At 70.8% G+C, this 52669-nt stretch carries 45 protein-coding genes and 1 tRNA gene; 21 read left to right on the top strand and 25 right to left on the bottom strand.

Annotation, left to right across the window (positions count from 1 at the left end):
• Positions 1-401 precede the first annotated feature (401 nt).
• The 4 genes from rlmB to QCD68_RS06705 all read right to left on the bottom strand — a co-directional run bounded on the left by rlmB (position 402) and on the right by QCD68_RS06705 (position 4682).
• A complete protein-coding gene (gene rlmB, locus QCD68_RS06690) occupies positions 402-1421 on the bottom strand; it encodes a 23S rRNA (guanosine(2251)-2'-O)-methyltransferase RlmB (RefSeq protein ID WP_301222470.1) in 1020 nt (339 codons plus the stop codon).
• A gap of 28 nt (positions 1422-1449) precedes the next feature.
• Positions 1450-2859: a cysteine--tRNA ligase gene (gene cysS, locus QCD68_RS06695; RefSeq protein WP_301222471.1), complete on the bottom strand. Its 1410-nt coding sequence runs from the start codon at positions 2857-2859 to the stop codon at positions 1450-1452.
• 73 nt (positions 2860-2932) lie between these two features.
• Positions 2933-4144 (bottom strand): 2-C-methyl-D-erythritol 2,4-cyclodiphosphate synthase, encoded by a 1212-nt coding sequence (ispF, locus tag QCD68_RS06700; RefSeq protein ID WP_301222499.1) that lies wholly within the window; start codon positions 4142-4144, stop codon positions 2933-2935.
• Positions 4145-4199: 55 nt separating this feature from the next.
• A complete protein-coding gene (locus tag QCD68_RS06705; protein WP_017888066.1) occupies positions 4200-4682 on the bottom strand; it encodes a CarD family transcriptional regulator in 483 nt (160 codons plus the stop codon).
• A 154-nt stretch (positions 4683-4836) separates the two neighbouring features.
• Between QCD68_RS06705 and QCD68_RS06710 the strand changes: the two genes are divergently transcribed.
• Positions 4837-5424 carry a hypothetical protein gene (locus QCD68_RS06710; RefSeq protein ID WP_301222472.1) on the top strand — a complete coding sequence of 196 codons (588 nt, stop codon included), beginning with the start codon at positions 4837-4839 and terminating at the stop codon, positions 5422-5424.
• Between the two features lie 113 nt (positions 5425-5537).
• Here QCD68_RS06710 and QCD68_RS06715 read toward each other — a convergent pair whose 3' ends face one another.
• Together QCD68_RS06715 and QCD68_RS06720 are read right to left on the bottom strand one after the other, a co-directional pair.
• Positions 5538-6218 (bottom strand): response regulator transcription factor, encoded by a 681-nt coding sequence (locus QCD68_RS06715; RefSeq protein ID WP_110903429.1) that lies wholly within the window; start codon positions 6216-6218, stop codon positions 5538-5540.
• Complete coding sequence (locus tag QCD68_RS06720; protein WP_111073806.1) at positions 6215-7381, bottom strand: sensor histidine kinase; 1167 nt, start codon at positions 7379-7381, stop codon at positions 6215-6217. The genes QCD68_RS06715 and QCD68_RS06720 overlap by 4 nt, the downstream gene beginning before the upstream one ends.
• A 146-nt stretch (positions 7382-7527) precedes the next feature.
• Between QCD68_RS06720 and phoU the strand changes: the two genes are divergently transcribed.
• From phoU to QCD68_RS06735, 3 genes are all read left to right on the top strand, one after another.
• Positions 7528-8199: a phosphate signaling complex protein PhoU gene (phoU, locus tag QCD68_RS06725; RefSeq protein ID WP_111073807.1), complete on the top strand. Its 672-nt coding sequence runs from the start codon at positions 7528-7530 to the stop codon at positions 8197-8199.
• 60 nt (positions 8200-8259) lie between these two features.
• A complete protein-coding gene (locus tag QCD68_RS06730; protein ID WP_301222473.1) occupies positions 8260-8802 on the top strand; it encodes an AAA family ATPase in 543 nt (180 codons plus the stop codon).
• A gap of 84 nt (positions 8803-8886) precedes the next feature.
• The gene (locus QCD68_RS06735; RefSeq protein ID WP_301222474.1) at positions 8887-9597 is read left to right on the top strand and encodes a hypothetical protein; all 711 of its coding nucleotides are present in this window, start codon (positions 8887-8889) and stop codon (positions 9595-9597) included.
• Positions 9598-9666: 69 nt separating this feature from the next.
• Here QCD68_RS06735 and QCD68_RS06740 read toward each other — a convergent pair whose 3' ends face one another.
• Entirely contained in the window at positions 9667-10413 is a 747-nt protein-coding gene (locus tag QCD68_RS06740) for a phosphoglyceromutase (protein ID WP_301222475.1), read from the bottom strand.
• A 44-nt stretch (positions 10414-10457) separates the two neighbouring features.
• On the opposite strand from QCD68_RS06740, the gene QCD68_RS06745 reads away from it, so the two are divergent.
• Entirely contained in the window at positions 10458-11246 is a 789-nt protein-coding gene (locus QCD68_RS06745) for a class I SAM-dependent methyltransferase (RefSeq protein ID WP_301222476.1), read from the top strand.
• Between the two features lie 108 nt (positions 11247-11354).
• Here the strand turns inward: QCD68_RS06745 and ygfZ are convergent, their stop codons facing one another.
• From ygfZ to QCD68_RS06760, 3 genes are all read right to left on the bottom strand, one after another.
• Positions 11355-12431 carry a CAF17-like 4Fe-4S cluster assembly/insertion protein YgfZ gene (gene ygfZ, locus QCD68_RS06750; RefSeq protein WP_301222477.1) on the bottom strand — a complete coding sequence of 359 codons (1077 nt, stop codon included), beginning with the start codon at positions 12429-12431 and terminating at the stop codon, positions 11355-11357.
• Positions 12431-13033: an FABP family protein gene (locus QCD68_RS06755; RefSeq protein WP_253464929.1), complete on the bottom strand. Its 603-nt coding sequence runs from the start codon at positions 13031-13033 to the stop codon at positions 12431-12433. Before QCD68_RS06755 ends, ygfZ begins: the two co-directional genes overlap by 1 nt.
• 153 nt (positions 13034-13186) lie before the next feature.
• On the bottom strand, positions 13187-13492 hold the full coding sequence (locus QCD68_RS06760; protein ID WP_146248056.1) for a hypothetical protein: 306 nt from the start codon (positions 13490-13492) through the stop codon (positions 13187-13189).
• A 98-nt stretch (positions 13493-13590) separates the two neighbouring features.
• Between QCD68_RS06760 and QCD68_RS06765 the strand changes: the two genes are divergently transcribed.
• Genes QCD68_RS06765 through QCD68_RS06775 form a run of 3 tightly spaced genes read left to right on the top strand, consistent with a single transcriptional unit; the run spans position 13591 to position 17232 of the window.
• Positions 13591-14271 carry a response regulator transcription factor gene (locus QCD68_RS06765; protein WP_111073815.1) on the top strand — a complete coding sequence of 227 codons (681 nt, stop codon included), beginning with the start codon at positions 13591-13593 and terminating at the stop codon, positions 14269-14271.
• Positions 14271-15092 (top strand): mycothiol synthase, encoded by an 822-nt coding sequence (gene mshD / locus QCD68_RS06770; protein ID WP_301222478.1) that lies wholly within the window; start codon positions 14271-14273, stop codon positions 15090-15092. Before QCD68_RS06765 ends, mshD begins: the two co-directional genes overlap by 1 nt.
• A gap of 46 nt (positions 15093-15138) precedes the next feature.
• A complete protein-coding gene (locus tag QCD68_RS06775; RefSeq protein WP_301222479.1) occupies positions 15139-17232 on the top strand; it encodes a serine/threonine-protein kinase in 2094 nt (697 codons plus the stop codon).
• Positions 17233-17448: 216 nt separating this feature from the next.
• Here QCD68_RS06775 and QCD68_RS06780 read toward each other — a convergent pair whose 3' ends face one another.
• The 10 genes from QCD68_RS06780 to QCD68_RS06825 all read right to left on the bottom strand — a co-directional run bounded on the left by QCD68_RS06780 (position 17449) and on the right by QCD68_RS06825 (position 34183).
• Positions 17449-21711, bottom strand: coding sequence for an FtsK/SpoIIIE domain-containing protein (locus QCD68_RS06780; protein ID WP_301222480.1), 4263 nt, complete (start codon positions 21709-21711; stop codon positions 17449-17451).
• Between the two features lie 48 nt (positions 21712-21759).
• Positions 21760-23118, bottom strand: a complete 1359-nt coding sequence (locus QCD68_RS06785; protein WP_301222481.1) for a hypothetical protein — start codon at positions 23116-23118, stop codon at positions 21760-21762.
• The gene (locus QCD68_RS06790; protein ID WP_301222482.1) at positions 23115-25928 is read right to left on the bottom strand and encodes a hypothetical protein; all 2814 of its coding nucleotides are present in this window, start codon (positions 25926-25928) and stop codon (positions 23115-23117) included. The genes QCD68_RS06785 and QCD68_RS06790 overlap by 4 nt, the downstream gene beginning before the upstream one ends.
• Before the next feature lie 176 nt (positions 25929-26104).
• Positions 26105-26554, bottom strand: coding sequence for a hypothetical protein (locus QCD68_RS06795; RefSeq protein ID WP_301222483.1), 450 nt, complete (start codon positions 26552-26554; stop codon positions 26105-26107).
• A 30-nt stretch (positions 26555-26584) separates the two neighbouring features.
• Entirely contained in the window at positions 26585-26998 is a 414-nt protein-coding gene (locus tag QCD68_RS06800; protein ID WP_290156189.1) for a hypothetical protein, read from the bottom strand.
• Positions 26999-27006: 8 nt separating this feature from the next.
• Positions 27007-27381: a hypothetical protein gene (locus QCD68_RS06805; protein WP_301222484.1), complete on the bottom strand. Its 375-nt coding sequence runs from the start codon at positions 27379-27381 to the stop codon at positions 27007-27009.
• The gene (locus tag QCD68_RS06810) at positions 27365-27862 is read right to left on the bottom strand and encodes a hypothetical protein (RefSeq protein WP_301222485.1); all 498 of its coding nucleotides are present in this window, start codon (positions 27860-27862) and stop codon (positions 27365-27367) included. The genes QCD68_RS06805 and QCD68_RS06810 overlap by 17 nt, the downstream gene beginning before the upstream one ends.
• A 59-nt stretch (positions 27863-27921) precedes the next feature.
• Complete coding sequence (locus QCD68_RS06815) at positions 27922-28356, bottom strand: hypothetical protein (RefSeq protein ID WP_301222486.1); 435 nt, start codon at positions 28354-28356, stop codon at positions 27922-27924.
• Positions 28357-28360: 4 nt separating this feature from the next.
• On the bottom strand, positions 28361-28762 hold the full coding sequence (locus QCD68_RS06820) for a hypothetical protein (protein ID WP_301222487.1): 402 nt from the start codon (positions 28760-28762) through the stop codon (positions 28361-28363).
• Between the two features lie 45 nt (positions 28763-28807).
• Positions 28808-34183, bottom strand: coding sequence for a DUF6531 domain-containing protein (locus QCD68_RS06825; protein ID WP_301222488.1), 5376 nt, complete (start codon positions 34181-34183; stop codon positions 28808-28810).
• A 228-nt stretch (positions 34184-34411) separates the two neighbouring features.
• Here QCD68_RS06825 and QCD68_RS06830 point away from each other — a divergent pair, with 228 nt between their 5' ends.
• From QCD68_RS06830 to pstB, 6 genes are all read left to right on the top strand, one after another.
• Positions 34412-36577 carry an RNA degradosome polyphosphate kinase gene (locus QCD68_RS06830; protein WP_111073826.1) on the top strand — a complete coding sequence of 722 codons (2166 nt, stop codon included), beginning with the start codon at positions 34412-34414 and terminating at the stop codon, positions 36575-36577.
• Positions 36574-37521 (top strand): NUDIX hydrolase, encoded by a 948-nt coding sequence (locus tag QCD68_RS06835; RefSeq protein ID WP_221851235.1) that lies wholly within the window; start codon positions 36574-36576, stop codon positions 37519-37521. The genes QCD68_RS06830 and QCD68_RS06835 overlap by 4 nt, the downstream gene beginning before the upstream one ends.
• A 304-nt stretch (positions 37522-37825) precedes the next feature.
• Positions 37826-38944 carry a phosphate ABC transporter substrate-binding protein PstS gene (locus QCD68_RS06840; protein WP_301222489.1) on the top strand — a complete coding sequence of 373 codons (1119 nt, stop codon included), beginning with the start codon at positions 37826-37828 and terminating at the stop codon, positions 38942-38944.
• A gap of 186 nt (positions 38945-39130) precedes the next feature.
• On the top strand, positions 39131-40081 hold the full coding sequence (pstC, locus tag QCD68_RS06845) for a phosphate ABC transporter permease subunit PstC (RefSeq protein ID WP_111073829.1): 951 nt from the start codon (positions 39131-39133) through the stop codon (positions 40079-40081).
• 19 nt (positions 40082-40100) lie between these two features.
• Positions 40101-41180 (top strand): phosphate ABC transporter permease PstA, encoded by a 1080-nt coding sequence (pstA, locus tag QCD68_RS06850; RefSeq protein ID WP_111073830.1) that lies wholly within the window; start codon positions 40101-40103, stop codon positions 41178-41180.
• A 55-nt stretch (positions 41181-41235) separates the two neighbouring features.
• Positions 41236-42015, top strand: coding sequence for a phosphate ABC transporter ATP-binding protein PstB (gene pstB / locus QCD68_RS06855; RefSeq protein WP_111073831.1), 780 nt, complete (start codon positions 41236-41238; stop codon positions 42013-42015).
• 265 nt (positions 42016-42280) lie between these two features.
• Here pstB and QCD68_RS06860 read toward each other — a convergent pair whose 3' ends face one another.
• From QCD68_RS06860 to QCD68_RS06870, 3 genes are all read right to left on the bottom strand, one after another.
• Positions 42281-43153 carry an anti-sigma factor gene (locus tag QCD68_RS06860; protein ID WP_301222490.1) on the bottom strand — a complete coding sequence of 291 codons (873 nt, stop codon included), beginning with the start codon at positions 43151-43153 and terminating at the stop codon, positions 42281-42283.
• The gene (gene sigK, locus QCD68_RS06865) at positions 43150-43749 is read right to left on the bottom strand and encodes an ECF RNA polymerase sigma factor SigK (protein ID WP_111073833.1); all 600 of its coding nucleotides are present in this window, start codon (positions 43747-43749) and stop codon (positions 43150-43152) included. The genes QCD68_RS06860 and sigK overlap by 4 nt, the downstream gene beginning before the upstream one ends.
• A 720-nt stretch (positions 43750-44469) precedes the next feature.
• Complete coding sequence (locus QCD68_RS06870; protein ID WP_301222491.1) at positions 44470-45099, bottom strand: DNA-directed RNA polymerase subunit beta; 630 nt, start codon at positions 45097-45099, stop codon at positions 44470-44472.
• Positions 45100-45142: 43 nt separating this feature from the next.
• On the opposite strand from QCD68_RS06870, the gene QCD68_RS06875 reads away from it, so the two are divergent.
• The 5 genes from QCD68_RS06875 to QCD68_RS06895 all read left to right on the top strand — a co-directional run bounded on the left by QCD68_RS06875 (position 45143) and on the right by QCD68_RS06895 (position 48450).
• Positions 45143-45215, top strand: a tRNA-Lys gene (locus QCD68_RS06875).
• 69 nt (positions 45216-45284) lie between these two features.
• Positions 45285-46457, top strand: coding sequence for an acyltransferase family protein (locus QCD68_RS06880; RefSeq protein ID WP_301222492.1), 1173 nt, complete (start codon positions 45285-45287; stop codon positions 46455-46457).
• A gap of 10 nt (positions 46458-46467) precedes the next feature.
• Positions 46468-47238, top strand: coding sequence for an SGNH/GDSL hydrolase family protein (locus QCD68_RS06885; RefSeq protein WP_301222493.1), 771 nt, complete (start codon positions 46468-46470; stop codon positions 47236-47238).
• Between the two features lie 90 nt (positions 47239-47328).
• Positions 47329-47967 (top strand): TetR/AcrR family transcriptional regulator, encoded by a 639-nt coding sequence (locus QCD68_RS06890; RefSeq protein WP_301222494.1) that lies wholly within the window; start codon positions 47329-47331, stop codon positions 47965-47967.
• A 162-nt stretch (positions 47968-48129) separates the two neighbouring features.
• Positions 48130-48450: a hypothetical protein gene (locus QCD68_RS06895; protein WP_301222495.1), complete on the top strand. Its 321-nt coding sequence runs from the start codon at positions 48130-48132 to the stop codon at positions 48448-48450.
• 49 nt (positions 48451-48499) lie between these two features.
• Here the strand turns inward: QCD68_RS06895 and QCD68_RS06900 are convergent, their stop codons facing one another.
• A complete protein-coding gene (locus QCD68_RS06900; RefSeq protein WP_301222496.1) occupies positions 48500-49447 on the bottom strand; it encodes an aldose 1-epimerase family protein in 948 nt (315 codons plus the stop codon).
• Positions 49444-50289, bottom strand: a complete 846-nt coding sequence (locus tag QCD68_RS06905; RefSeq protein ID WP_301222497.1) for a DeoR/GlpR family DNA-binding transcription regulator — start codon at positions 50287-50289, stop codon at positions 49444-49446. Before QCD68_RS06905 ends, QCD68_RS06900 begins: the two co-directional genes overlap by 4 nt.
• A 63-nt stretch (positions 50290-50352) precedes the next feature.
• Here QCD68_RS06905 and galT point away from each other — a divergent pair, with 63 nt between their 5' ends.
• Together galT and galK are read left to right on the top strand one after the other, a co-directional pair.
• Entirely contained in the window at positions 50353-51450 is a 1098-nt protein-coding gene (gene galT, locus QCD68_RS06910; protein ID WP_111073839.1) for a galactose-1-phosphate uridylyltransferase, read from the top strand.
• Positions 51447-52589, top strand: a complete 1143-nt coding sequence (gene galK / locus QCD68_RS06915; RefSeq protein ID WP_301222498.1) for a galactokinase — start codon at positions 51447-51449, stop codon at positions 52587-52589. Before galT ends, galK begins: the two co-directional genes overlap by 4 nt.
• Positions 52590-52669: the final 80 nt, after the last annotated feature.

Here is a 52669-nt window from a genome sequence, read left to right on the forward strand (position 1 = left end):
CCCCGCTCCCCCTCCGCCGAGCGGTCGAAGACCGTCGGTCCGGGCGCATCAGAACAACGATTCGCGACCGCTCGGCGGGGGGCGACGGCGAGTCCCGGCGGCGTGACGCGCGGGGCGGCCGCGACCCGGGCCTCCCGGCCGTCCCACTCAGTGGCGCGAGCGGTCACGACACCCCGCTCCCCCTCCGCCGAGCGGTCGAAGACCGTCGGTCCGGGCGCATCAGAACGACGATTCGCGACCGCTCGGCAGGGGGCGACGGGTGCGGCGCAGGCGGGCGGGCAGGCCGGCAGACGGACGGGCGGGCCGGCAGACCGACGGGAGGAGGCCCGGCAGACGGACGGGAGGCCCGGCGCCGGTCTCGTGGACCGGCACCGGGCCTCCCGAATGTCGTCTGGTACCCGCTACGAGGAACGACGGCGGCGCGCGACCTCCCACAGCGTGACGCTCGCTGCGATGCCGGCGTTGAGGGACTCCGTCGCGCTCGAGATCGGGATCGACACGATCGCGTCGCACGTCTCGGTGACCAGGCGGGACAGACCCTTGCCCTCGGACCCGACGACGATGACGATCGGCCGGTCGGCGAGTGCCAGGGCGTCGAGCTCGACGTCCCCGTCCCCGTCGAGTCCGAGCACGAACAGGCCCATCGACTTCAGCGACTTGAGGGTCTGCGTCAGGTTCGGGGCCATCGCGACGGGCGTGCGGGCGGCGGCACCGGCGGAGGTCTTCCACGCCGACGCGGTCACGCCGACCGAACGACGCTGCGGCACGATGACGCCGTGGCCGCCGAACGCCGCCGTGGAGCGGATGATCGCACCGAGGTTGCGCGGGTCGGTGATGCCGTCGAGGGCCACGAGCAGCGGCACCTGATCGCGCGAGAACGCCCGCTCGACCAGGTCCTCGGACACGGCGTACTCGTACGCCGGGACCTTGAGCGCGACGCCCTGGTGCACGCTGTCGTGCCCCGTGATGCGGTCGAGCTCCGGGCGCATGATCTCCATGATCGGCACACCGCGGTGGTTCGCGAGCGTCAGGATCTCCTTGACGCGGTCGTCGACCTCGATGCGGGCAGCCACGTAGAGCGTCGTCGACGGCGTCTTGGTGCGGAGCGCCTCGAGCACGGAGTTGCGCCCGGTCACCAGCTCGCTGTCGTCGGTCTTCCGAGCGGGCGGGCGACCACCGGTGCGGGTCTGCGGCGCCGAGGCGCCGCTGCCACCACGACGGGTGCGGGCCGCTTCGAAGCGCTCCTTGGCGGCCTTGCGCTTGCCGGCCGGGTGGTACGGGCGGTCCTCGGCCTTCGGGGTCGGCTTGCGACCCTCGAGCGCCTGGGCACCCTGGCCGCCGGAGCCGACCTGCTTGTTGCCCTTGCGGCCGGTACGGACAGCGCCCGGACGACCCTTCTTGCTCCCCGAGACGTTCTTCATGCAGTTCTCCTGTTCGGCACTGCCGTGTTCAGGCGATGCTCCAGCGTGTTCCGGACGGTGTGTCCTCGATCGTGATGCCCGCGCCTGCGAGATCGTCCCGGACGCGGTCGGCCGTGGCGAAGTCCCGTGCGGCCCTGGCGTCGGCGCGCTCCTGTACGAGGCGTTCGACGAGGGCGGCGAGCGGTGCTCCGGAGGTGTCGTGCGCTCCACCCGACCAGTGCGGTGCACGCGGGTCGATGCCGAGCACCTCGACCATGGCAGCCACCTGATGGTACGCGACGCCGAGCGCTTCCGCATCGTCGGCGTCGAGCGCGGCGTTGCCGGAGCGGACGGTCTCGTGCAGCACCGCCAGCGCCTGGGGTACCGCCAGGTCGTCGTCCATCGCGTCGGCGAAGCCCTGCGGCACCGCCGGAGCGTCGGGCAGACGGACCCCGTCGAAGCGTTCGGCAGCCCGGGCGAGGAACCCCTCGATGCGGTCCAGTGCGGCTTCGGCCTCGGCCAGGGACCCGTCGTGGTGGTCGATCGTCGACCGGTAATGGGCGGCGCCGAGGAAGTAGCGGACGACGACCGGACGTGCGGCGCCGAGGAAGTCCGCGGCGAAGATCGAGTTGCCGAGCGACTTCGACATCTTCTGGCCGCCGACGGAGACGAGTCCGTTGTGCAGCCAGTACGAGGCGAAGGCGTCCCCGGCAGCGGTCGACTGTGCGAGTTCGTTCTCGTGGTGCGGGAAGCGCAGGTCCAGTCCGCCGCCGTGGATGTCGAACGCGGGCCCGAGGTAGCGCCGGGACATCGCGGAGCACTCGATGTGCCACCCGGGGCGGCCCGCGCCCCACGGCGAGACCCAGCTGGCGGTCGAGGGCTCCCCCGGCTTGCTGCCCTTCCAGAGCGCGAAGTCACGGGCATCCCGCTTGCCGCGGGGATCGGCGTCGGTGGCGTCGACCATGTCGTCACGCCGCTGCCGGGTGAGGGCGCCGTACCCGGGCCAGCTCGCGGTGTCGAAGTAGACGTCCCCACTGCCGTCCGCTGCCGGGTAGGCGTGACCGCGCTCGACCAGCCGCGTGATGATGTCCTGCATCTGCGGGATGCTCGCCGTCGCCCGGGGCTCGTAGGTCGGGGGCAGGATGCCGAGCGCCGTGTACGCGGCCGTGAACTCGAGCTCGACGCGGTACGCGCGCGCCCACCAGGGCTCGTCGGTGCCGGCGGCCAGGTCGAGGACCTTGTCGTCGATGTCGGTGACGTTGCGGACGAGCGTGACGCGGTACCCGCGGTGGCTGAGCCAGCGACGCCAGATGTCGTAGACCAGGGCGGACCGGAGGTGCCCGATGTGCGGCGAGGACTGCACCGTCGGACCGCAGACGTAGATGCTGACCTGTCCGTCGACCAGGGGCACGAGGTCGACGACGTCGGCGGCGCGGGAGTCGTACAGGCGAACGGTCACACGACAAGCCTAGAGGGCGTCCCCACCGGTGACACGGGACGGCCCGCAGCCTGTGGAGAACGGGTCGACGGCGTCAGCGGGAGCGGACGAGCGCCGTCGCGATCGCGGTGAGCCCCTCGCCACGACCGGTGAAGCCGAGACCGTCGGTCGTCGTGCCGGACACCGCCACGGGAGCGCCCACCGCCGCGGCCAGGGCGTCCTGCATCTCGTCACGACGGGCGCCGATGCGCGGGCGGTTGCCGATCACCTGGACCGTGACCCGCACGGGCTCGAGTCCGGCGTCCCGCAGCAGTTCGACGGCACCACGGACGAAGACGTCCCCGGACGCGCCGGCGAACCGCGGGTCCGAGGTGCCGAACCGGCCGCCGATGTCGCCGAGGCCACCGGCGGAGAGCAGGGCGTCGCAGACCGCGTGGGCGACCGCGTCCCCGTCGCTGTGGCCGGAGAGGCCGGGCTCGCCGGGGAAGTCGAGCATGCCGACGCGGCACGGCACGTCGGGGTCGAACGCGTGCACGTCGACGCCGAGCCCGACGCGGACGTCGACCCGTGCGTCGACGGAGCGGGCTCCGGCTCGTTCGGCGACGACGGCCTCGGCACGACCGAGGTCCCACCGCGTGGTGACCTTGAACGCGTCGGCGTCACCCGGCACGGTGCGGACGACACCGCCGGCTGCCTGGAACACACCGGCGTCGTCGGTCGCGGCCCGCTCCGCCACGGCGTACGCCCGACGGAGTGCGGCCAGCGGGAAGCCCTGCGGGGTCTGGACCCCGACGAGTGCGGATCGGTCGACGGTCTCGACGACGACGTCACCCGCGACCCGCTTGACGGTGTCGGTGACCGGCAGCGCGGGCACCACCCCGACACCTCCCGCGACCGCATCGCCCGACTCGACCGCGTCGCCCGACCCGACCGCGGCGAACACCCGCTCGAACTGCGACGCCGGCGTCAGACAGCGCGCGGCATCGTGCACGAGCACGGTCTCGACGGAGTCCGGCAGCACGGCCAGGCCAGCCTGGACCGACGCGTGGCGATCCGCGCCTCCCGGCACGACCGTCACGTACCCGGAAGCGGCTCCGGCGACGTCGGCGACGAGCGCACGGCACTCGTCCATCCGGTCGGCCGGGGCGACGACGACCACCAGGGTCGGCTCGGCGAGGGTCAGGACCGTCCGCAACGCGCGGACCAGCATGCGCTCTCCCGCGACCGGGACGAACGCCTTCGCGGTGCCGAGGCCGAGCCGGGTACCGGAGCCGGCCGCAACGACGACGACCGCACGGGCTGCCAGAGCTGGGCTCTGCGCCGGTGCGGTCGTCGTGTCGTTCGTGGTGCGCAAGCGGGCGTCAGGACGCGAGGACCTCGTCGAGGACGGTCGATGCCTTGTCCTCGTCGGTCTTCTCGGCCAGGGCCAGCTCGGAGATGAGGATCTGGCGCGCCTTGGCCAGCATCCGCTTCTCGCCCGCGGAGAGGCCGCGGTCCTGATCGCGGCGCCAGAGGTCGCGGACGACCTCGGACACCTTGATGACGTCACCCGAAGCGAGCTTCTCGAGGTTCGCCTTGTAGCGGCGCGACCAGTTGGTGGGCTCTTCGGTGAAGGGGGCCCGGAGGACCTCGAACACCTTGTCGAGCCCTTCCTTGCCGATCACGTCGCGGACGCCGACCAGGTCGACGTTGTCCGCCGGGACCTCGATCGTCAGGTCACCCTGCGTGACCCGAAGCTTCAGGTAGACCTTTTCCTCGCCCTTGATGACGCGAGTCTTGACTTCAGAGATGGTTGCCGCCCCGTGATGGGGGTAGACGACGGTCTCGCCGACCTCGAATTGCATGTATCAGGCTCCGTTCCCAGACCTCCAGTTTACCACAAGGGGCGTTCGGGTAAGGGGGCCGGCCACCCACCCTGACGTCCGGCCCCACCGGCGGCTGGGTAGGATGAGGGCCAGGGCCGCATGGTCCGTCATCGTGAACTTCCGGAGGAACCTCTTGCGAGCTCGGGTACTCGTGTCCGTCGCCGTCGCCGCGACGATCGCCCTCGGTGCGACCGGCTGCGAATTCTTGTCGCCGTCCCGCACCCAGGAGATCCGTCAGATCACCGACGGGGTGGACGTGTCGACCGGCACGATCGACGTGCGGAACGCCCTGCTCATCTCCGACAGCGGGAAGGACGCGCGGTTCATCGGCACGCTGGTGAACACCGGCAACGACGAGCGCACCGTCACGCTCGAGGTGGACGGCGTCGACCAGACCGTCGTCGTCCCGGCGAACGACACCACCGTCCTGGCTGACGACGGCCAGCACGACACCGTCGACTTCGACGACGTCAGCGCGAAGCCGGGGTCGCTCGTGAAGATGTACTTCTCGTACGACGGTGCCGAGGGCGCCTCGGCCACGGTGCCGGTCCTCACCAGCGCGCAGGAGCAGTACGAGACGCTCGCACCGACTCCCACCCCGACCTCGACGCCGACCGCGCCGTCGAACAGCGGCACCCAGCCGACCGGCGACGCCACGGCTCCGGGCACCCAGAGCGGCTCGCAGTCGGACTCCTCCGAAGGCGACAACGGCACGAACTGACGGCCGCGCACGGCACGACCGTGCGGTGCACCAGCGATGGACGGGAGGCCCGGGGCCGGGTCCGATGAACCGGCCCCGGGCCTCCCGTCTGTCCGTTGCGGCGGAGCCGCCGGCTACGCCTCGATGCGGTAGCCGAGGCCGCGGACGGTGACGAGGACCTCCGGCGTGCTCGGGACACGCTCGATCTTCGAGCGGATCCGCTTGATGTGCACGTCCAGCGTCTTGGTGTCGCCGAAGTAGTCCGACCCCCAGACCCGGTCGATGAGCTGCCCACGGGTGAGCACACGGCCGGCGTTGCGGAGCAGCAGCTCGAGCAGCTCGAACTCCTTGAGCGGCATCGGCGTCTCGGAGCCGTCGACGCTCACGGTGTGGCGCTCGACGTCCATCCTTATCCCGCCGACCTGTAGGATGCCCATGTCGCCCGGATCGTCCTCGGTCCGACGGCGGAGCACCGCGCGGATGCGGGCCAGCAGCTCGCGCGTCGAGTACGGCTTCGTCACGTAGTCGTCGGCGCCGAGTTCCAGCCCGACGACGATGTCCACCTCGGAGTCCTTCGCGGTGAGCATGATGATCGGCACGTTGGAGCGGGTGCGGATCTGCCGGCAGACCTCGGTGCCGGAGAGCCCGGGCAGCATGAGGTCGAGCAGGACGAGGTCCGGGTTCTCGGAGTCGAACTTCGACAGGGCGGTGACCCCGTCGGCCGCGACGGCGGTCTCGTAGCCCTCTCGCTGCAGCAGGAACTCCAGGGGCTCGCTCAGGGCCGGCTCGTCGTCGACGATGAGGATCTTGGTCACGATGGCTGCTCTTCCATTTGCTCTTCGAGTGCTGTGGTCAGTTCGGGGTCGGCTTCGGGGATGCGGATCGTGAAGGTCGAGCCCTTGCCGGGCTGCGACCAGACGCGGACGTCACCGCCGTGGTTGCTGATGATGTGCTTGACGATCGCCAGGCCCAGTCCGGTGCCGCCGGTCGCTCGCGAGCGCGCGGGGTCGACGCGGTAGAACCGTTCGAACACGCGGTCGAGGTCGGCCTCGGGGATGCCGACACCCTGGTCGGTGACGGCGATCTCCACGAAGCCCTTGGTGCCGCGGACGCCCACGCCGACGCGGGTGTTGTCCGGGGAGTACTTGACCGCGTTCGCGATGAGGTTCGACACCGCCACCTGCAGCAGGCCCGGGTCCCCCATCACGCGCAGCTTCGACTTCTTTGCGCGGACGAGTTCGATGCCCCGGGCGCGGGCGACGACCTCGTTGCCGTCGATCGCGGCCTGCACGACCTTGTCGATGCCGGTCTCCTCGCTGGCCTCGAGCGCGTCGACGGACTGCAGCCGGGACAGCTCGATGATGTCCTTCGTCAGGGCGCCCAGTCGCTCGGACTCGGTCACGAGCTGCGCGGCGAACTTCCGGACGTGCGCGGGGTCGTCGGCAGCGATGACGAGGGTCTCGGACAGCAGGCCGATCGCGCCGATCGGGGTCTTCAGCTCGTGCGAGATGTTGGCGACGAAGTCACGCCGGACCTCGTCGATGCGACGGCTCTCGGTCAGGTCGTCGGCCGTCACGAGCACGTACCGGTTGCCGAGCTGCGCGGCCCGGAAGCTCAGGTAGCCCATCACGTCACCACGGCCACCGCGGGGCAGCTCGAGGTCCTCGGCGCCCATCTCCCCGCTCCGCCGGACCCGGTCCACCAGCGCGGCGAGCTCGTCGTGCACGAGCTTCCGGCGCACGACCAGGCCGACCGCCAGCGCCTGGGGCGACGCCGCGACGACGGTGTTCGAGGGGTCCACGACCACGGCGGGGTTGTGCATCGTGGCGATCACGGCCGCGACCCCGTCGGGCAGGCTCCGCTCCGCCACGTCGGCTGCACGTGCCGTCCGCTCGGCGGTGATGATCAGCACCACGACGCCCGCGCCGAACACACCGCCGAGGAGCATCGACAGTGGCACGAGCCACGCGTTGTCCATGCCGCCAGTGTAGGAGTGGTCACACGCGGTTCGGATGCCGTTCACCGCCGGAAGCAGGCCGGATCGCGAACCGTTCAGCCGCAGGTCACCGACCGTTCACCTGCGCTGACGACACTCGTCCGGTACGCAGAGAGAGGCCCTCCCCCATGCGCGAAGTGTTCCAGCAGGAGCTCCAGGACGTCCAAGAGCGTCTGACCGAGATCGCCGGGCTCGTCGAGTCCGCCATCACCCGAGCCACCGAGGCGTTCAGCGAGTCCGACGTCTCCCTCGCCGAAGAGGTGATCGCCGACGACGCGAAGATCGACGCGGCAGCATCCGCCCTGGACGAGGTCGCCATCGACATCCTCGCCCGCCAGGCACCCGTCGCCCGTGACCTCCGCGTGGTCGTCACCGCCCTCCGCGTCAGCTCGTCGCTCGAGCGGATGGGCGACATGGCCGAGCACATCGCGCAGCTCGCCCGCCAGCGGTTCCCCGAGAAGGTCGTCCCGAAGGGCCTGCGCGGCACTTTCAAGGAGATGGGCAAGCACGACGTCGCGATGTCGCAGAAGCTCACGCGCTTGCTCGCCACCGAGGACATCGCGCTGGCCGCCGAGATCCGCGACGAGGACGACGCCGTCGACGAGCTGCACGCCAGCGTGTTCGACTTCGTGCTCGGCGAGGCGTGGAAGGGCGGGCCGGTCGACACGGTCGACGCGACCCTCGCCAGCCGGTACCACGAGCGGTTCGCTGACCACGCGGTCTCGATCGCGAAGAAGGTCGAGTACCTGGCGACCGGCGACTGGGCCGGCGCGGCCAACGTCACGACGTCCCCGGCCTGAGGTCCGGTCGGCCGGCTGGCGGCGTCCCGTGCCGAGCCGGCCGTCTGGGAGGATCGAAGCATGGCCCAGGTCGCGATCATCGTCAACGGCATGCCCGGTTCCGGCAAGAGCACGGTGGGCGCCGCCCTCGCCGAGGTGCTCGGCTGCCCCTTCCTGTCGAAGGACCGGGTGAAGGAACCGCTCGCCGACATCGCCGGCCCGATGATCCCCTCGCGCACGCTCGGCGGCATCGCCATGGACACGCTCTGGTCCATGGCCGGAGCAGTCGAGAACGGGGTCGTCGTCGACGCCGTCCTGCTGCCGTCACGTGACCGGGACCACCTGGAGGCCGGACTCACCACCGCCGGGTCGCCCCGCGTCGTCGAGGTGTGGTGCGACGTCGACCGGGCGACCGCCGAGGACCGCCTGCGGGAACGGTACGAACCGGGCACGCTGCCGGTCCGCCACGACGTGCACGGTGACCTCGTCGACATCCTGGCGTTCTGGGACGAACACGAGGCGACCGCCGGACCGGTCGGGGTGGGGCCCGTCGTCCGGATCGCGACTGATCGCCCGTACGACGTCGGGTCACTCGTGCAGGAGATCGCCGCACACTTCAGCTGACCGAACACATCACATACCGGATGTTCTCCGGACGACACGGCAGGGTGCCCCTGGTCGGACCACGACCGCGATCGAAGGAGCCCCATGACCAGAACCACCACGCGCATCACGACCGCAGCCGTTAGTTGCTGCGTCGCCGGTCTGCTCGCACTCGGCGCCGCAGCACCGGCATCGGCAGCCGCCTCGAGCGCCGCTGACCCCGGCACCCGTTCGAACGTCGCCGAGACCGTCGCGGGCACGCCGTCGCCGGGGATCGACGGCATCGAAGTCCGCGACGGGAAGCGGTACCTCGTGGGCACCGGGATCCCGGGTGCGAACGCCCTCGTCGATCCGCTGAACGCGTTGGCGCGGGTCCAGTCCGACGGTCGTTGGAGCGCCGAGATCCGTCGCGACGTGACGTCCTTCAGCGTGCGACAGGGCCTCGGCGGCCTCGTCTCCAGCCCGGCGGTCTGGAACCTCGGCGACGCCCCGGTCCCCGCCGGGGCGACCCCACCGCCGCCCGCGGCGCCGGACCGTCCCGTCGTCGAGGGCATCCGTCACGCCGACGGCAGGTCCTGGCTCGTCGGCACCGGGATCCCGGGGGCGTCCATCTCGGTGAAGAAGAACTACGCGGGAACCTGGCGCGGCACCGTGGCCGAGAACGGCACCTGGCAGGTCGATGTCACCAACGACTTCGTCTTCCGCTCCGAGGTGAAGCAGGGCATCAACGGCACGATCTCGAAGGCCGTCCTCGTCGCCTTCAACACCACCGGCGACTCGTACGGCGGAGCGGAGTTCCAGCTCCTCGCGTCCTGATCCCAGGGGGCAGAGACAGCGGTGGCGCGGAGTGTCGAGACACTCCGCGCCACCGCTGTACCCGCTGTGCTACTTCTTCGCGCCCTGGGCCGCGACGGCAGCAGCACCGGCGGCAGCAGCCTCCGGGTCGAGGTAGTACGCCGGCTTCGTCGGACGGAAGTCGTCGTCGAGCTCGTACACGAGGGGGATGCCCGTCGGGATGTTGAGCCCCGCGATGTCGTCGTCCGAGATGCCGTCGAGGTGCTTCACCAGCGCCCGCAGCGAGTTGCCGTGCGCCGTGACCAGGACCGTCTTGCCCGCGCCGAGGTCCTTCGTGATGTCGGACTCCCAGTAGGGCAGCAGTCGGTCGATGACGAGCTTCAGGGACTCGGTCCGGGGCAGCTGGTCGCCGAGGTCCGCGTACCGACGGTCACCGGCCTGCGACCACTCGGCGTCGTCGGCGATGGGGGGCGGCGGCACGTCGAACGAGCGGCGCCACTCCATGAACTGCTGCTCGCCGTACTGCTCGAGCGTCTGCGCCTTGTCCTTGCCCTGCAGGTCGCCGTAGTGCCGCTCGTTGAGGCGCCAGTCGCGCTTGACCGGCAGCCAGGCCAGGTCCGCCTCGAGCAGGGCGATGTCGGCGGTCTGGATCGCCCGGGTCAGCAGCGACGTGTAGAGGACGTCGGGGACGATGCCGGACTCGGCGATGAGACTGCCGGCCCGCTTCGCCTCCTTCTCGCCGAGCTCCGAGAGCCGGACGTCGACCCAACCGGTGAACAGGTTCTTCTGGTTCCAGTCACTGTTGCCGTGACGGAGCAGGACGAGCGTGGAGGTCATGCGCCCGAGTCTACCGAGCGGTGCTCCACCCGTACCCTGGTCCCATGCCCGGGAACTCCTCGCCGATCGGCACCGTCACCCGCGGCACGACCGGGCACAACCGCCTCCGCCGCGTCGACCGGTGGATCGCGACGCTCCCGGTCCTCCGACGCACCGACGACCCGCTCGTCGCGGACGTCGGCTACGGCGCGAGCCCGACGACGACGCTCGAGATGCGCGACCGCCTGGCCCGGATGCGGCCCGACGTCGAGGTCACCGGCATCGAGATCGAGCCCGCCCGCGTGGCGATCGCGAACGCGGGGACCCGCGACGGGGTCACGTTCCGGTTGGGCGGCTTCGAGACCCCGACACCCGACGGCCGACGCCCGGCGGTGATCCGGGCCTTCAACGTGCTCCGGCAGTACGACGAGTCCGCCGTGGTCGGATCGTGGCGGATCATGCAGGACCGGCTGCAGCCCGGCGGCCAGCTCGTCGAGGGCACCTGCAACGAGGTCGGTCGGGTCGCGTCGTGGGTCACGCTCGACCGGGAGGCCCCGCACACCTTCACGGTCGCGCTGCGGTTGGCAGGGCTCGACGTCCCGAGCATCGTGGCCGAGCGGCTGCCGAAGGCGCTCATCCACCGCAACGTCCCGGGCGAGCGGGTGCACGGGTTCCTCCGCGACCTCGACCTGGCGTGGGCGGTCGCGGCACCGCTCGGTACGTACGGTCCGCGGCAGCGCTGGATCGCGGCGGTCCGGGGCATGCGCGACCGCGGCTGGCCGGTCATGCACGGGGTCGCTCGCTGGCGCCTCGGCGAGCTCAGCGTCCCCTGGTCCGCGGTCGCCCCCGCCTGACCGAGACTCGGCCAGGCGGACAGATCCGCGGCCAGCAGCGCGCGAAAGTGTCCGCAGAGCCGAGACTCGGCGCCGCAGCCACGCGCGCGGCAGCAGCGCGCGGCGGGTCTACGGGCGGCGGACCGCTCCGAGACGCGGCAGACGCGGGACGTCGGCCGTCGCACCGGCACCCGGCGGGACGATGACCTGCTGCGCCGCGGTCACGACGACGTCGTCCGCTGCGAGGGTCAACACGGCGGTCGGGTCGAGGGACCGCTTGACGACCGCCAGGCCGACCGGTCCGAGCTCGTGGTGCGTGGCCGAGGCGACGAGCCGCCCGACCTCGGTGCCGTCGAGCAGCACCGGGCTGCCGGGTTCCGGCACGACGCCGTCGGAACCGTCGAGGTGCAGCATCACCAGGCGCCGCGGCGGGCGCCCGAGGTTGTGGACCTTCGCGACGGTCTCCTGCCCCCGGTAGCAGCCCTTCGACAGGTGCACGGCCGAGCGGAGCCAGTCGAGCTCGTGCGGGATCGTCCGCTCGTCGACGTCGGACAGGGACGGACGCCAGGCCGCGATCCGCAGGGCCTCGAGTGCCAGGAGGCCCGCGGCGGGGACGTCCGACGCGGCCACCTGGGCAGCGGTGTCGGGGGTGACCACGGCGATGCGGAGGGTCCAGTCGGTGCCGGGGTGGGCCTCCTGGTCGGCGTAGCCCCACCCGCCGGGCGTGACGGACGCCCACGGGTCGGTCCAGATGGCCAGTGGCTCGGCACCGTGCAGCGGGTCGGCGCCGTCGAACCAGCCGAGGGTCGCGAGCTCGGCCGAGCGGTCGGTGACCTCGACACGGAGCATGAACCGCATCGACGAGAGCCACGCGGCAAGCGGCTCGGCGTCCGCCGTCTCGGTGAGGAGCCAGGCGGTCTCGCCGTCGTCGACGACGCGTGCGGCGTGCTCGACGCGACCGGAGGCGTCGAGCACCAGGGTCTCGGTGCTCACGCCCGGCGCCAGACCGAGCAGCAGCTGCGACGTGATCGAGTTGAGCCAGGACAGGCGGTCGGGGCCGGACACGGTGACGACCCCGAGACCGAGCTCGACGACGGCTCGACCACGGGCGAGCAGGCGCTGCTCGCCGATCGGGTTGCCGAAGTGGGCGGCCGGCCCGGTGGCGGACGCGACGAACCCGTCACGGACGGCGAACGGCGACGTCATCAATCGACCTTCGCGAGCTGACCCGAGGCGTGCGAGGTGAGTTCACGTCCCAGGGCAGCGATGTCCCACGCCCAGAAGAGCTTGCCCTCGACCAGACCGTACATCCGAGTGGCGGCCGAGTACTCCTTGGCGTTGGCGGAGCGCATCACGGCGTCGGTCGCCAGGTCGATGCGGCCCTGCTTGACGCGGCCCACGTAGAGCTCGTTGACGCCGGTCGGGTGGATGATCGCCGCTTCGACGTCGAAGCCGTTCGTCTGGTTGCGCAGGGTCTCGACGCTCTGCGTGGTCGAGAACGGCACCGGGCCGTCGCCGAGCAGCAGCGCCGGACCGCGGTCGCCCGGTTCGGACGGCCGGTCGAGCCGCCAGTAGCCCATCTCGGCAGCGAGCGGGGTGTGGTCGTCGTCGAGCAGCCACGTCGTCGACGAGTAGTTGAGGTACGGCAGGCCGTCGTGGCTGAAGCTGATGCGCTGACCGAACTCGTACGTCCGGACCTCGTCGTCCTCGCCCACGGGGTACTCGACGACTCCGGTGCCTTCCCAGACGCCGACCAGCCACGACAGCGGGACGAGTTCGGCGGAGAGGCCCTCGGGGAGTTCGATCACCGCTGGCCCTTGAAGAGCTTGACGACGACGGTCACCGAGATGAAGGCGATCGCGAGCGACGCCAGGCCCAGCAGGCCCACGTAGAAGAGCTCGAGCGCAAGCAGCGAATCCATGCCGGAAGTCTACGCGGACCGGACCGAGAAGCCAGCAGGCTCAGCGCGCCAGCAGGATCAGCGCCGTCACGAGGACGACCACGAACGACCCCGACGACGCGATGCTGATCCGCTCCACCAGGCCGTCCTTCGTCTGCGTGGCGAGCTGCAGCACGAAGCTGACGAACACCGCCGCGACGAAGACGAGCAGCAGCCAGGCGAACGAGTCCTTCTGCGTCAGGGTGAGCACGAGCACCGACCCGACGACCGCGAGCAACCACACCGGCACGACCGACGTCAGCCGCAGCCGGCGCTGGCTCGGCACGACTTCCGGGTCGGGGCCCACAGGGGGCGTCGTCTCGCTCACGTCCCCATCATGACAGCCACGTGCTGCACCGTCCGTCGGGGTGGGCGCCCCGGGCTCACTAGGATGGCGCAACGACGTCTTCTCCCTCTGGAGGTCCTGTGGCACAGCTCCTGGTACTCACCTCGGCCGCGCCCGGCGACGTCCTGCCGAGCCTCGGCCTGCTGAGCCACCGGATCCGGCACGTGCCCGCCGAGGCCGCCCAGCTGGTCAACGCACCGCAGAGCGACCTGATGTTCGTGGACGCCCGCACCGACCTGGTCAGTGCGAAGGCCCTCTGCAAGATCCTCGCCACGAGCGGTTCGACGACACCCGTCGTCCTCGTCGTCACCGAGGGCGGCCTCACCGCGGTGACGACCGAGTGGAACATCGACGACGTCGTGCTCGAGTCCGCCGGCCCCGCCGAGGTCGACACCCGCATCCGCCTGAACGCCGGCCGCGCCTCGAAGAACCAGACCGGCTCGAAGATCCAGGCCTCCGGCGTCGTCATCGACGAGGCGAGCTACTCCGCGAAGGTCCGCGGCCGGCCGCTCGACCTCACCTTCAAGGAGTTCGAACTCCTCCGCTTCTTCGCCACCCACCCGGCCCGGGTCTTCACGCGCGAGCAGCTGCTGAGCGAGGTCTGGGGCTACGACTACTTCGGCGGCACCCGCACGGTCGACGTCCACGTCCGACGGCTGCGCGCGAAGCTCGGCGACCTCGAGTCCCTCATCGGCACCGTCCGCAACGTCGGCTACCGCTTCAACGTGCACGACGACGACGACCGCGGGCAGGGCCAGTAGTGCTCGCGATCGTCGAACAGCTCGCCGACGCGGCGGTCGCCGACGGCGAGGCTCCCCCGTTCTCCGACCAGACCCTCGTCGACCTGCGCGCCGGCCGCGCCGACGTCCTCGGTGACGACACCGGCGTCGCGGTCGTCCGCGACGGCGAGGTCGAGGTGTTCGTCCGCCGGGAGGCCCGTGGCCGGGGCATCGGGACCCGTCTCGTCGAGCAGGTGCTCGCCCTCGCGGACCCGCCGTCGCGGGCCTGGGCGCACGGCGACCGCCCCGCCGCCCGCGCCCTCGCAGCCCGCGTGGGCTGGTCCGCGGAGCGGACGCTGCTGCAGTTGCGCGCACCGGTGCCGACGTCGGCAGGTGATCCGGGCCTCCCGGACGGCTACCGACTCGACGCGTTCCGGGCCGGCTCGACCGAGGACGAGACCGACTGGCTCGCCCTGAACGCCGCGGCCTTCGCGTCGCACCCCGAGCAGGGGCGGATGACGCTCGACGACCTGCGCGCCCGCGAGTCCGACGCCTGGTTCTCCGGCGACGACCTGGTCCTGCTGCGCGACGCCGACGGCGCACTGGCCGGCTCGTGCTGGCTCAAGGTCGAGGACGGCGTCGGCGAGTACTACGCGGTGGCCGTCCGACCGGACCTGCAGGGCCGGGGTCTCGGTGGGGTCCTGATGCGCGCCGGAGCGGCCCGGCTGGTCGACCGCGGCCTGCACGCTGTGTCGCTCTACGTCGAGGGCGACAACGCGCCCGCACTGGCGCTCTACCGCCGGCAGGGGTTCGTCGACCACACGGTCGACGTCCAGTACGCGGCGCGGACGACCGGCCGGTAACATGGAGCGTCGGTGACGCACCGGCGTTCGTGGGTTCGGGGGATCTGTGGCGGAGTACGGGCAGCACGCGCAGCGCTCCCAGTACGGCGAGGGGGAGCCGCTCGGCGCGTCCTACCGGCTGGTGCAGCTCCTGGGGACCGGAGCGTCCGGCGAGGTCTGGCGGACCGAGCACACCGCGACCGGTGAGCAGTTCGCGGCCAAACTGCTGCGTGCCGAACTCGCCGCGGAACCCGACGTCGTCGAACGGTTCGTCCGCGAACGCTCGGTGCTCCTGGCGCTCGACCACCCCTCGATCGTCCGCGTCCGGGACCTCGTCGTCGAGGGCGACCGCCTCGCCATCGTCATGGACCTGGTCGGCGGTGGATCCGCCCGCGACCTGCTGATCGCCGTCGGCACCCTGCCGCCGAGCGACGCCCTGACCATCACCGCCGAGACCCTCGACGCCCTCGCCGTCGCGCACGAACGGGACGTCAGCCACCGGGACGTCAAGCCCGACAACGTCCTGCTCGACCACGAGTGGACCGCCGGCAGCACGGGCGACGTCCGGGTGTCCGACTTCGGGATCGCCTCGGTCGTGGCCGAACGGGACCGCAAGACCACCGGCCTGCTCGGGACCCCGCAGTACATGGCGCCGGAGTCGATCAGCCAGGGGCGCTCCGGTCCGGCCGCCGACGTGTACGGCGCCGGGGTGATGCTCTACGAGCTGCTGTCCGGGCGGACGCCGTTCGCCGGCCCGGGCACCGACTTCGCCGTCGCCTACCGGCACGTGACCTCCACCCCGCCGCGGATCGACGTGCCCGACGCCCTCTGGGCCGCGCTGTCGTCGCTGCTGGCGAAGGACCCCGCTGCCCGGCCGTCCGCGGTCGACGCCGCCGCGACCCTCCGTCGTCTGGCCCGGTCGCTGCGGGACACCCCGGCCCTCGAGCGCGTCGACGACCCGGACGCGTTCGACGAGGTCGAGCGGCCCGCGACGGTCGTGCGCGGCGGAGTCGGTGTCGGGAGCGCCCTCGCCTCGACCGACTCGAGTGACGCTGACTCGTCCGCCGTGGTGGCGGCCGAGGACGGACCCGTCGAACCCGGTCCCGAGCTCGGCACCGCCGGGTCGCAGACCGTCATCCGACCGCTGGCACGTCCCGTCCTGCCGGCAGCACCGGCCGAGGTCGAGACCACCCGCCGCCGCTTCACCCGACCCGACTGGTTGACGAACCGGATGCTGCTGCTCGGCGTCGTCGGGCTCGTCCTGGTCGTCGTGCTCGTCATCGCGGCCGTCGTCTGGCTGCCCGGCGCCGGGAAGAAACGCCCCGGGGGCAGCGCGACCGGCGCGCAGAGTGCCAGTGCCTACCAGCAGGACCGACCGCTGCCGACGGGGTTGACGACCACACGCAAGGCCGTGGTCGACGCCTCCGCCGGCACCGTCGAGCTCTCGATCACCTACGCCGCGCAGACCGCTCCCCTGACCGGGCCCCTGCTCGAGGTCCTGCCCGCCGCGGCGAAGGGCGCCGACTGCCCCGCCGTGACCTGGAGCGGCGAGGGCATCAGCGCGAAGCGGAACCAGCCGTCGCTGACGGGCGTCGACACCGCCTGTGCGTGGAGCGTGTCCGGCGTCGACATCGAAGCCGGCGGCTCCGTCACGGTGCAGGCCACGGTGCCGGCGGACGCGATCGAGTCGGGGTCTGGGTCCTCTGCTGGGTCGGGCTCCGGTGCGGGTGGTTCTCCACTGCAGGAGTGGCTCGACTCGGTCGGCACCGCCACCAACGCCGCCGTGACCGACCAATCCGTCAGCGGGACCGCGTACCCGGTGCAGCGGCTGCAGGGCATCGACGTCCGCACCCCGGACCGCAGCGTCAGCCAGACCACGCTGCCCGTCACCCTCGTGCCGGTCTGGCCGAGCGGTGCCGACGAGCTCAACCCGCTCTACCGCAGCCCGAGCACCGGTCGGCCGTCCGAGATGCTCGTCGACGTCGCCGGCGGAGAGTCCGGCGTCCGCTTCGCCGACGGCTGCTCCGGAGCGCTGGCGGTGTCGTCCGACGGGCTGGTCGTGACCGCGCTGTCGGTGGCGCCGACCTGCACGGTGCGGGCCACGGTGGGCAACTTCACGAACCTCGAGAGCGACCCGTTCGGTATCACCACGCGCGACTGAGGTCGGTGCCGGGTGCGGTCCGGCAGGGTTGCCGGGACCGGCTGGTCGGCGGACGGGAGGCGCGTGGCGGGGCCGCCGCGCGCCTCCCGTCCGGCGGTCCGCCCGTCCGCCCGTCTGCAACGCGGAAGCGGCCGATCGGCGCAGGCCGTCGGCGCAGGTCCGTCGCTTCCGAGGACCGGACGAAGCCGCGTCGACCGGGGACGACGCGTCAGCAGGTCAGCTGGCGGCGGAGGCGGTCTGCACGAGGCGGACCGCGCCTCCCGAGGCGGCGTAGCCACGACCGACGGTCAGCGCCACCGGCGAGCGGCGGGGCAGGGTCACGCCGAGGAGCTCGCCGTCGTAGTCGACGTCCGGTTGCAGGAGCACGCCGCACCGGGACTTCCGGACCGCGCGCGTCCAGTGGCTGTACATCGAGCGGAGGTCGGCGGACCGACCGGACGCCACGACGCAGAGGCCCGGGCGTTCGGTCGACAGCACCGACGCAATGCTCTGGTCGGCGTCGTCGAACCGCTCGGCGTCGTCGATGAGCAACAGCACCGGACCGCGCTCGAGGCGGAGGCCGGCCAGGAGCGCCGGGACCTCGTCTGCGCCGACGGCGACGCGGTCGAACGAGCCGGAGGCCAGCGGGGAGCGTCGGTCGCAGATGGCCCAGACGGCCGGTCGGACGCCGTCGGCGTTCCGCGCCGACTCGGCCAAGGCGAGGAGCACGGACGACTTGCCGGAGCGCGCCGGACCGGCCACCAGGACGTGTTCGCCGTCGTAGACCTCGAGGACGGCGGTACCGAGGTCGTCCTCGGCGATGCCGACCGGCATGTGCCACGGTTCGGTGTCGAAGCGGGCCGGTACACCGAGGTCGGCGACGGAGACGGCTCCGGGGAGACGGCCGACCGCGCTGGCCTTCGGCGTGGTGCCGGGCCACTGCTCGGCGACGGCACGGACGGCCTCGGTCAGGCTGCCGCTCGGGGTGCCGACGTGTGACTGCAGCTTGCTGATCGAGTCGATGAAGCGGCCCGGGACCGGCGGCGGGACGTCCTTCGGGCGGACGCCGATCGTCGCGTAGTCGTACGGGTCGGCGAGGCGGAAGAGCCACTTCTGGGTGGTGACCTCGTCCATCGCGGATGGGACGGCCTTCGCGCGGGTCGTCGACACCGCGAAGGAGATGCCGAGCGCCGGGCCCTCGGCGTACACGCGGTACAGGGCGTCGAGGAGTTGCTGCCCCTCGAAGTCCTGGTACTCGTCCCGGAGCGCGGCGAGACCGTCGAGCAGGACGACCGCGCGGCGACCACCCGGGGCGGAACGGCGACGGTCGAGCTCGGTCCGGAGGTAGCGGAGCATGCGGGCCTGCAGCTCACCGGCACCGGCTCCGGACCCGACGTAGGCGCTGGTGTGCGGCAGGTCGGCGAGCGGGGCCAGGTCGCCGGCACCCATGTCGAGCACCAGGAGGTCGAGGTCCTCGGGGCTCGTGGTCCGCGCGAGCTGCAGGGCGATCGACGCCAACGCCGTGCTCGTGCCGCTGCCGGGGATGCCCATGAGCATGAGGTTGCCCTCGTTGCGGTCCCACCCGGTCGTGACCTGGCGCTGGTTGTCCGGGTCGTCGGCGAGGGCGACCGGGACCGTGCTCGGTCCGCGTGTCTGGCCGTCGGCGGGGACCAGGGTGTCGAGCGGGACGGAGGTGCCCAGGGCCTCCGGCCAGATCGGGCGGGGCGGGGCGTACCCGGCCTCGTCGTTGGCGGCCGAGATGGCGTCGATGAGCACGTCGAGGTCGGTGAGGTCCGAAGCGGCCGGAGCGCTGAAGGCGATCGGCGCCGGCACACCGAAGACGTCGGTCGGGCGGACGGTGACCGGCTGCTCGGCGCGGAGGTCGCGGGCACGGCCGGTGACCAGCGCGGTCTGGACGGGCGTGATGTCGTCCTGCCCGAGCTTCACGTAGGCGCGACCGGTCTGCTGGCGGCCGATGCCCGCGGCGGAGGGGACGCCGATGACGTTCGTGGAGTCCTCACGGCTCTGCACCCGAAGGGCGACGCGCATGTTCGTGTTGGCGAGGATGTCCTCGCTCACCACACCGGCCGGCCGCTGGGTCGCGAGGAGCATGTGGACGCCGAGGGTACGACCGACGGCAGCGATCGCCACGAGCGAGGTGAGGACGTCCGGGAAGTCCTTCGCCAGCATCGCGAACTCGTCCACGACGAACAGCAGACGCGGCATCGGCTCCGCTGGCTTCGTCGCCAGGTACGCGTCGAGGTTGTCGATGTCCGCACCCGCGGCGGCGAAGACGCGTTGCCGACGACCGAGCTCGGCCTCGAGGGCACGGATCGCGCGGTCGGCGAGCTGCTCGTCGAGGTTGCTGATCGTGCCGATCGTGTGCGGCAGACGCTCACAGGCGGCGAACGCGGCGCCGCCCTTGAAGTCCACGAGCAGGAAGTTGAGGCGCGTCGGGTCGTTGCGGGCGGCGAGCCCGGCGACGAAGGACCGCAGGAACTCGCTCTTGCCGGAGCCCGTCGTGCCACCGACCAGGCCGTGCGGGCCGTCACGGACCAGGTCGATCTCGAGGACGCCGCTCTCCGACGAGCCGATCGGCGTCGAGAAGCCGGTGCGGGCCTCCCAGGCGGCTCGGATGGCGGCGGCACCGGACGGTTCGCTCGCACTGGCCGCGTTCGCCAGCAGGTCGGGCAGGCGGACGAGGGCCGGCAGCGACGCCCCGGGCACCAGGAGTTCCGGGTCGTCGAAGTGGGCGACGTGGCGAGCGCAGAGCTCGGCGGCCTCGGGCGACAGCCCGGCGAGCACGACGTCCTCGACGCGGGTCCGGTCCTCCGGACGGTAGACGGTGGCCGCGGCGTCCGCGCCGACCGTGATGATCGTGGTGCAGGCCGCGGGGAGCTGCTGCTCGTTCGTCGCGATGACGATGCCGCTCACCCGGCGCGGACGTTCGCCCGGACGGCGCACCTGGCCGAGCGCGCTGCGACCGTGACCGAGCAGGCTGCGGGCCGGGGCGTCACGGCCCTCGGTGAGGACCTCGGAGTCGATGAGGACGAGCAGCTCCGGCGTCGGCAGTTCGTCGATCGACTCGCGGAGACCCCGGAGGACCGCGGCGCCCTGGTCACGCTGCGCCGACATCCACCGCTGGCCGGTGCTGCTGCCCGCCACGCGGGCGTGCGGCAGCCAGGAGGCCCAGGACCAGTCGTCCTCGCGGCCCCGGTCACAGAACACACCGACGGTCAGGTCGGCGGGTCCGCAGTGCACGGTCGCCTGGACCAGGAGGCTGCGGGCCAGTGCGAGCGCACCCTCGCGGTCGCCGACGATGCCGACCACACCGGCGTCGCTCAGGTCGGCGACGACGGGCGCGGCGGTGAGCTTGCTCGACTCGATCGCGGCCTTCGCATCGTCCTCGAGCTTCGTCTGCGTCGCTCGCGAGTCCAGTTCCGGCCGCCACGGTGCGTCGCCGGTGCCGGCGTGCAGGCTGAGGAAGTCGACGTCGTCGGCACGACGCTGCCACAGCGTCGTGGACGGCAGGAGCGCGCGACGGACGACACTCGCCGGATCGGGCACGAGTTCCTGCCGTCGAGCGGCCTCGATGGCGGCGGCCGCGGTGATCTCGCCGCTGAACTCCTCGACCGCCCCGGCGAAGCGGTCGTCCTCTTCCTTGAGGTTCTTGGCCCGGCGGTGCTTCTGCTCGAACCACATGCCGATCGCCGTGACCGGGCTGAGGAGGGCGAAGAGCGCGAACCGGGCGTCGCCGAGCAGGAGCACCATCGCGCCGGCGAGGACCAGCGGAGCGGCGACGGTGATCCAGCTGAACTTCGACGCCGGCGGCACGTCGCGCTTCGTCGGCGGGGACACCGGCTCGACCGCCGTGTTGCGGCCGGGACGGGGCGGACGGTTGAAGGGAGCCGTCGCCGCCGGGGTCAGGTTCGGCAGGGAGCCCGGCGCGGGCACCGGTGTCTCGTGCAGGTCCGGGCGGACGAGCAGGACCGCCCCGCCCACGATGACGCTCGTGCCGACGGTGACGAGCACGCCGTCCTCGTCGAGCCGCTCCCCCGCCACCACCGTGCCGTTCGTGGAACCGGCGTCGCGGATCCGGACACCGTCGTCCTCCCGCTCGATCGTGCAGTGCTCCCACGAGGCGCTCTCGGTGGGCAGGACCAGGTCCGCCTGCGGGGCGCGGCCGACCACGAGCCTCCGGGACCGTGGCACGGACACCACCGCACCGGTGACGAGCCCACCCGCCAGGGTGACCGTCCAGCCGTCCACGAGCTGCGGGCGTTCCTCGGGCGTGCGGGCGATGCGTGAGCCCTCGAGCAGGACCAGGTCACGGAGGGGCGTGTCGACGCTCGTCCGGTGCCCGTCGACCGCGAGGGTCGTGCCGGGCTCCAGCGCGAGGCCGATCGCCGACTCGATCAGTTCGCCGAGGCAGCTGGCGTTCGCCCAGCCGTCGACCTCCACCGCTTCACGTCGGTCGTCGAGCTCGATCAGCAGACGCATGCGCGCTCCTCCTCGTCCGTGGGGTGGTGGGTACTGGTCTGCCGGAGGTCAGCGAGCCGTCGAGTCCTGGAACCAGACGAGCGACGCGGTCTGCTCGGTCGTCGCCGGGCGCAGCCCGAGCGTCTGCGAGGAGGCCGCGAGCACGGTCGCATCGGTGCGGAGGGCCTGCTGCTGCCGGAAGTCCAGCGCCGGACCGGCGATGCCGTCGGACGAGCCGAGACGCAACGTCGACAGCGAGTCCGCCACCTTCGACGGCTCGACACTGCGGGCAGCACCGACGGCGCGGACGAGCGCGACGACCGCGTCGTGACTGCGCGAGTCAGCGGCCCACGCGACCGCGCTGAACGGCTGGTCGGCGGTGAGGTTCTGCGCGTCCGCGTCGTCGGCCAAGACCCGGACCCCGCCGAGGAACGCGGACATCGAGCGGCCCTGCGCATCCGACGTCAGGGCGCGTGCGTCGTCCGTCGCGACCCCGGTCGAGACGAAGGTGCCCGACAGACTGCCGTTCGCACCGGCGAGGGCGGTGCCGAACGCCGGGCTCGTCGCGTCCGGGGTGAGCACGACCGGGACGGTGACGTCGGCGGACTGGAGGGCAGCGACGAACGCCCCCTGCCGTGCGGCGGGACCGCTCACCACGACCGCGTCGGAGTCGGGCTTCGTGGTCTCGGAGTCCGTCGGTGCGGCGGTGGCGTTCGACGTCGCGGTCGTCGGGGTGGCACCGGTCCGCTCGGCCACGGTCGTCGCGAGCGCAGCGTCGTCGGCCGAGTCGGCGGCGTCCATCACGTGGGCGAACCGGATGCCGGACGGTGCGCCGCCACCCAGGTCCACGAGGAGCGGGGAGTCGGCGCCGCGGATCGCGCGCTGCATCGCTGCGCTCACCGAGCTCCGGGACGGCGCGGTCGACCAGGACCCGTCACCGCCCTCCGCGTACGGGAGCACCACGGGGACGCCGGCATCGGACGCCGCGTCGAGCGCGCCCGAGACGTGCGCGCCGGACGAGGCGACGACGATCCCGGCCACGCCGCTGTCGACGAGCTGCTGGACGGCACGCTTCGCCCCGCTCGCACTGCCACCGTCGTTGCGGGTGACGAGTTCGACGTCGGTCCCACCGAGGGTCAGGCGCTTCGCCGCCACCAGGGCGCCCTGCGCGGCTTCGTCCCACTCGGACCCCTCGCCGTCGCCGAGCGTCACGACGACGCCGATCTTCGTGCCGTCGGGCACGTGGGCGACCCGGATCGGCACCGGGATCGTCGCCGGCACGGCTTCGGCCGCCGGGGTGTTCCGGTCGATCACGAAGACCACGACGGCCAGGACCACCGCGATGACGAGCACCGCCAGGGCCACGATGACGAGGGGCTGCCGCGGGCCGCGGGCGTCCTGCGTGTCCTCGGCGGCCTGGTGCGTCATCGTGCGGCTCCGATGCTGAAGGCGTACAGCGTGGTGGAGGTCGCGCCCTTCGGCACGTCCATCCGGAACGCGGGCAGGGCGGTTGCGGCGTCGAGCGAGGCGCGGAACTGCTCCTGCTGCAGCAGGATGCCGGCCACGTCCTCGGCTCGGACGTTGGCGTACCCGGCAGCGTTCTGCGAGGCCAGGGCCAGCTGGTAGTCGGCGGAGTCGGACTTCGCCGCGCTCGTCGCCATCGCGCCGAGGATGCCGGACCCGTTGACCTTCCGGTCGCCGAGGTCGAGCATCACGCGGTTGAGGTCGCCGGTGAGGAGCGTGCTCGCGCCCTCGACGTCACGGGTGGAGGCCGTGGTGCTCGCGTCGATCTGGGCGAGGCTCTGCTTCGTCTGGGCGTCGAGCGCACTCGCCAGGGCGGTGTTCTCGCGCTCGAGCTTGCCCTTCTGGCCGTCGATCGTGCCCTTCGCGCCGGCCGTCACGTCCTTCGAGGTGGAGCGGAGGCCGGCGACGGACTGGTCGAACGCCTTGATGACGGCCGCGTTGCTCGTGGTGGCCTGCGCTGAGACGTCGCGGACCTGCTGGTCGATGAGGGCGTCGATCTTCTTCGAGGTCTCGGCGTCTGCGTCAGCGAAGGCGTCCTTGACCTTCTGTGCGAGCGCGTCCTGGTCGGCCTTCAGGTTGTCCAGCTTGAGCTTGACGTCGTCGCCCGCGGTGTTGGCCGCTGCAGACGCGTCCTTGAGGCGCTGCAGGGCTCCGGTGACGGTCCCCTGTCCGGAGTTGAAACTGTTCTGGACCGCGACGCGGGCGTCGTCGACCTGCTCGAGCGTCTCGTTGAGGGAGTTCACTGCGCGGCCGATCGGCGTCGTCTGGTCGTCGACGTCGGTCAGGAGGAGCACGTTGTCCCAGCGGGTCGTCTGGTCGGCGAGTCGCTGCTCCATCGTCTGGCCGTAGAGCGCCGGCGGCGTGAGCTTTCGTCCGTCGCCCTCGTCGACACACGGCGTCGTGGTCAGGTACGAGCGGAGTTCGTCCGCCTGCTGCTCCGTCAGGCCCGGGAGCGTCGGCAACGTCGGCAGGACGCCGCCGTCGTCGGACTCGGAGGGAGCGATCATCTGGCAGATCCGCTGCGCGAGTGCGGCGTTCTGCGCCTGCATCGAACGGGAGAGCCCGGAGTCACCGACGCTCCCGATGACGTCACGAGCACCGTCTGCCTGACTGTGGACCGCTCGGAGGCGATCGGTGATCGGCTGGACACCACTCCGTGCCGCCGCGATCCGGTCCTGGAGGGTCTGCAGCGCGACACGGGTGCCGTCGGCCCCTTCACCCGAGTTCTGCGAGAGCTCTGCGAGGATCTGGTCGATCCCCGCCAGCTGCCCGTCGAGCTTGCCGTAGCTGGCGATCGCGTCGTCTGCGAGCTGCGGGCGGAGGCTCTCGGCCAGGGAGTCACCCGTGGCGACGAGACCGGTGAGCGCCTGCGTGATCGTCGTCGAGGATGCGAAGAGCGCACACGTCAGCGACGACTTGTTCGCCGGCACCGCACAGTTCGTCGCGTCCGGCTTCTCCGGCCCGACCGACGACGCCAGCTGCGCGCTGACCTGCTGCTTGCAGGCCTCGCTCGCATCCGCGTACCCGGCGAGCTGAGCGGACACGCGCAGCAGGTTGCCGTAGACGCTGGCGCCACCGGTCGCCTGCCGCGGTTCCGCCGCGCAGCCGTTGCCGTCGATCGCCGGGGTCGGCGCGGTCGCAGATGTGTCACCGAGGAGCGCGTCGAGGCTGCCGGTGGTCTCCTGCAGCTGCTGCAGGACCGTGGACTGGGTGCCGCTCACCGTGGACCCGAGGTCGCCCTTGAGCGAGCCGAGCTGCCCCGACAGCGACTTCATCGTGCTGGCCAACGACGAGCTGCTCTCCTTGAGCCGCTCGGCCGTCCGGACACCGAGGGTCGCGGAGGTCGTCTCGAGGTTCGATCGGACCTCGGTGATCGTGCTGCCGGCGCGCGCCAGGACCTCGTTGACCTGGGAGATGAGGTCGATCGTCCGCCGCTGCAGTGCCAGCTCGGAGTCGGTGTCGGACCCGAAGGCCGCGTTCACCACGCCGGTCGAGGAGAGGTCCGTCGAGATGCCCGGCTGCGCGGCCATGTCGAACGACGGTGCTGCGAAGTCGTCGACGTTCGCGACGAGGTGCAGGGTCGTGCTGGCGCCCGACGTCGGCGGAGCGAGCAGCCGTCCCCACTGCACGACCGCGTCGCCGTCGCCGTTGGCGCTCACGACACCGTCCGTCGCGGTGGCGTCGTCGGACGTGTCGGTGACGATCTTGCTCGGCTTCGTGCCGGGCAGGACGGTCGACGCCGCGATGCTGAAGGGAGCGCCGACGAGAGCCGGCGTCGTCCGGGAGGCGCCCGCCACGTCGTACGTGAGGTTGCGGGACCGCACGGTCAGGTTCTCGACGGTCAGGTCGATCTCGACCCGTCCGGAGTAGCCCGCCAGGTCCGCGAGGTCGGTACCGCTCTTCTTGGCGGTCGTGTACTGGGTCGTCACGCGGAGCGGCAGGTCGGTGGCGGCCTTCGCGGTGTCGTGCTCGGTGACCGACGACGACGAGCCGTCCTTGCCGACCGAGATCGCGGTGTCGGAGATCGCGGTGATCGACCCGTCCGCCCCGAGCTTCGTGTCGACCGTCTGCAGCACGCGCGACGGCTTCTCGACCGTCTGGTCCGACGAGGTGCACCCCGAGAGCACCAGCGCAGCAGCACCCGCCACCGCGACCACGGCGAGCGCGCGGCCGTTCCTCGTTCGTACCCCTGGATGCAGCATGCGCAACGACATTGACGACCGTCCCCCTCAAGAACCGACAAGCGTCTCGATCTTAGCCGGGCAACGTACCGCCCGGGTTCCGTTCTCCACAGGCTCGGGACTCCCCCGTTCGGGCCACGTCGGGTAACCGACGACGCTCCCGGGTCCCTCACCGTTGCCAACGCGTCCCGGATGGGAGGCACCCTGGATCAGGGTTGCTCGCGGAACCCGAAGACGACCACTCGCTCACGCACACCGACGAGGACTTCGCGGAAACGGATCGAAGCTGCGCCGATCTCGAAACGGGTCCGTCCTCCTGCTTCGAGCCGAGCAGCGATTGCGTCCTTGTTCTCAGCCGTGACCCCTCGCCGGAGCACGAGCGGTCCGCACTCCTTGGTCGAGATCTCGACCTGGTCGAACGACGATCCGATCCCCTTGCCCGAGGAGCTCGATCCGACGTCTCCCTCGGCGGCTGTGACGGTGCACGCGACGGAGATCACGTGGGACCGGTCGTAGGCATGCAACGCGTACGATCCGCCGAGGACCAGCACCGTGACCAGAGCCATCGCGACCAGGATCACGACGACGAGGACTCCGCCTCGTCGTCGTTCGGGCTCCGCGTCAGATCCGGCTGCGGTACTCACGACGCGCTCAGTCATGCCGCACCTTCCATGATGACCTTCGACAGATCATGCGGGTCGGTACCCGAGCAGTTCCGGAGATGCGCCGAACACTCGCAGCAGACTCCGCAGCGTCAAGGATCCGTCGCCGACCTCGAGGTCGTACCTGGTTCCGCTCTTGAAGCTCGATGCGACGTCACGGCTGTTGTCCTTCGTGACTCCCTCACGCAGGACGAACTTGCCACACTCGCGTGACTCGATGACGACCTGCGGTGTCGATGCGCCGACGCCCTTCGCCGAGCGCGAAGATCCGGTGCTCGCTTTCGCGGAAGAGACCACGCATACCAACTGCAGGCGGTGTGCGTCGTCGTAGGACCGGAGCACCGTGGGCCCGGCGAGGAAGAACGAACTCACGAAGACGATGACGAAGGCCCACAGCACGAACAACACCCATGCCGTGGACTTCGACATCTTGCGCTTCACGCCAGGCATCATGATCGCCGATCTCGCGCAGCTCGCAAGCGGAGGAACCGCAAGTGACCGCCGAGCACCGCGCTTCCGAAGGCGCTCGCGATGAAACTCGGGAAGAGGGTCAGCCATGTCCCACCGATCTGACGACTGGTGAAGATCACGGCGAGCATCAGTATCACGAGCACCGGCGACCCGACGCTCGCCGGGCAGAGACAGAAGACTCCGCCGATGATCAACAGCCCAGCAGCGGTGCCGATGAGAGCGATGGGCAGAACCCCCGCAACTCGGTCTCCGACAGAGACGACGGGGAAGAGGACTCCCATGATCACCCCTGCGACGGAGACCACCAGGGCGATCGGTTGCTGAGCCGTACCTCGATCAGTTGTCGACTTCATCGAGCACCTCCTGTTTTGGACTGGCATCGGACTTCGATGGCCCCACGGTCCTCACCATCGCCCTCAGGCGGAAGAACTCGAGCAGACCACGAATCGCGATGGAACCCTTGCCCACTGAAAAGGTCTGAACAGACCCACTCCGGAAGCGATCCGCGACCTGGTCACCATTCGTGAGAGTGACCCCGTCAACGTAGACGAACCTTCCACAGCTGGTGTCAAGCAGCACTTCGGCGCCGGATGTGCCGATCCCACCCGTGGAACGGGACGATGTCTTGTTCATCTCCGATGACCGAATGGTGCATCGCAACTTGATCAAGTGCGCAGCATCGTAGGACTTCAGCAGAGCGGGTCCACCCACGAAGAAGCTGACCGGGAGCACAATGAGGGCGAACAGCATGATCACGGCCACGAAGCGATCGAAAAGGATTCGACGGCGCCCGCGCGGATGACCACCGAGCGTTTTTGCAACTGTCTCGTTCATGTCTCTCCCCTCGCGATCGTCTGACGTGCCTGTGGCGTTCGTGCGGGTATCAGATCGGTTCAGTTCCCGCCGTCGGCACGCACGGCGGTGACGTCGGGAGCCACGCCAACAGCTTGGAACAACCCGCGGAGGCGTGCGGAACCTTCACCGATCTGAAAGTCATAACGCTCACCTCGGACGACCTCAGCAGCTCTTTTCTCCGCTACCTCAGCAGTGAGCCCTCGGCTCAACACGAGGTTGCCGCAATCCGGCGACCGGTACTCCACCTGGGGCAACGATGTACCTCGCCCCTTCAGCGACCGAGTTGAAGCCGAGCCAGCGTAGGCGGCCGTCACCTTGCAACTGATCGTCGTTATGTGCGCCTTGTCGTACCTGGTGAGAATCTCGGGCCCGATCAGAAACAAGAACAGCACGATCGCGAAGAGCGCCAATACGAGCAGCGACGCCACCCACTGCACCGACCTCGAATACTTTCGTTCGCTGCCACCGATCACACGGTCACCCTGCAATTCGGTAACTCACGACCTCTGGTCGCACCCGAAGAAACCCGAGCATCCCACGCAGATCAAAAGACCCTGCTCCGACGACGAATTCCCAGTCGCCTGGCTTCAGCGAAGCGGCGACACGATCGCGGTTCTCGTCAGTTATTCCACGCTGGATCGTCAGAACGCCGCAGTTCCTGGTCGTGACGTCGACCTGGGGAATGGTCGTACTCGACAGGTTCGTCGATGAAACTGACACCGACGTCGCTTCAGCCGAAAACACCTCACAAGTGAGCATCTTCGGATGCGAACGGTCATACGCCCTGAGTGTGATCGGACCGAACACGAACATTGAAAGGATGACGGCAACGGAGAGTAGCCAGAGAGAAGTGACGATGGTGGCTTTGCGCTTCGACATCCGGGGCCCATCACCGCGGGCAAGGCTGTGACTCATAACTTCAACTCATCCTCGGGGAATGGCATGCATCGATCCGCGCGGCCCCTTGGTACCCGAGATGAAACCGCCCGCGAAGGTGGTCGCAGCATGGTCAAAGCTCCCTCCATTTTCGTTCGGCTTGAAGCCCTGGTTCACGACTGCCCTAGCACCGCTCAAAACATGGTCGGTCAAAGTTGATGCAACCGTCGGGAGACCAGGCAGCACGTTCACCGCCGGCAGCTGGCGGATCATCGGACTCACGACTGTAGAAGCGGTACTCGCGACTGCTCCAGTGGCAAATCCGACTCCCAAGGCTTGTCCCAGTCCTGCTACGTTCTTGTTGTCATTAGTCGTGTCGAGCAAGTAACCCAAACCATTTGCGGCCGATCCCTGCACTCCTGTCGCAACCGCTGCCCGCCCTGTCCCTCCCATCGCTCGGACCGCTACCTTCCGCAGGACCGGAGACGCCGCCCGAGCCACTTGCGGCCCGATGAACGCCTCGACCTTGGGTGCAAATTGCTTCAGTGCGCCGGCAAGTCCACCTCCCAACGCTCCAGTCACTCCACCGATGAGAGCAGCCACGCCCACCTTCCCCCAGTCGACCTTCCCGTCGTTCCGCTTCTGCTGCCAAGCGGACACCCCTCCACTCAGAAGGGCACCCCCAGCGATGAGGGCGAGCGGCCCAAGCGGTGTGAACATCGTCGCGACGGTCAACCCAACGCCAAATGCGACTGCAACTCCAGCGATGAAATCGGAATGGTCATCTGCGATGGACTTGAGCGTCCCGATCGCCCCCTGGTGCGCATCCCGGTACGCCTGCAGGTCCTTGTCCGTCGCCGGCCGCAGCCCCAGCGGGTCGATCGCGTGCAGCGGGTCGTTCCCCGCGTAGGAGTACGGGTTCCCCGCCCAGCCCGCGCCGACGATCGGCGCCAGCGGGTCCGTCGACAGGAACCCCTTGGCCACCGGGTCGTACACCCGGGCCCCGAGCCACTCCATGCCGCCGATGCTCAGGCTCCCACCCGGGGTCAGCCCGATGCCCGCCGGCAGCTCCGGTCGGCCGGCAGCCCCGACCGTCGACGCCAGGAGCGCCCACGGATCGGCCGCGTCGGTGGCCCGTTCTCCGCGCCACCCCGATGCCGTCCAGTCGCCGTCGAGGGCGACGATGCCGCCTGGCAGCTCCAGGACAGGCGTCGCCCCGACGGAGGTCAGGGACGGCACACCCGCGGCGGTGTCCCACCAGACCTCGGCCCCGCCCGCCTCGGCGACCTCGCCCAGGGCGTCGGTCCAGACCTCGATCCGGCCGGTCTCACCGTAGGACGCGTCTCGCTCGACGACGCCGGCCAGGAAGCCGAGGTCCGACCACGCGTACTCGGTGGTGGACCCGTCGGGAGCAGTCCGTCGGACGCGCCGCCCCAGCCCGTCGTGGACGTACTCGGTCCGGGAACCGTCTGCCGTGGTGGTGACGAGCAGCTGCCCGGCAGCGTCGTACTCGTGCCGTTGTCCGGCGCCGTCGACGGTCTCGGCGACGAGACGCCCGCCCGCGTCGTACTGCCAGGTGCGTCCAGAGCTGCTGTCGTCGAGGGCGCTGTCGTCGAGGGCACTGACGAGTTGCGCCGCGGCGTCGTGACCGTAGACGACGCGGCCGTCGGATCCGGCGATCGCGCTGATGCGGTCGTCCTCGTCGCGTTCGATCCGGGTCGTCGTGCTGCCGTTCGGCGTGGTCACGGTGTGCTCCACGAGCGACCCGCGCTCGTACGACCATGACTGGATGACGTCACCGGTCGACGCCTGGACGATGCGGCCCAGCGCGTCCGGGGTGAAGACGGCGGGGGTGAGGCCGTCGCGCTCCACGGCGACGATCCGACCCAGGACATCCCGGCGCCACCTCGTGCGTCGCCCGTCGGGGTCCGTGCGCGCCGTGCGGCGTCCGTCGGCGTCGTACTGCCACGACGTCGCCCGGCCACCGCGGCTGCGCCGGACGAGCAGACCGCGTCGGTCGAAGCAGAGTTCGTGCTCGGTGTCGAGCCCGGGGCCGCGGGTGTGGTCAGTGACGACGACCGCTCGGCGAGCGGTGTCGTACGCCGTGTCCGCGACGACCGTTCCGTCGACCGAGAGCTGCTCCTCACGCCCCGCCGCGTCGTACGTCCACCGGAGCACGTGGCCGTCCGGGTCGGTCTGCTCGGTCCGGCGGCCGGCGGCGTCGTACCGCGCGGTCGTGCTCCGGCCGAGCGGGTCGGTGATCCCGGTCAACCGGCCGGACCGGTCGTACGCGTACCGGGTGACCCCGCCGAGCGGGTCGGTCGAGCCGACCAGGTGCCCGTCGGCGTCGTACGTGTAGGTCGTGACCCCGCCCAGGCCGTTCTCGGCCTCGACGAGCTGACCGGCGGCGTCGTAGCGGAACCGACGTCGGCCGTGACGGGTGTCGTGGACGGAGACGAGCCTCCCGGCCGTGTCCCAGCGCCAGCGGGAGGTGCCCTCGCCCGGCGTGGTGCGCGCGACCACGCGCCCGACGACGTCGTACTCGGTGCGCTCGACGTCGCCCGTGGGCAGGGTCCGCGCGATGACGCGCGACTCGGCGTCGTAGGTGACCGTCGTGCGGTTCCCGAGAGCGTCGACGGCAGCCGCCGGACGACCGCAGGCGTCGTACTCGTAGGTGGTCCGCTGACCGCTCGGTGTGACGATCGCGATGATCCGACCAGCCAGGTCCCGCTCGAGGCGGGTGAGCCCGCCCTCGCCGTCGACCAGCTCGACCGGCCGACCACAGGCGTCGTACGTGACGAGCTCGGATCCGGTCTCGTCGGAGGTGACCTCGACGGGGCGCCCGAACTCGTCCGAACGGACGGTCGTCGTCGCGAACGCATCCGCGAGGGTGGCGATGCCGGTCGCCGGGTCGTCGGAGAACTCACGCCGGACGCCGGTGGGATCGGTCACCGCGCGCAGGTCGCCGTTGACCCCGTACTCCCGCCGCCAGACGGCGCCGGTCGGGTCGACGACGGACTGGAGGCGCGACAAGGCGTCGTGCGCGAAGGTCCAGGACGCGCCGCTCGGCAGGGTGACCTGCAGCGGGTTGCCCTGGTCGTCGTACGTCCGGCGCGTCGTCCGACCGAGTGCATCGGTCGTGGCGGCGAGTTCGCCGTCGGCGCCCCAGGCGAGGGCGGTCCGCGCTCCGGTCGGGTCGGTGACGGCGCTGACGCGCCCGCCGACGGTGTACTCAGCCGTCCAGGTCGCACCGTCGGGGTCCCGGCGGGCGATGACCTGCCCTGCCGCGTCGTGGCGGTACTCGGTGCGGGCACCGGTCGGGCTGACCGAGGCGACGGCGCGGCCGGCGTCGTCCCGCTCGATCCGTGCGGTGTCACCGACCGCGTTGGTGACCGCGACGAGCTCACCGGCTGCGTCGTGGCCGAGGTCGAGGGTGACGCCCGTGGGGTCGACGACGCGGACGAGCAGGCCGTGCTGCCAGCGCAGTTCGGTGCGGCCACCCATCGGGTCGGTGACGACGGCCGGGTCGCGCTCGTCGCCGTCGTACTCGTACGTGACGACGCTGCCGCTCTCGGTGACGACCGTGGTGACCCGGTCGGCGTCGTCGTACCCGTAGGTCAGGTCGCCGCCGGTCGGCGTCACCGTCCGGATGCGTCGACCCCGCCCGTCGTAGGCGTGCACGGTGACCGAACCGTCGCGTTCCGTCGCGGACACGAGGTTGCCGTGCGGGTCGTAGCTCATCGACTGCCGACGGTCGTCGGAGTCGATGACCCCGACCAGGCGTCCCTTCGGGTCGGCGATCCAGCTGTTCGACCGCGTGCCGTCGTGGTCGGACACCACCGTGACCCGACCGGGCAGGTAGGCGAAGCGGACCCGTCGACCGTGGGGGCTGATCTGCTGGACGACGCGACGGTGCGCGTCGTAGGTGTTGTCGACCTCGAGCACGCCGTCCGCACTCGTGACCGTCACGACGAGGTCGTCGTCGTCCCAGCCGTACGTCCTCGTCCCGAGCACCGTGGTCGCCGACAGCAGTCGTCCCCGGGCGTCGTACCCGTACTCGACCCGGCGTCCGTCGGAGGCACGCAGCAGGGCCACACGGCCGTCGACGTACTCGACGTCCATGGAGCGTCCGCGTTCGTGTCGCAGCCGCAGGACGGCATCGTCGGCGTCCCGTTCCACATGGACGGCGGTGCCCGGTCCGGCGCTCTCACCGAGCCAGAGTCCGGCCGGCGTGAAGTCGATGCGGCCGCCCTCGTTGTCCCGCACGACCAGCAGATCGTCCTCTGCGGCGAGCCACCGGTCCTCGCCGACGCCACGTGCCCATCCGCTGCCAGCGCGGGGGAAGCGGATGAGCCGGCCGTCGGCGCCGACGAAGGACGCCCCCTCGTCGTCGAGGAGCAGCCGGGTGTCGAGGACGGACGCCCAACCGGGCCCGAAGAGCCCGGCCCGCCGGTCGAGGGAGTTGTACATGCGCGTGAACCGGAGCGATGCGGACGCACCGTCGTGTGCGAGGTCGAGCTCCGGCTCGAGGAAGTTGCCGGTCGTCGTGTTCACCGGGTCCATCGAGTACCCCGTCGTCGGCTGTGCGCCGTACGCCGTGGGCGGATCGATCTGCAGGTCGGTCCGCTTGGCGGACACTCCCGCTGCCTGGAGCGCTGCCCCGAGCGCGGCGTCCGAGACCGTGGAGACCGAGCCCTCGCCCCCGGCGGCGGCGAAGGCATCGGCGATGGTCGTCGCCCACGCGACGTCCTGGTCGTTGGCGGCGAGCCACCGTTCGAACCCGGCGACCAGCCCGTCAGCGTTGATCGTGCCCCACGAGCACTGGGATGCGAAGTCAGCCAGCTTGCCGCGGAGCAGCGCGGGCCTGCCCGACAACTCGGTGTTCAGTGTCGTCGAACCGGTGGCGAACGACCGGAGGTCCTCGGGCTTGGCCGACGACGTGCCGGCTCCCCCGCCTCCGGCGCCCGGCGACGGCGTCTGCCGTGGCTTCGGTTGGACGTCGGCCGGACCGAAGGGAGGCGCGGGCTTGTTCTCGATGTCGGGCGGGTTCCCGGTGCCGAAGGTGTCGTCCCACCACTTCTCGAAGCCGTTGCGGTCGGCCTGCTGTTCCTGCCACTCGCGCGCCTTGCGGCGGCGTTCGCGCTCTTCCGCGGCGGCCGCTTTCATCTTGTCGACCCAGCCCGCCACGGTGCGCATCATGTCCGAGATGGTGGAGCCGTCGCTCTTCGCGATGCTCGCGTCCTCGGTGAACAGGTCCGAGAAGTGGCCGCGGAACTCCTGCGATGCCGTCGACACGTACGACTGACGGCTGCCGACCTGCCCGTTGATCGCACTGGCTGCGTCGCGCATTGCACTGCCGAGCGCATCAGCGGTGGCGTCGTCGAACTCGATCGGATCGGTGTTGGCGTGCAGCTGGTCAGCCATGCTGGTTCGTCCCCCCGGAGAGATGGTGCTGGTCGTGATGGTCGACGAGCCCCCGCAGCGGATCCCCCTGGAGGCCGTGACCTCGACCAAGATACCGATTCGTCCACCCGCTCGGCGCTGCCTGTGGACACCCGCACCGTCCTCCACAGCACCGCCCGTTCACCCGCTGTCTCCACAGGCGCTACCCGGGCAGCCCCCGGTGCAGGGCGCTGGTGGCAGGATGTCGCCATGGACACCGAACCGCAGCTCGACGGCGACTCCGTCGCGAACGACCTCGACGACTTCGACGAGGTCGTGGAGATCGAGCACGAGTCGCTGCCCTCCGACCGCTACTTCGACCGCGAACTGAGCTGGCTCCGTTTCAACCAGCGCGTGCTCGAGCTCGGAGAGGACCGGACGCAGCCGCTGCTCGAGCGCGCGAACTTCCTGGCGATCTTCGCCTCGAACCTCGACGAGTTCTTCATGGTCCGCGTCGCCGGCCTGAAGCGCCGCATCGACACCGGCATCGCCGTCCCGACCAACGTCGGCCGTGCGCCCAGCGACGTCCTGCGCGACATCGCGATGAAGGCGCACGAGCTGCAGGAACGCCACGCCAAGGCGTTCATCGGGTCGCTGAAGCCCGACCTCGACGCCGCCGGCATCCACGTCGAGCACTGGTCCGACCTCGGTGAAGACGACCGTCTGCGGATGCGCGAGTACTTCTCGGAGCAGATCTTCCCGGTGCTCATGCCCCTGGCGGTCGACCCGGCGCACCCGTTCCCGTACATCTCCGGTCTGTCGCTGAACCTGGCTGTCCGGGTGCGGAACCCGAAGTCCCAGCGCCAAGAGTTCGCGCGCCTCAAGGTGCCGCAGAACTACCCGCGCTTCATCAAGCTGCCGGACGACAACTCCGGCCGCCTGCGCTTCATCCCGCTCGAGGACCTGATCGCGAACCACCTCCCCGACCTGTTCCCGGGGATGGAGGTGCTGGAGCACCACGTGTTCCGCATCACCCGCAACGAAGACGTCGAGATCGAAGAGGACGAGGCCGAGAACCTCATCCAGGCGCTGGAGCGCGAACTGCTCCGCCGCCGGTTCGGACCGCCGATCCGGCTCGAGATCACGGAGGACATGGACCCGGTGACCCTCGACCTGCTGGTCCGCGAACTCGACATCACCGAGCAGGAGGTCTACCGCCTGCCGTCGCCGCTCGACCTCGGCGGACTGTTCGAACTGGCGAAGCTGCCCCGCCCGGACCTGCACTACCCGCGTCACGTACCGACGACCCCGGTGCAGTTCCAGCCGGGCGAGCCGAACACGAAGCCCGACCTGTTCCGCGCGATCGCCGCTCGTGACGTCCTGGTCCACCACCCGTACGAGTCCTTCGCGACGAGTGTGCAGGCGTTCCTCGAGCAGGCCGCCGCCGACCCGAACGTGCTGGCGATCAAGCAGACGCTGTACCGCACCTCCGGCGACTCCCCCATCGTGGAAGCGCTGATCGACGCGGCCGCGGCGGGCAAGCAGGTCCTGGCCCTCGTCGAGATCAAGGCGCGCTTCGACGAGCAGAACAACATCACGTGGGCGCGCAAGCTCGAGAAGGCCGGCGTGCACGTCGTCTACGGCCTGGTCGGGCTGAAGACGCACTCGAAGCTGGTGCTCGTCATCCGGCAAGAGGGTGGCACGCTCAAGCACTACAGCCACATCGGTACGGGCAACTACAACCCGAAGACCTCGCGCATCTACGAGGACATGGGGCTGTTCACCTCGGACGACACGGTCGGCAAGGACCTGACCCGTCTGTTCAACGAGCTGTCCGGGTACGCGATCGAGAAGAAGTTCAAGCGCCTCCTGGTCGCGCCGCTGCACCTCCGCAAGGGCCTGGTGAAGCGCATCCAGACGGAAGCGGAGAACGCCCGCGCCGGCAAGCCCTCGGGCATCCGCATCAAGGTCAACTCGATGGTCGACGAACAGATCATCGACGCCCTGTACCTGGCGAGCCAGGCCGGGGTGCCGGTCGACATCTGGGTCCGCGGCATCTGCTCGCTGAAGCCGGGGCTCGAAGGCGTGAGCGAGACGATCCGGGTCCGCAGTGTGGTCGGGCGGTACCTCGAGCACTCCCGGACGTTCGCGTTCCACAACGACGGCGACCCCGCGGTCTTCATCGGCAGCGCCGACATGATGCACCGCAACCTCGACCGCCGCGTCGAGGCCCTCGTCCGCCTCACCACTCCGGCGCACATCACCGAGGTGCAGGAGATGTTCGACCTGGCGATGGCCGAGACGACCAGCTCGTGGCACCTCGAGTCCGACGGCGAGTGGAGCCGCCACTCGACCGACGACGACGGACGCCCGCTCGCTGACGTGCAGAATGTCCTCATGCGGACCATCTCGGCACGGAAGCGTTCCACTCGGTGAGCGGTGGGCAGTCGGGCCCGGTCCTCGCGGCCGGCGCCGTGGTGTGGCGTGACCAGGACGGCGAACCGCTCGTCCTCCTGATCCACCGCGAGCACCACAAGGACGTCTCGTTCCCCAAGGGCAAGGTGGACCCTGGCGAGAGCATCCCCGAGGCCGCCGTCCGTGAGATCGACGAGGAGACCGGGTACCGCGTGCACCTCGGCGCCCCCCTCGGTCTGGCCGAGTACGTGCTGCCGAGCGGTCGCGACAAGGTCGTGCACTACTGGTCTGCCCGGGTGTCCCGGAAAGAGGCCGAGCGCGCGGGAGCGTTCCGCCCGAACGACGAGGTCGCCGCCGTCGAGTGGGTGTCGATCGACGACGCCCGAGCACGTCTGACCTACGAACGGGACGTCGCGATCCTCGACCGGTTCGCCGAACGTGCCGCCGCGAACGAACACGACACGTTCGCCCTGATCGCCCTCCGGCACGCGAAGACCGTCCCCGGCTCGGACTGGGACGGTCCCGACGCCACCCGGCCCCTCCTGCCCCTCGGTCGCGCCCAGGCGAAGGCAGCCGCTGCCCCGGTCGCGGCGTTCGGCCCGAAGAAGATCGTCAGCAGCACCGCGGCCCGGTGCCTGGCGACCGTGGAACCCCTGTCGGCGCGGACGAAGGTCGGGGTGTCAGACACCCCGGACATCTCCCAGGACGCCCACGAGCGGGGGACCGCAGACGTCAAGGGCGTCGTGCGGAAGCGCCTCGACAAGGCGAAGACCGCGGTGCTCTGCTCGCACGGTCCGGTCCTGCCCGACATCGTCGCGCGGATCGCCACCGACACCGCCGACGACACGACGGCGTTCGACCTGCGGCGTGCCGCCATGCTCTCGGTCGGAGAGTTCGCGGTGATGCACATCGCCGGGCGCAAACTCGTGGCCGTCGAGACGCACCGCAACTCCGTCAGCGTCTGACGCCGCGCCACAGCAACACCGGCAGCGCAACAGCGCAGCGCAACAGCGCGGCACAGCAGCGCCGGAGCGACACCACGACGCAACACCGCGGCGCAGCCCCGCCCAGTGGGCAGCGTGCCCCGATCCTGCTCCTGCGCCCTCCCCGGTGTCCGGCGACCCGCACCGAGTGAACGTCGCGTTCACCTCCCGTTCACCGGGGAGCGTCATCCCGGTCACCTCTCGTCCCTACAGTCACTCCCGGGTCAGCACCGGCCCGGGGACCACACAGCGGTCCCACTGCACTTACATTCCCGAAGGGACCCCTGTGAACATCAAGCGAATCGGCTCGATCGCGGCAATCGCGATCGCCGGCGCCGTCGTGCTCTCCTCCTGCGCGGCGAACGAGGATGCTGGCAACGGCGGCAACTCGTCGTCGCCCGCCGCCTCCTCGGGTGTCGACTACTCGAAGCTCTCCGGCACGCTCACCGGCTCCGGCTCCTCCGCACAGCAGACCGCCGAGGCGACCTGGGCCTCCGGCTTCCAGGGTCAGGCCTCCGGCGTCACCGTGAACTACTCGCCCGACGGTTCGGGCGCTGGCCGCAAGAACTTCATCTCGGGTGCCGCGGACTTCGCCGGCTCCGACGCGGCCCTGTCCGAGGACGAGCTCGGCGGCACGTTCGCCGCGTGCGCCGCGGACTCGAAGGCCATCGACATCCCGGTCTACATCTCCCCGATCGCGATCGCCTACAAGGTCGACGGCGTCTCGGACCTCACGCTGGACGCCAAGTCCATCGCGGGCATCTTCTCCGGCAAGATCAAGAAGTGGAACGACTCGGAGATCGCGTCGCTCAACGACGGCGTGAAGCTGCCGGATGCCGACATCACCGTCGTGCACCGTTCCGACGACTCCGGCACGACCGAGAACTTCTCCGAGTACCTGTCGGAGAACGCGGGCGACGCCTGGGGCAAGGAGCCGAGCCAGACCTTCCCGTTCCAGGTCGGTGACGCGGCGGCGAAGACCTCCGGTGTGGCCTCGGCCATGCAGGGCGCCTCGAACGCCATCACCTACATCGACGACTCGGGCGCCGGTGACCTCGACAAGGCCAAGCTCATGGTCGGCGACAAGGCCACCGAGATCTCGGCCGAGGGTGCTGCGAAGGTCGTCGCCGACTCCGACGTCGCGTCCGGTCGCGAGACCAACGACCTCGCCATCCAGATCGACCGTAAGGACACGGCCGAGAATGCCTGGCCGCTGGTGCTCGTCTCCTACGCCATCGCGTGCCAGGAGTACAAGGACAGCGCCAAGGCCGACCTCGTGAAGGCGTACCTCGGGTACGTCGTCTCGGCGGACGCGCAGAAGGCCGCGGCGACGGAGGCCAAGTCGGCCGCCCTGTCGTCCGACCTGGGCGAGAAGGCCGCCGCGGCGGTCAAGTCCATCAAGTAAGTCCGCAAGCGCCCGGACGCCGGTCCCACCCACCTGACCGGCGTCCGGGCTCTCGCCCGTCGTGACGCGAGTCGCCGGAGCGAGCTGCCGGAACCGGCGGCCTCCCGCACCGGTCACGGCCCTGACGCTCCACCTCTCCCCCGAACCCCTCGCGCTCACCCGGCGCGATCCTCCGACAGGAGCCCCATGACGACCGCACCGGTCCGAGACCAGGACATCGCCACCCCGTCCAAGCCGAAGGCCGTCGTCCGCATCGGCGACCGGGTGTTCTCCGCCGCCTCCGTCGCAGCCGGCAGCCTGATCCTCTTCGTCCTCGTCCTCGTCGCGGCGTTCCTCGTCTGGCAGAGCATCCCGGCCTTCAACGCCGAAGCGGGCACCCTGCCGAACAGCGCTGCGAACTTCTGGACGTACGTCGGCCCGCTGGTCTTCGGCACGGTCTGGTCCGCGTTCCTCGCGCTGATCATGGCGGTCCCGCTCGCGATCGGCATCGCGCTCTTCATCTCGCACTACGCACCGCGTCGTCTGGCACCCGTCCTGGGCTACGTCATCGACCTGCTGGCCGCGGTGCCGTCGGTCGTCTACGGCCTCTGGGGCATCGTCGTCCTGGCCCGTTTGGTGAAGCCGCTCTACGCGTTCCTCAACGAGCACTTCGGCTGGATCCCGCTGTTCTCCGGTCCGCTGTCCGGCACGGGTCGCACGATCCTCACCGCGTCCATCGTCCTCGCGGTGATGGCCATCCCGATCATGACCGCGGTCATGCGCGAGATCTTCCTGCAGGCGCCGACCCTCAACGAGGAAGCGGCCCTGGCCCTCGGCGCGACGCGCTGGGAGATGATCCGGATGTCGGTCCTGCCGTTCGCGAAGTCCGGCATCGTGTCGGCGATCATGCTCGGCCTCGGTCGTGCGCTCGGCGAGACGATGGCGATCGCGCTGGTGCTGTCCGTGTCGACGAACATCACCTTCCAGCTCCTCACCCCGCTGAACCCGTCGACCATCGCGGCGAACATCGCCCTGCAGTTCGCCGAGGCCTCCGGGACGGCCCTGAACGCGCTCATCGCGTCCGGCCTGATCCTCTTCGTCATCACCCTGGTCATCAACATGCTCGCGCGGTACATCGTCCGCAAGCGAGTGTCCTGACGGGAAAGGTCGCACCCCGATGTCCCTCGCACTCCGTCAGCCCACCGGCAACGTCTTCGCCAACGGCAAGCTCCACAAGTCCGTCCCGTGGCTGCTGCTCCTCGGCAGCTGGGTCGCCCTCGCCCTGGTCTTCGCCCTGCTCAACGCGGGCGGCGCCACGAAGGACTTCAACGTCGTCGCCGCGGTGTTCCTCGGCACGGTCCTGTTCGACGTCCTCATCGTCGTGGTCTCCCGCATCGTCGAGGGTGGTCGCAAGGCGGTCGACCGGCTGATCACGTCGCTGGTCATCACCGCCTTCGTGATCGCGGTCCTGCCGCTGGTGTCGCTCCTCTGGACGGTCCTGGCCGACGGCCTGGCACGCTTCGACGCGCAGTTCTTCTCGTACTCGATGCGCGGGGTCATCTCCGAGGGCGGCGGCGCGGTGCACGCGCTGATCGGCACGCTCGAGATCACCCTGTTCGCGGCGCTCATCAGCGTCCCGATCGGTCTGCTCACCTCGATCTACCTGGTCGAGTACGGCACCGGCATCCTCGCCCGGGGCATCACCTTCTTCGTGGACGTGATGACCGGCATCCCCTCGATCGTCGCCGGTCTGTTCGCCTACTCGCTGTTCGCGCTGTTCCTCGGCCCGGGTGCCCGCTTCGGTCTGGTCGGTTCGGTCGCCCTCGCGGTGCTGATGATCCCGATCGTCGTGCGCTCCACCGAAGAGGTCCTGAAGATCGTGCCGATGGAGCTCCGCGAGGCCTCGTACGCCCTGGGGGTGCCGAAGTGGCTGACGATCGTCAAGGTCGTCCTGCCCACGAGCCTCGCCGGCATCACGACGGGTGTCATGCTCTCGATCGCCCGTGTCATCGGTGAGACCGCTCCGCTGCTGGTCACCGCCGGGTTCACGTCGAGCATGAACTACGACCTGTTCAAGGACCCGATGATGACGCTGCCGGTGTTCGCGTACACGCAGTACTCGCAGCAGGGCGCCAACCCGGTGCCGTTCGTCGACCGGGCCTGGACCGCGGCGCTGCTCCTCATCCTCATCGTGATGCTGCTCAACCTGCTGGCTCGCTTCATCACCCGTCTCTTCGCGCCCAAGCTCCCCCGCTAGCCTCCCCCGCCAGCGCGACAGCAACCCGACGACCACCCAACCCAGAAGGATCCACGTGTCCAAGCGCATCGAGGTCGACGGCCTCAACGTCTTCTACTCGAAGTTCAAGGCGGTCGAGGGCGTCGACATGACGATCGAGCCCCGCACCGTCACCGCCTTCATCGGTCCGTCCGGCTGCGGCAAGTCGACGTTCCTCCGCACGCTGAACCGCATGCACGAGGTCATCCCCGGCGCCTACGTCGAGGGGTCCGTCAAGATCGACGGCGACGACCTGTACGCCCCGGGCGTCGACCCGGTGATCGTCCGCCGCCAGGTCGGCATGGTCTTCCAGCGTCCGAACCCGTTCCCGACGATGTCCATCAAGGACAACGTGCTGGCCGGTGTGAAGCTCAACAACAAGCGCGTCTCGCGCTCCGAGGCCGACGACATCGTCGAGCGGTCGCTGCAGGGCGCGAACCTGTGGAACGAGGTCAAGGACCGTCTCGAGAAGCCCGGCATGGGCCTCTCCGGTGGTCAGCAGCAGCGTCTCTGCATCGCCCGTGCGATCGCGGTCCAGCCGGACGTGCTGCTCATGGACGAGCCGTGCTCCGCACTCGACCCGATCTCGACGCTCGCCATCGAGGACCTCATCGAGGAGCTGAAGAAGGAGTTCACGATCGTCATCGTGACCCACAACATGCAGCAGGCCTCGCGCGTCAGTGACAAGACCGCGTTCTTCAACATCGCGGGCACGGGCCAGCCGGGCCACCTCATCGAGTACGACGACACCGCGACGATCTTCTCGAACCCGTCCGTCAAGTCGACCGAGGACTACGTCTCGGGTCGCTTCGGGTGATCGACGCCACGGCCGTCTGCTGACGGTCCGGCCGGGAGGCCCGGTGCACGTCCGCCACGGACGGCACCGGGCCTCCTGCATTGCGTCCACGACCGCCCCGCCGCCGGACCCGACGAGGCCGACCGGACCCGACGAGGCCGACCGGACCCGACGAGGCCGACCGCACACGACGAGCCACCGGCCCCGACGAGACTGCCCCGCACACGACGACGCCCCCGTGACCGATGTGGTCACGGGGGCGTCGTCCTGAACCGTCAGGGGCCGGTCACGCCTCGGACGTGGGGACGGCGACGACCGGCTTGGTCGTGGGCTGCTTCGAGCCCCCGGCCGGCTCGACCGTGATGCCGATCATGTCGCCGGTGCCCATGGTGCCGCGGAGGACGGCCGAGCGGACGCCACCGTCGACGTCGTCCATCAGGCCGGCTGCCGTGATCGTGCCGCCGGACTCCGGCGAACCGATGTACCAGAGCTCGTACGTCTTGTCCTTCGGCGCCGCACTGACACCGTCGAGGATGACCGCGGACCGCTGCAGCTGCCCGGACCACACGACGGTGGCGGTGCCGCCGCCCTTGACCTTGGCGGTGCTGCGCTGGAAGTCCGGGGCCGCGTAGATCTGGTCGAGACCGGAGGCGGCCTGCGTGGTCGCCGGCGCTCCCCCGTCGTCCTGCAGCAGCGTGCCACCGACGCCGAAACCGACGCTGAGGAGCACGACGGCGCCGGCCGCAGCCATGCTGAGCATCGCGGCGGGACGCTGGAACCAGCGGGCCCGAGCGGTCGACGCGGCGCGACCCGGGGCGGACCGCAGGTCGGTGACCGGTGTGGCGGACGTGACGTCCGGGGCGGACGCGTGGCGGGCCTCCCGGTCGGGTTCCGGCGTGACGCGGGAGTCGTCCAGGGCGGGCAGCTGCGGCGTCGTCTGGATCTTCGCCAGCAGCGAGGTCCTGAGGGACGCGGACGGCTCGATCGGCGACACCGCGAAGGCGAGGGCCAGTGCGGTCTCGCGCAGGGAGTCGGACTCGCGCTGCAGCTCCGGGGAGTCGGACAGCGCCCGCTCGACGGAGGCACGCTCGTCGTCGGTCAGTGCGTTCAACGCGTGCGAGCCGGTCATCAGCTCGGGGTCGTCGTGACGGTCGGTCATGACGTCACCCCCATCTCGTCGCGGAGTCGGATCATCCCGTCGCGGAGACGGGTCTTGACGGTGCCGATCGGCACCCCGAGCTTCTCAGCCATCTCGCTGTGCGAGAACCCGCCGTAGTAGGCGAGCTGCACGGCCTGACGCTGGAACTCGGTGAGGCGGGACAGTGCCCGGCTGACCCGTTCGTGTTCGAGTCGGATCTCGACGGACTCGGACACCGAGTCGAAGTCGGTCTCGAAGTCGCGGATGCCGATCTTGGTGTCGCGGTCACGGGAGGACTGCGACGCCCGGACCCGGTCGACCGCTCGGCGGTGCGCCATCGTGAGGACCCAGCTGGCGGCACTGCCGCGGGCCTGGTCGAAGCGGGTGGCCTGCTGCCAGACCTCGAGGAAGACCTCTTGTGTGACCTCTTCCGACTGGGCGCGGTCCTTGAGGAGCCGCGTCACGAGTCCGAGGACCCGACCGGAGAGTTCGTCGTACAGGTCGGCGAAGGCAGCCTGGTCGCCGGTCGCGACCCGACTGAGCAGGTCGTCCGCCGACACCGGCTCCGGCGCGGCGGGAGTCCAACCATCCATGTCGCCTTCCACGAGAGTGAGCATTGCAGGTTTTCCTCCTTCCCGTGTGTACGGCGTCCACCGCGCGCTCTGGACAGAGCGCTCGGCGACTGCGGTCGCGGTGGTCATCAGCTGGTCCCGTTCGGATCGGGTCGCGGCAGCGGTCGCTGCGCGGATGGTGCCGGTCGGTGTGACGAGGTCCCCGGACGACCCACAGGGAATTGACCCGCGAGCGGGCCCGGGTCGTCCGGGGACCTCGTGTGGGACGTCTTGCGACTCCCACGGTGATGATTCGGCACCGTCGCCCCGTCGGATTGGGTCGGGGCGGAAATGCGTGAGGAACGCTTCGGATCGAGGTGGGTCGCTGTCGGACCGAGGTGGGCCGCTGCCGGACCGAGGTGGGTCGACGGTGTGGGCCGGGACGCGCCTCCCGGCCGGTCGCTCCGCGCGCGACGGCGCGCCCGGGGGCCGGATCTGTCCACCGAGAGTGAACACCTGGGGACGACGCGGCAGACGTCTCGTACACTTGGAGATGCCGGGCCGCAGCAAGCCCCGGGCTCCAATATTCGCCGCTTCGAGCGGCCTCGCGCCGAGAGGCGCTTTCTGCGGCCCGGTCTTCTCATGTCCGGATCCGGACGGTTCCCGCGCCACGGCCGGGAGGCGCGTCAGCGGTCCGCCCGTCGGCTCACCGTCGTGGGTGGCTGCGTCTGTGTCGGGCTGTGCCCGCCCTGTCCGTGTCGGGCCGTGCCCGCCGCGCCGTCCGCGTCAGTCGAGGCTCTCGCGACGCCACAGCGCCGCCGCGGCCGACAGGTCCTCGGCCAGCTCCGCCAGCCGGAGGGCGCGCGTCGTCAGCGCCGAGGCACGCTCCGCGGCCGAGACGTCGGCGTCGTCCGCCACCGAGGTCGCGCCCGCCGCCGTCAGCCGCGCGAACGCCGCTCCGCGCTCGAGCGCCACCGCGAAGTCCCCCGTGTAGAGGCCGTGCAGGATCCGGTCCGACAGGGTCAGGATCTCCGCCGGCCCCGTCGGTTCCTCGGCACCCGCGACCGCCTGGTCGATCGTGCCGATCAGCTCCGTGCCCCGCTCGAAGAGGTACGCGATCTCCTCCGGGTTCTGCCGGATCACGGTGCGGACCAGGTAGATGCGCCACAGCGCCCCGGGCAGGGTGTGCGGACCCACGCGGGCCCAGAGCTCCGCGATCGCCTCGATGCCGTGCACGTCCGTGTAGGTGACCAGGCGCTCGACGACGGCCGGGTCCGGGTCCGCGCGCACCCGGTGCAGCAGGGCGTTGGCGGTGTCGTGGGCGACGCGGTTGACCAGCGCCGGGTCCTCACCACCCTGGAGGGCAGCGAACTCGGCATCGGTGAACTGGACGGGACGGTGGTGTTCGCGAGGCACCGCGACAGTGTAGGCGCTGCTCTCCCGATACCCTTGGGGGCGAGGGCCTCTAGCTCAGTTGGTAGAGCACCGGACTTTTAATCCGAGGGTCGTGGGTTCGAGCCCCACGGGGCCCACCTCTGGTCAGACCGCCCTTCAAGATGACGAGTGTTCGGTTCCGGCCCGCGCCCTCGTAAGATCGAGGCATGCGCGATCGCCCAGCGGGTCGGATCGGTTCGCTCGACGGCCTGCGTGGTGTCGCTGCGGCCGTCGTCCTGATCCACCACTCACTGCTGACGATCCCGTCGTTCGCGAACGGCAACCTCCACCTGCCCGTCCCGGAGAGCCGGTCCTGGCTGGTGTACACACCGCTGCACGTCTTCTGGGCCGGTGGCGAGGCGGTCTTCGTCTTCTTCGTCCTCAGCGGGTTCGTGCTCACGCTGCCGGCCCTCCGTCGCACCCAGGACTGGATCGCGTACTTCCCCGCACGACTCGTCCGGCTCTACGTCCCGGTGGTGGCCTCGGTCCTCGTCGCGCTCGTCCTGTTCCTCGTCGTCCCTCGAACGGGCGACCCGGGCGAGTCCGCCTGGGTGGCCCGGCACGCGGACACGCTCAGCCTGCACGGGCTCGTCGGGGACCTGACGCTGCTCTCGCCGACCCGGATGAACAGCCCGCTCTGGTCGCTCACGTGGGAGGTCGCCTTCTCGCTCCTCCTGCCGCTGTTCGTCTCGATCGCTGCCGTCACGCGCCGGCACTGGTGGATCACGGCGCTCGTCGCGGCGCTCCTGTCGACAGCCGGGCACCCGCTCCGCCTGCAGTGGCTGACGTACCTGTCGATGTTCCTGGTCGGCTCGGCCGTGGCCGCGGGCTGGGAGCGCATCCCGCAGGTCCGGCGGCTGGTCGGTTGGGTGCTGCTCGTGGCGAGCGTGCTCGGGCTGACCTGCGGGTGGTGGTACCCGCGGGAGGCCCCCGGCGCGCTGTTCGGATCGACGGTGATCCTGCTCTCCGCCGCCGTGCTGGTCGTGCTCGCGGGCAAGTGGCTCCCCGCCGAGCGCGTGCTGCTCGGCTCGGTCCCGCGGACGCTCGGCCGGATCTCCTTCAGTCTGTACCTGGTCCACGAGCCGATCGCCGTCAGCATCGCGGAGCTGGTACCGGACGCACACCCGTGGATCGCCCCGCTCCTGACGATCCCGCTCGCACTCGTCGCGGCGGTGTTCTTCGCCCGGTTCGTCGAACTGCCGGCACACCGTCTGGCGAAGCAGGTCTCCCGGCGTCTCTCCGGTGATCCCTCGGCCGCTCGCGGACGACGTGCCGCCGGGGTGGCCGAGGCCACGGGCACCTCCGGCGGGCACCGGACACCCACACCGACGGATCCGTAGGCTCCGCACCGTGTCGACTCGGAGCAACGGCGGTGCTGGCCGTGCCCGGCGGCCGAGGACGGTCGCGATCGCCCTGGCAGTGCTCGGGGTCGCCGTCTCGGTCGCCCTGCCGTCATCGGCGCCGCGGTCGTCGTGTCCGCCGGACCAGGCGCGCGCGAGTACGGCGACGGCCAGTGCCCTGGCGGCGGGCTCGCGGGTCCTGGTCATCGGGGACTCGTACACCCGGGGACGCGGCTCGTCCGACGGCATGACGGGGTGGGCGCAGATGCTCTCCGCCGACTCCGGGTGGGACAGCACGATCGACGGGCGTCCCGGCACCGGGTACGTGAACCCCGGCCCCAGTCGTTCCCGGTCCGACACCTACCTGCCACGGATCGTCGCCGACGCGGAGGCCGACCCCGACCTCGTGATCGTGCAGGGCAGCCAGAACGACTGGACCGTCGGCGAGGCCGACCTCCGCCGGCGGGTCGAGGAGACGCTCCGCCAGGCGGTCGCCCAGTGGCCCCGCGCGCTGCTCGTCGCCATCGGCCCGTCGGCACCCCGTCCACGGGCCGACTCGACGGGCAGCATCGACGCCGCGGTCCGCGCCGGTGCGCGATCGGCCGGTGTGCCGTACATCGACCCCGTCGCGGAGCACTGGTTCACCTCCATGAACAGTCCGACGTACGCGGCGTCGGACGGCGAGCACCTGAACGACGCCGGCTACCGGTACCTCGCGCGCCGCATCGACACCGCGTTGCGTGCCGTCGGCACGACCTCCCCGGAGTGCCGCGCCCGCTGAACCTCGTGGCCCGATCGGCAGTTCGCACCGCGGACAGGATGCTCGTTGTGGGGGTACCCCGGCACGGCGACGATGTGATGTGGTGCTGACATGCCCAGCCCCACCATGGACTCCGCACCGCACGACGACGTCTTCACCCGTACACAGATCGTCGACGCGATGATCCGGGTGCTCCACGAACTGCCCCTGCACGAAGTCACCCCTGCCCGCGTCGCCGACGAGGCGAACGCCACCCCCGAGACCCTCGACGCGTCGTTCCCGAGCTGGGACGGCCTGCTCCTGGCGACGATCGACCGGTGGAACGACCGCCGCACGACGCCGCTGACGCCCCTCGCCGCCGAGTTCGGGACCATCCGGTTCCTCCGCGCGATCGTCACCGCCAACGTCGAGGACCCGTCGCTGATGCGCTTCCTGACCTCGACGCTGAACATCGCCGCAGCGCCGAAGCACCCGCTCGCGCCGATGCTGCACGCCCGCTGGCGCAAGTTCCACGCCTTCGTGCAGCAGAGCCTCATGCAGGACATCGCCGCCGGTCGGGAGCCGCACACGATGGAACCGTCCCGCGGTGCCGAGCAGCTCCTGGCCACGTACGAGGGGCTCCAGCTGCAGTCCATGGTCCGGCCGGAGATGGACCTGCTCGAGTCGTTCGACCGTGCGGTGACGCGTCTGCGCGAGGGATGGTCCCGCGAGTACGTGCCGCCGGTGTGGGACCTGGGCCGCGCCAGCTGACGTCTCGGGGTACAAGTCGTCCCCAGGTGATCCATGGCCGGCGCTCTGTCCACATCCGTGCACCGCTCAGCCGGCTGGTGGATTCGCCTCGATATGGTCGTTCCTGGTTCCGCTCACCGCGGGACACCAGCACTGAACGAACCACACCGAACGGGGTACATCGTGATCGAGCCCATCGACGCCACGCAGACCAGCTCCACCGGTGACGCGCGCCGCCTCGTGGAGCTCGCCGCCGCCACCGGGACGACCATGAGCGACGAGCTGCTGCTCGACGCGCTGCGGCGCGGCGCCGCGGTCAGCGTCCGCCACATCCGCAAGGACTTCACCGAGGTCGCGACCGCCACCACCGTGCTCGGGTACGTCGTCCGCCAGCGCAAGGACTTCCTCGCGCTGCGCGGCGACGACCCGGCATGGGCGCAGGAGATCGGTCGCTACCCCAGCGAGTCACTCGCCGTCGAAGCCCTGCGGATGCGCCGGGGCTGACCGGAAGTCGCGACGGCGACCGCCCAGCCAGCCAGCCAGTGACGGCGTGTCAGGACCAGACGCGGCGGATCCCCCACGAGCCCGTCCAGGTCTCGTCGGCTCCCAGCCAGCGCAGCCCCTCGCCCGAGTTCAGCGCGTCGGCGGGTGCGGTCATCGGCTCGACGGCGACCGCCAGCCCCTTGCCGTCACCGCGGGGGAACTCGCGCGACGTGAAGACCTGCACGTAGGGGAACGAGGCGTCCTGCCACAGCTCGACACCGTCGCCCTCCGGCCCGTGCAGGGTCGTGCGGCGGATGCCCTCGTCGTCCGGCGTCACGTCCGTGTAGGCGGTGTCCAGGTCGGAGTCGCCCGCACGGCGGCCCGCGCGGAGGTCCAGGTCGGTGCCCGCGACGGGCTGCGTGCCGTTCGGGATCTTCCGGTCGTCGACGGTGAACGCCGTCGCTGCGTCCAGCCGGATGACCAGGTCCTCGGCCGGGGTGTCGCCGGCGCGCAGGTACGGGTGCGACCCGATGGCGAACGGCGCCGGGCGACCCGAGCGGTTCGTCACCGTGTGGGTGATCCGGATGCCGTCCTCGACCAGCTCGTGGTGCACGCGGGTCTCGAGGGTGAACGGCCAGCCGTGCTGCGGGTGGATCGTGGCCTGCTGCTCGATCGAGGACTCGGTCTGGTCCACCACGCGGTACGGCGCGAAGCGGAGCAGCCCGTGCGAGGCGTTGCCGTACTTCGGCTCCGAGATGTCCAACTGCTGGGTCGCCCCGTCGAGCTGCCAGGCACCACCGGCGACGCGGTTCGGCCACGGTGCGAGCACGATGCCGTTCGCGCCGGCCGGAGCCTCGCTGGCGGGGAACGGCTCGGTGAGGTCGAAGCCCGCGACCCGGAGTTCGCGGAGACCGGCGGCCACCTCGGTGACGACGGCCTCGACGACACCGTCCGGTCCGGAGTGCCGCAGGTGGTACTGACCGCCCGTGGGGGCTGCTGTGCTGGCCGCTGTGCTCATGGTGTCTGCTTCCTCTCCGATGCGCGGGTCGTCCCCGCTGGTCCGTCCGCGACGACCACGTGGACGCCGGCCGCCCGGATCAGGTCGACCGCGTCCGCGCTGACGCCCGCGGTGACGACGACGTCGACGTCCTGCAGCGTGCTCACCACGCCGATGTCGGCCCGGCCGAACTTCGAGCCGTCCGCGACGACGACGGTACGCCTGCCCGCCGCCGCGAGGACCCGCTTCGCCTCGGTCTCGGGCAGGTTCACGTTGGTCAGGCCGTGCGCCACGTCGAGCCCGGTGCCGCCGAGGAACACCAGGTCCGCGGACAGCATCGGCAGCACGGTCGCGTTGAACGGTGCGACGAGCGAGTGCTGCAGCGGCCGGAGCGTGCCCCCGGTGACGACGACGGTGAACCGCGGGACGGCCCGTTCGAGTGCGAGCGCGGTGGTGAGCGAGTTCGTGACGACGGTGACGTCGACCAGGTCCTCGCGGGCGACGAGGGCCTCGGCGACGGCCGCGGGCGTGGTGCCGACGTCGAGGACGATGCACTGCCCGGAGCGCACCAGGTCCGCCGCGGCCCGGCCGATCGCGGCCTTGGCGGTGCTGTTCTCGACGGCGGTCTCCTCGAGCGGACGCTCGCGCGACCCGGCCCCGAGGCGGACGGCACCGCCGTGCACCCGGCGGATCCGGGCCTCCCGGTCGAGCGCAGCCAGGTCCTGGCGGACCGTCACCTCGCTCGTGCCGACGGCGGCGGCCAGCGCGGCGGTCCGGACCATTCCCGGGGCACCGTCCAGGAGCGCGACGATGCGGTCCTGCCGCAGCAGCGCGGGCAGGACGGGAGGCTCGTCAGACGTCACAGCACGAGTTTCGTCTGCTTCCACTTGCTTTCGCAACCCTTCGCGCGCGGGTAGAGTGCAGCGGTGATCACGAAACGTGCGACGACGCTCGCGGACGGCCGCGACCTCTTCTACTTCGACGACGCCGACTCGACGCTGCCTGCTGAGCGCAGCATCGACGAGCGCGTCCTGGACCCGCGGCCGGCGACGGCCCGGATGCGCCAGGACGTCCTGACCGGCGAGTGGGTGTCGATCGCGAGCGCGCGGCAGAACCGGGTGTTCCTGCCGCCTGCAGACCAGGACCCGCTCGCGCCGCAGACGGCCGCGAACCCGTCCGAGATCCCGAGCCGGTACGACGTCGCGGTGTTCGAGAACCGGTCGCCGTCCTTCGGGCCCGACCTGGTCGGCGACGACGCGCCGTCGTCCCTCGAGTCGCTGTCGGACGTCGGCCTGAACCGGCAGCTCCGCTCGGTCGGCCGCTGCGAGGTCGTCTGCTTCTCCCCCGAGACCAGCGGCTCGTTCGCGTCGATCTCCGAGTCGCGTGCCCGCACCGTCGTCGAGGCCTGGGCCGATCGCACCGCCGCGCTGTCCGCGATGCCCGGCATCCAGCAGGTGTTCCCGTTCGAGAACCGGGGCGAGGCGATCGGCGTCACCCTGCACCACCCGCACGGCCAGATCTACGCGTACCCGTACGTGACCCCGCGCACGCAGCGACTGCTGTCGTCGATCGAGCGCTTCGGCCCAGACCTGTTCGAGCAGCACCTGGCGAACGAGCGCGGCTCCGAGCGGGTCGTCCTCGCCGGTGAGCACTTCACCGCCTTCGTGCCGTTCGCCGCGCGCTGGCCCGTCGAGATCCACATGCTGCCGCACCGCCACGTGCCGGACTTCGCCGGGCTCACCGACGCCGAGAAGGACGAGCTCGCGCACCTGCACCTGCGGCTCACCCGCGGTCTCGACGCCCTCTACGGCGACCCGACCCCGTACATCGCCGCGTGGCACCAGGCCCCGGTGCACACCGGCCGCGACACCGTGCGCCTGATGCTGCAGATCACGTCCCCGCGTCGGTCGGCGGACAAGTTGAAGTTCCTGGCCGGCAGTGAGGCCGCGATGGGCGCCTGGATCGGTGACCTCGTCCCGGAGAAGGCCGCCGAGTTCATCCGAGGAGGGATCGAACGAGCATGACGTTCCAGCAGGTGTTCGGGTACGAGCCGGCGGTGCGGTACTCCGCCCCCGGCCGCGTCAACCTGATCGGTGAGCACACCGACTACAACGACGGGTACGTGCTGCCCTTCGCGATCGACCGCCGCACCACGTCGGACATCGCGCCGCGCGAGGACCGGGTCATCCGCGTCGCGTCGTCGTTCGACCCGGAGGGTGGCCCGGTGTCGCTGTCCCTCGACGAGCTCGAGCCCGCTCGCATGGCGGGTTGGTCGGCGTACGTCTTCGGCATCGCCTGGGCGCTCCGCGAGCAGGCCGGCGCGGATCTGTCGGACCGGACCGGATTCGACGTCTTCATCGACTCGGACGTTCCGGTCGGCGCGGGCCTGTCGTCGAGTGCCGCGATCGAGTGCGGTGTCGCCCTGGCGTTCACCGACCTGTGGGAGCTCGGACTCGACCGGAAGACCCTGGCCCGCGTCGGCCAGTACTCCGAGAACCACGCCGTCGGCGCCCCGACCGGCATCATGGACCAGTCCGCGTCGCTGCTCGGTGAGCAGGACGCCGTCGTGTTCCTCGACTGCCGCACGCTCGACACCGCCGTGGTGGACCTGGCGCTCGAGGCGAACGGCCTCGAGATCCTGGTCGTCGACACCCGCGTCGAGCACGCCCACGCGACCGGCGGGTACAAGGCCCGTCGTGACTCGTGCGAGAAGGGCGCCGAGGTGCTCGGTGTCCCCGCCCTCCGCGACGTGTCGGTCGACGATCTGCCGCGCGCCCAGGAGCTGCTCGACGACGAGACCTTCCGTCGGGTGCGGCACATCGTGACCGAGGACCAGCGCGTCCTCGACACCGTCCGGACGCTGCGCGAGCAGGGGCCCCGGGCGATCGGCTCGTTGCTCGTCGCCTCGCACGAGTCGATGCGCGACGACTTCGAGATCTCGGTGCCGGAGCTCGACCTGGCGGTGTCGACCGCCGTCGAGCACGGCGCCGTCGGCGCGCGCATGACCGGTGGCGGGTTCGGTGGCGCAGCCATCGCGCTCGTCGACCGGGAGGCCCGTGACCGGATCGCCGCGGCCGTCACCACCGCCTTCGCCTCGGCCGGGTACCGCGAGCCGACCGTGTTCACGGTGCACGCGGCGCAGGGCGCGCGGCGCGACGCGTAGCGCGCGCCCCCCGCCCCCGGGGCGGGGGCGGGCGCCGGGGCGGCTCTTATTAACAAAAACCCGCCCCCCCGGCGCACCCC

The sequence above is a fragment of the Curtobacterium sp. PsM8 genome (assembly GCF_030433875.1).
Taxonomy (GTDB): domain Bacteria; phylum Actinomycetota; class Actinomycetes; order Actinomycetales; family Microbacteriaceae; genus Curtobacterium.

Coding starts and splice junctions, on each gene's coding strand:
- sigK (WP_111073833.1), bottom strand. CDS start 43,749: ATGCTCACTCTCGTGGAAGGCGACATGGATGGTTGGACTCCCGCCGCG.
- QCD68_RS06860 (WP_301222490.1), bottom strand. CDS start 43,153: ATGACCGACCGTCACGACGACCCCGAGCTGATGACCGGCTCGCACGCG.
- QCD68_RS06735 (WP_301222474.1), top strand. CDS start 8,887: ATGACCAGAACCACCACGCGCATCACGACCGCAGCCGTTAGTTGCTGC.
- QCD68_RS06720 (WP_111073806.1), bottom strand. CDS start 7,381: ATGGACAACGCGTGGCTCGTGCCACTGTCGATGCTCCTCGGCGGTGTG.
- pstC (WP_111073829.1), top strand. CDS start 39,131: ATGACGACCGCACCGGTCCGAGACCAGGACATCGCCACCCCGTCCAAG.
- QCD68_RS06880 (WP_301222492.1), top strand. CDS start 45,285: ATGCGCGATCGCCCAGCGGGTCGGATCGGTTCGCTCGACGGCCTGCGT.
- QCD68_RS06825 (WP_301222488.1), bottom strand. CDS start 34,183: ATGGCTGACCAGCTGCACGCCAACACCGATCCGATCGAGTTCGACGAC.
- QCD68_RS06900 (WP_301222496.1), bottom strand. CDS start 49,447: ATGAGCACAGCGGCCAGCACAGCAGCCCCCACGGGCGGTCAGTACCAC.
- QCD68_RS06820 (WP_301222487.1), bottom strand. CDS start 28,762: ATGTCGAAGCGCAAAGCCACCATCGTCACTTCTCTCTGGCTACTCTCC.
- QCD68_RS06830 (WP_111073826.1), top strand. CDS start 34,412: ATGGACACCGAACCGCAGCTCGACGGCGACTCCGTCGCGAACGACCTC.
- QCD68_RS06790 (WP_301222482.1), bottom strand. CDS start 25,928: ATGTCGTTGCGCATGCTGCATCCAGGGGTACGAACGAGGAACGGCCGC.
- galK (WP_301222498.1), top strand. CDS start 51,447: ATGACGTTCCAGCAGGTGTTCGGGTACGAGCCGGCGGTGCGGTACTCC.
- ygfZ (WP_301222477.1), bottom strand. CDS start 12,431: ATGACGTCGCCGTTCGCCGTCCGTGACGGGTTCGTCGCGTCCGCCACC.
- QCD68_RS06780 (WP_301222480.1), bottom strand. CDS start 21,711: ATGCGTCTGCTGATCGAGCTCGACGACCGACGTGAAGCGGTGGAGGTC.
- rlmB (WP_301222470.1), bottom strand. CDS start 1,421: ATGAAGAACGTCTCGGGGAGCAAGAAGGGTCGTCCGGGCGCTGTCCGT.
- QCD68_RS06740 (WP_301222475.1), bottom strand. CDS start 10,413: ATGACCTCCACGCTCGTCCTGCTCCGTCACGGCAACAGTGACTGGAAC.
- QCD68_RS06810 (WP_301222485.1), bottom strand. CDS start 27,862: ATGAACGAGACAGTTGCAAAAACGCTCGGTGGTCATCCGCGCGGGCGC.
- QCD68_RS06745 (WP_301222476.1), top strand. CDS start 10,458: ATGCCCGGGAACTCCTCGCCGATCGGCACCGTCACCCGCGGCACGACC.
- pstA (WP_111073830.1), top strand. CDS start 40,101: ATGTCCCTCGCACTCCGTCAGCCCACCGGCAACGTCTTCGCCAACGGC.
- QCD68_RS06705 (WP_017888066.1), bottom strand. CDS start 4,682: ATGCAATTCGAGGTCGGCGAGACCGTCGTCTACCCCCATCACGGGGCG.
- QCD68_RS06730 (WP_301222473.1), top strand. CDS start 8,260: ATGGCCCAGGTCGCGATCATCGTCAACGGCATGCCCGGTTCCGGCAAG.
- QCD68_RS06890 (WP_301222494.1), top strand. CDS start 47,329: ATGCCCAGCCCCACCATGGACTCCGCACCGCACGACGACGTCTTCACC.
- QCD68_RS06785 (WP_301222481.1), bottom strand. CDS start 23,118: ATGACGCACCAGGCCGCCGAGGACACGCAGGACGCCCGCGGCCCGCGG.
- QCD68_RS06795 (WP_301222483.1), bottom strand. CDS start 26,554: ATGACTGAGCGCGTCGTGAGTACCGCAGCCGGATCTGACGCGGAGCCC.
- QCD68_RS06805 (WP_301222484.1), bottom strand. CDS start 27,381: ATGAAGTCGACAACTGATCGAGGTACGGCTCAGCAACCGATCGCCCTG.
- phoU (WP_111073807.1), top strand. CDS start 7,528: ATGCGCGAAGTGTTCCAGCAGGAGCTCCAGGACGTCCAAGAGCGTCTG.